At 63.9% G+C, this 41,015-nt stretch carries 35 protein-coding genes, 1 tRNA gene and 1 pseudogene (1 of these 37 running past the window's edge); 17 read left to right on the top strand and 20 right to left on the bottom strand.

From position 1 onward, the window contains the following. Nucleotides 1–55 precede the first annotated feature (55 nt). Complete coding sequence (locus tag IEV62_RS05230; protein ID WP_188445798.1) at nucleotides 56–1,141, bottom strand: DNA cytosine methyltransferase; 1,086 nt, start codon at nucleotides 1,139–1,141, stop codon at nucleotides 56–58. 180 nt (nucleotides 1,142–1,321) lie between these two features. Here IEV62_RS05230 and IEV62_RS05225 point away from each other — a divergent pair, with 180 nt between their 5' ends. Continuing rightward, the gene (locus tag IEV62_RS05225; protein ID WP_188445797.1) at nucleotides 1,322–1,600 is read left to right on the top strand and encodes a hypothetical protein; all 279 of its coding nucleotides are present in this window, start codon (nucleotides 1,322–1,324) and stop codon (nucleotides 1,598–1,600) included. Here the strand turns inward: IEV62_RS05225 and lepA are convergent. Next, nucleotides 1,578–3,440 carry a translation elongation factor 4 gene (gene lepA / locus IEV62_RS05220; protein WP_188445796.1) on the bottom strand — a complete coding sequence of 621 codons (1,863 nt, stop codon included), beginning with the start codon at nucleotides 3,438–3,440 and terminating at the stop codon, nucleotides 1,578–1,580. The two genes, IEV62_RS05225 and lepA, sit on opposite strands and share 23 nt — an antisense overlap. Before the next feature lie 114 nt (nucleotides 3,441–3,554). Between lepA and IEV62_RS05215 the strand changes: the two genes are divergently transcribed. Then, the gene (locus tag IEV62_RS05215) at nucleotides 3,555–4,523 is read left to right on the top strand and encodes a CsgG/HfaB family protein (RefSeq protein WP_229732827.1); all 969 of its coding nucleotides are present in this window, start codon (nucleotides 3,555–3,557) and stop codon (nucleotides 4,521–4,523) included. A gap of 74 nt (nucleotides 4,524–4,597) precedes the next feature. Then, entirely contained in the window at nucleotides 4,598–5,131 is a 534-nt protein-coding gene (locus IEV62_RS05210; RefSeq protein ID WP_188445795.1) for a peroxiredoxin, read from the top strand. Nucleotide 5,132: 1 nt separating this feature from the next. On the opposite strand, the gene IEV62_RS05205 is transcribed toward IEV62_RS05210, so the two are convergent. Together IEV62_RS05205 and pnuC are read right to left on the bottom strand one after the other, a co-directional pair. After that, nucleotides 5,133–5,651 carry an AAA family ATPase gene (locus IEV62_RS05205; RefSeq protein WP_188445794.1) on the bottom strand — a complete coding sequence of 173 codons (519 nt, stop codon included), beginning with the start codon at nucleotides 5,649–5,651 and terminating at the stop codon, nucleotides 5,133–5,135. After that, nucleotides 5,648–6,223 carry a nicotinamide riboside transporter PnuC gene (gene pnuC, locus IEV62_RS05200; protein ID WP_188445793.1) on the bottom strand — a complete coding sequence of 192 codons (576 nt, stop codon included), beginning with the start codon at nucleotides 6,221–6,223 and terminating at the stop codon, nucleotides 5,648–5,650. The genes IEV62_RS05205 and pnuC overlap by 4 nt, the downstream gene beginning before the upstream one ends. A gap of 428 nt (nucleotides 6,224–6,651) precedes the next feature. Between pnuC and IEV62_RS05195 the strand changes: the two genes are divergently transcribed. Further along, nucleotides 6,652–6,728, top strand: a tRNA-Pro gene (locus IEV62_RS05195). A 140-nt stretch (nucleotides 6,729–6,868) separates the two neighbouring features. Further along, nucleotides 6,869–10,249 (top strand): polysaccharide deacetylase family protein, encoded by a 3,381-nt coding sequence (locus tag IEV62_RS05190; protein WP_188445792.1) that lies wholly within the window; start codon nucleotides 6,869–6,871, stop codon nucleotides 10,247–10,249. A gap of 455 nt (nucleotides 10,250–10,704) precedes the next feature. On the opposite strand, the pseudogene IEV62_RS05185 reads toward IEV62_RS05190, so the two are convergent. The 6 genes and pseudogenes from IEV62_RS05185 to IEV62_RS05160 all read right to left on the bottom strand — a co-directional run bounded on the left by IEV62_RS05185 (nucleotide 10,705) and on the right by IEV62_RS05160 (nucleotide 14,447). Continuing rightward, nucleotides 10,705–11,018, bottom strand: a pseudogene (locus IEV62_RS05185) (GIY-YIG nuclease family protein). 78 nt (nucleotides 11,019–11,096) lie between these two features. After that, complete coding sequence (gene modC / locus IEV62_RS05180) at nucleotides 11,097–11,864, bottom strand: molybdenum ABC transporter ATP-binding protein (RefSeq protein WP_188445791.1); 768 nt, start codon at nucleotides 11,862–11,864, stop codon at nucleotides 11,097–11,099. Next, nucleotides 11,861–12,544 (bottom strand): molybdate ABC transporter permease subunit, encoded by a 684-nt coding sequence (gene modB / locus IEV62_RS05175; protein ID WP_188445790.1) that lies wholly within the window; start codon nucleotides 12,542–12,544, stop codon nucleotides 11,861–11,863. Before modB ends, modC begins: the two co-directional genes overlap by 4 nt. Nucleotides 12,545–12,551: 7 nt before the next feature. Continuing rightward, nucleotides 12,552–13,325 (bottom strand): molybdate ABC transporter substrate-binding protein, encoded by a 774-nt coding sequence (gene modA / locus IEV62_RS05170; protein ID WP_229732826.1) that lies wholly within the window; start codon nucleotides 13,323–13,325, stop codon nucleotides 12,552–12,554. A gap of 91 nt (nucleotides 13,326–13,416) precedes the next feature. Then, complete coding sequence (locus tag IEV62_RS05165) at nucleotides 13,417–13,896, bottom strand: hypothetical protein (protein WP_188445789.1); 480 nt, start codon at nucleotides 13,894–13,896, stop codon at nucleotides 13,417–13,419. Further along, nucleotides 13,893–14,447, bottom strand: coding sequence for a hypothetical protein (locus IEV62_RS05160; RefSeq protein ID WP_188445788.1), 555 nt, complete (start codon nucleotides 14,445–14,447; stop codon nucleotides 13,893–13,895). The genes IEV62_RS05165 and IEV62_RS05160 overlap by 4 nt, the downstream gene beginning before the upstream one ends. A 142-nt stretch (nucleotides 14,448–14,589) precedes the next feature. On the opposite strand from IEV62_RS05160, the gene IEV62_RS05155 reads away from it, so the two are divergent. Further along, entirely contained in the window at nucleotides 14,590–14,973 is a 384-nt protein-coding gene (locus tag IEV62_RS05155) for a hypothetical protein (protein ID WP_188445787.1), read from the top strand. A gap of 93 nt (nucleotides 14,974–15,066) precedes the next feature. Here IEV62_RS05155 and rpoC read toward each other — a convergent pair whose 3' ends face one another. Both rpoC and rpoB read right to left on the bottom strand, forming a co-directional pair. Further along, a complete protein-coding gene (rpoC, locus tag IEV62_RS05150; RefSeq protein ID WP_188445786.1) occupies nucleotides 15,067–19,359 on the bottom strand; it encodes a DNA-directed RNA polymerase subunit beta' in 4,293 nt (1,430 codons plus the stop codon). 141 nt (nucleotides 19,360–19,500) lie between these two features. Beyond that, nucleotides 19,501–23,682 (bottom strand): DNA-directed RNA polymerase subunit beta, encoded by a 4,182-nt coding sequence (rpoB, locus tag IEV62_RS05145; RefSeq protein WP_188445785.1) that lies wholly within the window; start codon nucleotides 23,680–23,682, stop codon nucleotides 19,501–19,503. Nucleotides 23,683–23,738: 56 nt separating this feature from the next. Between rpoB and IEV62_RS05140 the strand changes: the two genes are divergently transcribed. From IEV62_RS05140 to IEV62_RS05115, 6 genes are all read left to right on the top strand, one after another. Continuing rightward, nucleotides 23,739–23,975, top strand: coding sequence for a hypothetical protein (locus IEV62_RS05140; RefSeq protein ID WP_188445784.1), 237 nt, complete (start codon nucleotides 23,739–23,741; stop codon nucleotides 23,973–23,975). A 46-nt stretch (nucleotides 23,976–24,021) separates the two neighbouring features. After that, complete coding sequence (locus IEV62_RS05135) at nucleotides 24,022–25,308, top strand: hypothetical protein (RefSeq protein WP_188445783.1); 1,287 nt, start codon at nucleotides 24,022–24,024, stop codon at nucleotides 25,306–25,308. 149 nt (nucleotides 25,309–25,457) lie between these two features. Beyond that, a complete protein-coding gene (locus IEV62_RS18200) occupies nucleotides 25,458–26,687 on the top strand; it encodes a hypothetical protein (RefSeq protein WP_229732825.1) in 1,230 nt (409 codons plus the stop codon). 57 nt (nucleotides 26,688–26,744) lie between these two features. Then, complete coding sequence (locus IEV62_RS05125) at nucleotides 26,745–27,266, top strand: DUF2975 domain-containing protein (RefSeq protein WP_188445782.1); 522 nt, start codon at nucleotides 26,745–26,747, stop codon at nucleotides 27,264–27,266. Further along, nucleotides 27,266–27,481: a helix-turn-helix domain-containing protein gene (locus IEV62_RS05120; RefSeq protein ID WP_188445781.1), complete on the top strand. Its 216-nt coding sequence runs from the start codon at nucleotides 27,266–27,268 to the stop codon at nucleotides 27,479–27,481. The genes IEV62_RS05125 and IEV62_RS05120 overlap by 1 nt, the downstream gene beginning before the upstream one ends. Continuing rightward, nucleotides 27,478–28,197, top strand: a complete 720-nt coding sequence (locus IEV62_RS05115; protein ID WP_188445780.1) for a hypothetical protein — start codon at nucleotides 27,478–27,480, stop codon at nucleotides 28,195–28,197. Before IEV62_RS05120 ends, IEV62_RS05115 begins: the two co-directional genes overlap by 4 nt. Nucleotides 28,198–28,353: 156 nt before the next feature. Here IEV62_RS05115 and rplL read toward each other — a convergent pair whose 3' ends face one another. Both rplL and rplJ read right to left on the bottom strand, forming a co-directional pair. After that, the gene (rplL, locus tag IEV62_RS05110) at nucleotides 28,354–28,731 is read right to left on the bottom strand and encodes a 50S ribosomal protein L7/L12 (protein ID WP_188445779.1); all 378 of its coding nucleotides are present in this window, start codon (nucleotides 28,729–28,731) and stop codon (nucleotides 28,354–28,356) included. Between the two features lie 63 nt (nucleotides 28,732–28,794). Continuing rightward, complete coding sequence (gene rplJ, locus IEV62_RS05105; RefSeq protein ID WP_188445778.1) at nucleotides 28,795–29,328, bottom strand: 50S ribosomal protein L10; 534 nt, start codon at nucleotides 29,326–29,328, stop codon at nucleotides 28,795–28,797. Between the two features lie 515 nt (nucleotides 29,329–29,843). Between rplJ and IEV62_RS05100 the strand changes: the two genes are divergently transcribed. The 3 genes from IEV62_RS05100 (at nucleotide 29,844) to IEV62_RS05090 (ending at nucleotide 35,751) form a co-directional block, all read left to right on the top strand. Beyond that, nucleotides 29,844–31,022 carry an aminotransferase class I/II-fold pyridoxal phosphate-dependent enzyme gene (locus IEV62_RS05100; RefSeq protein ID WP_188445777.1) on the top strand — a complete coding sequence of 393 codons (1,179 nt, stop codon included), beginning with the start codon at nucleotides 29,844–29,846 and terminating at the stop codon, nucleotides 31,020–31,022. A gap of 180 nt (nucleotides 31,023–31,202) precedes the next feature. After that, on the top strand, nucleotides 31,203–33,677 hold the full coding sequence (locus tag IEV62_RS05095) for a PhoX family protein (protein ID WP_188445776.1): 2,475 nt from the start codon (nucleotides 31,203–31,205) through the stop codon (nucleotides 33,675–33,677). 136 nt (nucleotides 33,678–33,813) lie between these two features. Further along, complete coding sequence (locus IEV62_RS05090; RefSeq protein WP_229732824.1) at nucleotides 33,814–35,751, top strand: AsmA family protein; 1,938 nt, start codon at nucleotides 33,814–33,816, stop codon at nucleotides 35,749–35,751. A gap of 56 nt (nucleotides 35,752–35,807) precedes the next feature. Here the strand turns inward: IEV62_RS05090 and IEV62_RS05085 are convergent, their stop codons facing one another. From IEV62_RS05085 to rplK, 3 genes are all read right to left on the bottom strand, one after another. Continuing rightward, a complete protein-coding gene (locus tag IEV62_RS05085; RefSeq protein WP_133190054.1) occupies nucleotides 35,808–36,014 on the bottom strand; it encodes a cold-shock protein in 207 nt (68 codons plus the stop codon). Nucleotides 36,015–36,281: 267 nt separating this feature from the next. After that, complete coding sequence (gene rplA / locus IEV62_RS05080; protein ID WP_188445774.1) at nucleotides 36,282–36,974, bottom strand: 50S ribosomal protein L1; 693 nt, start codon at nucleotides 36,972–36,974, stop codon at nucleotides 36,282–36,284. Between the two features lie 4 nt (nucleotides 36,975–36,978). Next, nucleotides 36,979–37,410, bottom strand: a complete 432-nt coding sequence (rplK, locus tag IEV62_RS05075; RefSeq protein ID WP_188445773.1) for a 50S ribosomal protein L11 — start codon at nucleotides 37,408–37,410, stop codon at nucleotides 36,979–36,981. Nucleotides 37,411–37,740: 330 nt separating this feature from the next. On the opposite strand from rplK, the gene IEV62_RS05070 reads away from it, so the two are divergent. Together IEV62_RS05070 and IEV62_RS05065 are read left to right on the top strand one after the other, a co-directional pair. Then, a complete protein-coding gene (locus IEV62_RS05070; protein ID WP_188445772.1) occupies nucleotides 37,741–38,979 on the top strand; it encodes a hypothetical protein in 1,239 nt (412 codons plus the stop codon). Nucleotides 38,980–39,101: 122 nt separating this feature from the next. Beyond that, on the top strand, nucleotides 39,102–39,950 hold the full coding sequence (locus tag IEV62_RS05065; RefSeq protein WP_188445771.1) for a hypothetical protein: 849 nt from the start codon (nucleotides 39,102–39,104) through the stop codon (nucleotides 39,948–39,950). 262 nt (nucleotides 39,951–40,212) lie between these two features. Here the strand turns inward: IEV62_RS05065 and IEV62_RS05060 are convergent, their stop codons facing one another. The 3 genes from IEV62_RS05060 to nusG form a co-directional block, all read right to left on the bottom strand. Next, entirely contained in the window at nucleotides 40,213–40,584 is a 372-nt protein-coding gene (locus tag IEV62_RS05060) for a type II toxin-antitoxin system VapC family toxin (protein ID WP_188445770.1), read from the bottom strand. After that, nucleotides 40,581–40,775 carry a type II toxin-antitoxin system VapB family antitoxin gene (locus IEV62_RS05055; RefSeq protein WP_188445769.1) on the bottom strand — a complete coding sequence of 65 codons (195 nt, stop codon included), beginning with the start codon at nucleotides 40,773–40,775 and terminating at the stop codon, nucleotides 40,581–40,583. The genes IEV62_RS05060 and IEV62_RS05055 overlap by 4 nt, the downstream gene beginning before the upstream one ends. A 197-nt stretch (nucleotides 40,776–40,972) precedes the next feature. After that, nucleotides 40,973–41,015, bottom strand: the 3' end of a protein-coding gene (gene nusG / locus IEV62_RS05050) for a transcription termination/antitermination protein NusG (RefSeq protein ID WP_188445768.1). Its footprint extends 497 nt past the window's final position; 43 of the gene's 540 nt are visible here — the last part of the coding sequence; its start codon lies beyond the right edge, outside the window; the stop codon is at nucleotides 40,973–40,975.

Raw genomic sequence — 41,015 nt, 5'->3', positions numbered from 1 at the left:
TGAATCGCTTCTCCGAAATAGGAACACCGGTGACCGTCCGCCTCTCATAACATCTTCAAGTAAAAGCGCGGTTATGCTCTCGCGACGTTATGCAACAAAGCCATTTGTAATTGTCATCTATCCCCATGAGACGCGCCGCCTCTCGTGGCGATAAAAGGCGCGATCGCGTTGAGTCACCTTCGACCACTACGATCGTTTGGCGACTTGAGCCGCCCGCCGGAGTCCGGAGGCAGCCAGCGGTGTCATCGAACCGTATCTCAGCGCGCTGACGCTTCACGCCAAATTCGTCGAGCCGAGTACGCTTGTAAACGCCACCGACTTGCCGTGTGCCGGTCGTTCGAGCTCGTTCGACTTTTGCTCTGTGGAGCGGGGCCATCATTTCCAGAAGACGGTCGGTTTCCGCTTTGGAGTGCCATCGGCAACCGACAGGCCTTTCTTCGATAATGTCTGCGAACCCAATATTGCGAACGGGCGGGGTTGGTAGGTGCCACCATACCCATTGCCTTTTCGCCTTGCCCTCCAATCGAGCTTGCGCCTCAACCAGCGCAGCAGGATGCCATGTTTCGTCTAGACGGGGCAGGGTTAAATTCACTGGAACCGAAACATCTTTAGCTACGGCAATAAAAAATACGCTAGCCCGACTTTGTGGCACAAAATGGCGGGCATCAACAACCATCGCGCCGTAGGTATAGCCTGCTTCAGTCAAAGAGCTGCATAACGCAGCGAAATCTTGACCCTCTCGCGACGTGATGGCACCTACCACGTTTTCCAGCACGATCAGGCGAGGACCTCGGCCTTCAGAACATAGCTTGGTGATCAGTGACCAGAAGGGCCAGAACGTACCCGAGCGGGTCATTACCGCCGCCGACGATTCTCCAAGACCCTTGTAGTTGCCAGCCAGCGACAAATCTTGGCACGGAAACGAAGCCCACGCCAAATCGGCACGGTTGGGCAATTGGCTCGTGGAGACTTTTCCGATGTCCCCACCCACAAAATCGTCTTTACCCCAATTCTCGATGTACGCGCGCGATTTCATATCACTGAAATCATTGGAAAATAAACAAGACCAATTTGGGCCTAGGCCAGCGCGCGCCATGCCACCCCCGGCGAAAAACTCATAAAAAGTGTGCTTGAGGGCCATTGAGTTGTTTATTGGCCGCGTTGAAGCGGCCTTCCAAGCGAAATTAGAATCGGACATTAACCAACTCCAGAAAATCCCAAATCTGTATGGTTTAGTTCGTGATATGTTCCAGGCTAATTTATCCGCTCCGGCGAATTTTCCGGGCAGGCGCGAAAACAGCTAAATCTTGCCGGTGCATCGGTGAGCAATCTTGCCGCCATTCGAAGTGTAGCTCATATTCCCAACATAGCCACAGCGTTGCCCACCCCCTCGCCGAGTGGCTTCATCTTTGACCGACACGGCAAGGGCTTTCCGACGACGATCCGCGATTCCGCGAGCGGCAAAGTGCTCGACTTGAAGGGCTATGGTGCCCTGTCCGGGGAATTTGCGGTCCGCAAGGGGGTCGATCTGTCCAAGCCGATCTACGAACAGGCCGCAAAGATTCAGAAGAAGAGGCTCAGCCCTCGTCCCCCATCCTAAGCGCCGCAATAAACGCCTCCTGCGGAATACTCACCGACCCATATTCGCGCATCTTCAACTTGCCCTTCTTTTGCTTGTCGAGCAGCTTGCGCTTGCGGCTGGCGTCGCCGCCATAGCATTTCGCGGTCACGTCCTTGCGCATCGCGCTGATCGTCTCGCGTGCGATCACCTTGCCGCCGATCGCCGCCTGGATCGGGATCTTGAACAAATGCCGCGGGATCAGCTCCTTCAGCCGCTCGACCATGCCGCGCCCGCGCGTCTCGGCGGTGCCGCGATGGACGATCATGCTGAGCGCGTCGACCGGCTCCTCATTGACGAGGATGCTCATCTTGACGAGGTCGCCCTCGCGGTTGCCGATCTGGGTATAATCGAAACTGGCATAGCCCTTGGACAGCGATTTCAGCCGGTCGTAAAAATCGAACACCACTTCGTTGAGCGGCAATTCATACGTCGCCTGCGCGCGGCCGCCGACATAGGTCAGGTTCTTCTGGATGCCGCGCCGGTCCTGGCACAGCTTCAGGATACTGCCGAGATATTCGTCGGGGACGTAAATGATCGCCTCGATCCACGGCTCGCTGATCGTCGCGATCTTGTTGGGTTCGGGCATGTCGGCGGGGTTATGCAGCTCGAAATGCGTCGTGCCCGCCGGGTCGGGATGGGTCAGCTCGATTTCGTACACCACCGAGGGCGCGGTGGTGATCAGGTCGAGATCATATTCGCGCGTCAGCCGCTCCTGGATGATTTCGAGATGGAGCAGCCCGAGAAACCCGCAGCGGAAGCCGAAGCCCAACGCCGCCGACGTTTCCATCTCGAAGCTGAAGGACGCGTCATTGAGCCGCAACTTGCTGATGCTCTCGCGCAATTTCTCGAAATCGGCGGCATCGACCGGAAAGAGGCCGCAAAACACCACCGGCTGGACTTCCTTGAAGCCGGGCAGCGCCTCGGCGGCGGGGCGCTTGGCATCGGTGATCGTGTCGCCGACGCGGGTTTGCGCGACTTCCTTGATCTGCGCGGTAATGAAGCCGATCTCGCCGGGGCCAAGGTCGGTCAATTGCTCGATCTTGGGGCGGAAGCAGCCGACGCGGTCGACCAGATGGACGGTGCCGGCTGACATGAACTTGATCTGCTGGCCCTTTTTCAGCACGCCCGCCATCACGCGGACGAGGATGACGACGCCGAGATATGGGTCGTACCAGCTGTCGACCAGCATCGCCTTGAGCGGTGCCTCGGCATCGCCCTGCGGCGGCGGTATGCGCGTGACGATCGCTTCGAGCACTTCGGCAATACCGATCCCGGCCTTGGCGCTGGTCAACACGGCTTGCGACGCGTCGAGCCCGATCACTTCCTCGATCTCGGCCTTGACCTTTTCGGGATCGGCCGAGGGCAGGTCGATTTTGTTGATGACCGGCACGATCTCGTGATTGTGCTCGATCGACTGATAAACATTGGCGAGCGTCTGCGCCTCGACGCCTTGTGCTGCATCGACGACGAGCAACGCGCCCTCGCACGCCGCGAGGCTGCGGCTGACTTCATAGGCGAAATCGACGTGGCCCGGGGTGTCCATTAGGTTCAGGGCATATTCGATCCCGTCCTTCGCGGTATAGCGCAGCCGCACCGTCTGCGCCTTGATCGTGATCCCGCGCTCTTTCTCAATGTCCATGTTATCAAGAACTTGCTCGGACATCTCCCGGTCGGTGAGCCCTCCCGTCGCCTGGATCAGGCGATCGGCAAGCGTCGATTTGCCATGGTCGATATGAGCGATAATGCTGAAATTGCGGATGTTCTGAAGAGGGGTCACGTATTCGCCCGGGTTCGTGCTGAAGAGAATAAGCGTTGCCATAGCATCGCCGGCCCGCCCGCACAAAGCCCGCCGGCATCGACGCAATGGTCCTATTCGCGCATCTGAGAACCGCGTAATCTGTGAGGATATCGATTCACGGGCGGGGCAGCGACGGTGACACAGCGACGTTTTGGGGCAACGACGGCAATCGTTTTCGCACTCGTATCGGCGCAAGCCCAGGCGCAGCGGCTCGCCAAGCCATCTCGCACGCGGAAGCTGCAGGAAGCGACGATTAACGACGTGCCGCGATACGCAACCAAGCATGGCACGATCTCGATCGCCGATGGCCACGACCCGAGCGGGTGGACGCAGTATAGCCTCGCGCCGCCACAGAAGCTGCTCAAGGTGCTGTTCCAGCGGTCGGGCTGCTTCAACATCGTCGATCGCGGCAGCGGTTTGCAAGCCGCACAGCGTGAGCGCGACTTCGGTAACGATCTCGGCCTCCAGCGTCGTTCCAACGTCGGCCAGGGCCAGATCAAGGCGGCCGACTACGTCCTGCAAGCCGAAGTGCAGGGTGCCAACAGCAATGCCAGCGGCAGCGGCATCGCGGCTGGCCTCGGCGGCTTGCTCGGCGGGCCTGTCGGCGGAATCGTCGGCGGCATCCGCAGCCGGAAGATGGAAGCCAATGTCGTGCTGTCGATCACCAACGTCCGCACGACCGAGACGCTGGCGACGCAGGATGGCTATGCCGCCAAGAACAGCCTCAGCTTTGGCGGCGGTGGTGGCGTGTTTGCCGGTGTCGCCGGTGGCGGCGTGATCGGCGGCGGGTATGACAACACTGATATCGGGCGGATCGTGACGCTGGCGTTTATCCAGGCCTATGGTAAGCTGGTCAACGATCTCGGCTATGTGAATGCCGGCGATGCCGGGACGGCCGAGGCCGCCCCCGCCAAGACCTTCACCGCGCAGGGGCCGCTCGCGCTCCGCTCCACCGCCAGCGCCGCTGGGCGGGTGTTACGGACCTTGCCGGCAGGCTCGATCGTTTATCCCACCGGCAATAAGAATGGCCTGTGGTGGGAAGTCGCCGATGAAAACGACAATGTCGGCTGGGTGATCAACACCAAACTTGCACCGTCGCGCTGATCGCGGCGGCAATCGCACTGGCGGTGGAGCGGTCGGCAGGGTAGCGTGGGGCAACGCTATCAGGAGACGTTGCCATGAAGTTCACCGCCCCGCTTGCCGCCGCTGCCCTTGCACTCGTGGCGGCCGTGCCCGCCAATGCCGCGCTGAAAGTCGGCGATAAGGCTCCCGCCTTCACCACCGACGCCGCGCTGGGCGGCACGTCCTTCACCTTCACGCTTGCCACCGCGCTCAAGAAGGGGCCGGTGGTGCTGTATTTCTTCCCCGCCGCCTTTACCTCGGGCTGCACGGTCGAGGCGCATGAGTTTGCCGAGGCGAGCGCCGAATTCACCAAGAACGGCGCGTCGTTGATCGGCCTGACCGCAGGCAATGCCGAGCGGATCAAGGAATTCTCGGTCAAGGAATGCGCAAGCAAATTCCCGGTCGGGCTGGCAACGCCTGCGACGATCAGCGGCTATGACGTGACGCTGCCGCAAAAGACCGGCTGGACCAACCGTACCTCCTACGTGATCGCGAAAACCGGCAAGATCGCCTATGTCCTGTCGGACCTTAACCCGGCCGGCCATGTCAGCGGCACGATGGCGGCGGTGAAGGCCCTGAAGGGCAAGTAAGCTATTCGTCCAGCCGCATCGCCTCGATCGCTGCCAGCGCGGCGGCGAGGCGGTCGGGGCCCTGGCCACTGACGAGGGCGTAGCGGACGCCGCGCCGGTCAAGCTCCGCACGCGACAGATCGAAGAAGCGTCGGCGTGCGGCCGCACTGCCGAACAGCCGCGTGCCATCGTCGATCCACGGCAAATCGATATCGAGCAGCAGATACAAGTCGGCGGTGCCGCGCCACGCAGCGAACCACGGGTCGCGATCGCCGAACAGCATGGCGGCCCATACCGCCGTCATCAGCGGATCGGTATCGAGGAAGAGCGGATCGGCACCGGTCGCCAGCGCCGCGCGCGTCATCGCGTCGTGCGTCTGCGCGATCTCGACCAGATCAGCCATGCTGAAGTTGGTGCCGTGGGTCTCGGCAAAGGTGCGGCCATATTCGGGGACGAAGATCGTCCCGAACCGTGCGGCAAGCTGTTCGATCAGCGTCGATTTGCCGGTGCTTTCGGGGCCGTGGAGACAGATCGTGATCATGCCGCCGCACGCTCCTGCCGCCGCTCGGCCGCGCGCCAATCGATCAACCCCCAGATCGCGAGGCCGAGGAAAATCGTGTAGAGCAGCATCGTCAACCACAGTCCCTTGGCGGCATAGAGCCCGACCGATCCGATATCGACCGCGATCCACAACCACCAATTCTCGATCGCACGCCGCGACATTAAAATCTGCGCGGCGACGCTGGTGATGGCGAGCGCCGCATCGGCCCAAGGGAAAGACGCATCGGTGAAGCGGTGCATGCCATAGCCCCATAAAGCGGCGGCGACGGCGCACCCGATTGCCCAGCGCACCTGGTCGCGGTTGCGGAGGCGGACGACCGTTACCGCCCCAGCTTGCGCGCGGTTTCGCGCCCAGCTCCACCAGCCGTAAAGCTGCACGACGAAGAAGAACATCTGCAGGATCGCGTCGCTGTACAACCGCGCCTCAAGGAAAATCCTGCCGTATAGCGCGACCATCACCAGCCCGAACGGGTAGTTCCAGACGCTGCGCCGTACGACCAGCGTGACATTGGCGATGCCGAGCAGGAAGGCGACGATTTCGAGACCGGTCATTGCGCAGCGTTATCGAGTGCGTCGGGAGGATTGAACCGCTAATTTTACGGTACCCGTGTCCGTGTCGATCGCCTGCCGCCAAAAAGGTCGATCGGTCGCCCGGACGGCCCTTTCGTGCAGCTCGGAAATGATCAGAAACCGATCTTGATCGACGCGCGATAGCTTTGGATCGACACGTCGCTTTTAACGGGACCACGCTATCAGTCGATTGTCCGGGGGTTTCGGGCCGACTCGAGGCAATCCCGCAACGTGACCCACTTCCGTCGCGTGCTGTTTTCGTCGAACGGCGGTTGCCGCACAATTCGCCGCGAATATGTGTTGGGGCCAGCGGGGCGCTCGGCCCAGATCGGCGTGCCGCGTTCCGCCATCGGCATTTTTGACTTGATAGCACGGGAGCCGACCGCTACGCGCAGCACCCTGCAATGTGTCGGGGCGTGGCGCAGTCTGGTAGCGCACTGGTCTCGGGGTCCAGGGGTCGTAGGTTCGAATCCTATCGCCCCGACCATTGCATTTTCCCCGATCCGATTTCCTATAAAAGGCGTAAGGGTGGCGTCGGTGACGCAAATGTCATCTGGGCGTTGCCCTCCCGCCATGCCAAAGCGCCGATGCGAGCGCACCGTTGATGCGTTCTAGGAACTGCCACAAATGAGCCTTGCCCCCGTCTTCTACGATGCTTCGGGGCGGCGGCGACGGCGCTTCGCGGTGGCGGTCGCCGCATTTGTCTTGCTGGTTGTGGTGGCGGTGGTGGCGCTGGGCGTCTCGATCGGGGCGGTGCCCCGCGCGCCCTTGCTGCCGGTCGAAGCCGAGCATCCTGCGCTCACCCGACTGCCGCCCCCGACCGGCCCCTTGCTGAAACGTGCGCGGCATGACCTCAATGGCTATGCCCGGCTGCTCGGCGCGGCGCCGCGCGGGGTCGGGACCAACCAGCCCCTCGCAATCGGCTTCCACGTACCGTGGGATGAATCTTCGGCGGCCTCGCTCCGGCGCCATATCGGCGAGCTCGACTGGTTGATCCCGGGCTGGGTCTCGGTCACCGGCGCCAACCATCATATCACCGTGTTCCGTGATCCTGCCGGACGCGCGATCATCAACAGCGCGGCGACGCGGCCGTTGATTCTCCCGATGATCCAGAATGCGATCGGCGGGGATTGGGACGCGCCGGGCATGGCGGCGTTGTTGCATGACCCGGCGCAGCGCAAGGCGTTGCTCGACCGGCTCGAACCGTGGCTGGCGGCGAACGGGGCGGGCGGCGCGTTCTTCGATTTCGAGGAACTGAGCCCGCGCGGCCAGGCCGATTACCGCACCTTCCTCGCCGAGACCAAAGTGCGCTTTGCCAAACGCAAATGGGTGATCGGCATTTCCGTGCCGGTCGGCGAAGCTGATGGCGAGAATGGCTGGAACATTGCGGCCTTTGCCAAGGTCGTCGATCGCGTCTTCCTGATGGCGTATGACGAGCATGAAATTAGCGGCGATCCTGGGCCGATCGCCTCGCAAAACTGGTTCGAGCAATCGGTCGCGCGCGCCGCACGCGGCGTCCCGCGCGAAAAGCTCGTCGTGGCGATCGGCAGCTACGCTTATGATTGGCATGACGGCAATGGCGAGCCGCTCGCGATCGACGAAGCGTGGCAAGCCGCCCGCGAATCCGATGCCAAGCCGGTGTGGGACAAGGCCAGCGGCAATAGCAGCTTCGCCTATGAGGAGGGTACGAGCCGCCACACCGTCTGGCTGCTCGACGCGGCGTCGGCCTATAACCAGATGCGCTTCCTGCAAAGCGTCGGTCTCGGTGGCGTCGCGGTATGGCGGCTGGGGGCGGAGGACCCCGGCCTGTGGTCGATCTTCGGGCGATCGCACCGCACACTCCCGGCGGCATCGGCGATCGAGCAAACCCCGGCGGGCACCGGGGTCGATATCGAGGGCAATGGTGAAATTCTCAAGATTTCCAGCGTGCCCGTGCAAGGCGTGCGGCAAGTGCTGACCACCAAGGCCGGGGCAATTGGCGACGTGCGCTTCCCGATCCTGCCCTCGCCCTATGTCGTCGAGCGAACAGGATACAAGCCAGGCTTGGTCGCGCTGACTTTCGACGATGGCCCGGACCCGAATTGGACGCCGCGCGTGCTCGACATCCTGAAAGCCAAAAAGGCCCCCGGCACGTTTTTCATCGTCGGCGAAAACGCGCTGACGCAGCGCCCGCTGCTCGAACGCATGGTCCGCGAAGGGCATGAGGTCGGCAGCCACACCTACACCCATCCCAATCTCGCCGGCGCGTCGCAAACCGAGACGACGTTCCAGCTCAACACCACCCAACGGCTGTTCCAGGCGTTTACCGGGCGCAGCCTGCGATTGTTCCGCGCGCCCTATTTCGGCGATGCCGAGCCGACCACGGCGGACGAAATCGACCCCGCGCTGCAAGCGCAGGACCGCGGCTATATCTCGGTCGGGCTGCACGTCGATCCGGGCGATTGGAAACGGCCGGGCGTGCAGCAAATCATCGACGCGACAATTTCGCAAGTCACCGATCCGGTCGCATCGAAATGCACCGTCGACACCGAGACGCAGTGCAGCCGCAACATCGTGCTGCTCCATGATGCCGGTGGCGACCGTGCGCAGACGGTGGCGGCGCTGCCGGTGATCATCGATACGCTGCGGGCCAAAGGCTACACCTTTGTGCCGGTTTCGACGCTGGCCGGCATCCCGCGCGACGTCGCGATGCCGACGCTCTCGCCGAGTGACCGTGCGGCGGCGGAGACCGACTTGTTCCTGTTCAGCGCGCTCGGCTTCATCGTCGTCTCGCTCGGGTGGATCTTCTTCATCGCGATCACCGTCGGCATTGCCCGCGCGGTGATCCTGTCGGCGCTCGCCTTGATTCAGGCGCGGCGCGAGGGGCGGACGATCTTCCCGGCGATCGACCCGACGCGCTTCGTCACGGTGATGATCCCGGCGTTCAACGAGGAATTGGTGATCGAACGCGCGGTGCGCGGCGTGCTCGCCTCGACTGAAGTGCAGATCGAAGTGATCGTGATCGACGACGGGTCATCCGACCGCACCAGCGCGGTGGTCGCCGAAGCCTTTGCCGATGACCCGCGCGTGCGGCTGCTCACGCTGGAGAATGGCGGCAAGGCGCGTGCGCTCAACCAGGCGCTCGATCTGGCGACGGGCGAGATCGTCATCGCGCTCGACGCCGATACGCAGTTCGAACCGACCACGATCGCGCGCCTCGCGCGCTGGTTCATCGACCCCAAGATTGGCGCAGTCGCGGGCAATGCCAAGGTCGGCAACCGCGTCAACCTGCTGACCAAGTTTCAGGCGGTCGAATATATCACTGCGCAGAACCTCGAACGGCGCGCGCTGGCGCGGCTCGACGCGATGACGGTGGTGCCCGGTGCGGTCGGCGCGTGGCGGCTGTCGACGATCCGGCAGGTCGGCGGCTATCCCGACGATACGCTCGCCGAGGATCAGGATCTGACGATCGCGATCCAGCGTGCCGGGTGGAAGGTCACGTACGATCAATATGCCATCGCCTGGACCGAGTCGCCCGAGACGATTACGGGCCTCGCCAAGCAGCGCTTCCGCTGGGCGTTCGGGACGCTGCAATGCCTGTGGAAGCATGGGAGCATCATCGGCACCGGGCGGCCCGCCGGCCTTGCGCGTGTCGGTCTGCCGCAGGCGATCCTGTTCCAGATCGTCTTCGCGGCGATTTCGCCGATCATCGATCTCGCGCTGATCGTCAGCTTCGTGACGACCTATCTCGCGGTGCTGGCGCATGGCTGGGCGCAGACGCAGGGCGATCTGGAGAAGATGCTGCTCTACTGGCTGGTCTTCACCGCGATCGATTTGCTGGCGGCAACGATCGCCTTCGCGCTGGAGCGGCGCGAGAATTGGCGGCTGCTGTGGCTGCTGATCCCGCAACGGATCGGGTATCGCCAGATTATGTATTATGTCGTGCTGAAGGCGATTGCGCAGGCGCTGCGGGGGCCGCGCGTCGGGTGGGGGAAATTGGTGCGGACCGGACGGGTACAGGCGGGGTAGGCGCTCGCGGGGTTGGGGCTGCGCGTGGCGGAAGGTTAGGGGAAGTTTAGGCGTGTGCGCATGTTTGCGTCGGACGTGGGGCTCGGCTCGCGGCTAAAGTCACAAGAGTCACGCCATTGGCTCTCCCCTCCCCTTCAGGGGAGGGGCTGGGGGTGGGGCGTCTCAGTCTCACCGAGACCGACGTGCCCGTGGAGAGGCCCCACCCCAACCCCTCCCCCGAAGGGGAGAGGCTTGCTGGCTCAACCCAACGCCACCCCGCGCTAAAGTCACACGAGTCACACCATCGGCGCTGCTTTCGAGCGCGCGGTCGGCGGAGGATCGACGGTTTGAAAGAGCGGACCGACCGAGGCTGACAGATTGGGGGTATGTAGGAAAGCGGGATGATGGGGGTTGCGGGCAGGGGACTGCTTCACCACCGTTACCCCGGCCTCGTGCCCGGGCCCACCGCGCCGCGATCACTCCGTCAGGGGCGGAAGGCCGAGTCCGACAGCGAGATCATTCCACGCCGGATTTTCATACTCGATGAGGGTGCGCTTCCAATCGCCCGATAGCGCTTCAACTGCTTTTCGCGCGCAAAGACGGCTTCCATCGTGTCGGCAGTCTCGAAATGGACGAGCCGTTTTATCCCGTATTTCTTGGTGTGGCCGTCGAACGTCCCGGCGCGATGTTGCAAAATCCTGCCGATCAAGTTCGATGTGACGCCGACGTAAAGCCGACCGTTAAATCCACTGGCCAGAATGTAGACGCAGGGGACGCGCTCGATCGTCATGCGTAGCATCTTGCTGCGCGGTGGACCCCGGCACAAGGCCAGGGTGACGGAAGGGCGATCGACTCGACCTGTAGCCACTCACTCCACCCTCAAATCAACCCGCTCCCCCGCCGCCACGTCGCCCGCAACGCGCAGCAGAACCCCATCCCCATCGCGTCCCACGATCGTCGCAGCGCGCCGCCCGCCCGGCGCGATCTCCACCCCACCCGCCGCCACGACGCGCCCCGCCTCGAGCAGCACGACGTGGTCCGCAACGCTACGCACTTCGTCGGCGTCGTGCGTTACGTAGAGCATCGGCAAGCGGAAATCGGCCTTGAGCCGCTGGATATAGGCCAGAATCTCGGCCTTGCGCTCGCCGTCGAGCGCGGCGAGGGGTTCGTCGAGCAGCAGCAGATCGGGCTGGCTGAGCAGCGCGCGGCCGAGCGCGACACGTTGCCGCTCGCCGCCCGAAAGATCGGCGACGCCGCGCGCGAGGAGATGGCCGATGTCGAGCACGTCGACGACATGGTCGAAGGCGATGCGGTGGGGCAGCGGGGCGCGCTTGAGGCCGTAGCGGAGATTGCCCTCGACCTTCAGGTGCGGGAACAGCCGCGCATCCTGAAACACCCAGCCGATCCGCCGCGCGGGTGGGCGCACGAACACACCCGTCGCCGTGTCGGTCAGCACGCGCTCGCCCAGCACGATCCGTCCCCGCGTGACCGCGCCCGATCCGGCGATCGCGGCGAGCGTGGCGCTCTTGCCCGCGCCGGAGGGGCCGAACAGCGCGGTCACGCCGTCGCCCGGTCCCTCGAACGCGACGTCGAGCGTGAAGGCGCCCAGCCGCCGCTCGACCGCGACCGAGATCATGCGCCCGCCCGCTTGCGGCCATAAGCGAGCAGCGCCTCCGACAGCAGCAGCGCGGCAATTGCGACGGTGAAGGAGATGCCCGCCAAGCGCAGCGCGACCGCCTCGCCGCCGGGTTGCTGGAGCGCGGCATAGATGGCGAGCGCGAGCGTCTGCGTTTCGCCCGGAATGTTGGCGGCGAAGGTGATCACCGCGCCGAATTCGCCCAGCGCGGCGGCAAAGCCGATCACCGCGGCGGCGATCAGTCCGGGGGCGGCGAGCGGTAGTGTCACGCTGAACATCCGGTCCCAGAAGCCCGCACCGAGGCTGGCCGCGACATCATCGAGCCGCGCATCGACGCTCTCGATTGCCTGACGACAAGCGCGCAGCATCAGCGGGAACGCCATCACCCCCGCCGCCAGCGCCGCGCCATTGGCGGTGAAGATCAGCCGGATGCCCACGCTCGCCAGCGCCTTGCCGAGCGGCGCGTCCGCGCCGAACAGCAAGATCAGCACCAGCCCGACCACCACGGGGGGGAGGAACAGCGACGAATGCAGCACCGCATCGACCAGCGTCCGCCCCGGAAAGCGCGTCCGCGCCATCGTCCAGCCGACCGCCAGCGCGATCGGCAGCCCGACCAGCACGGCGCGCCCCGCGACCGACACGCTGAGCGCGAGGACGCTCCATTCCTCCGGGGTCAGCATCCGCGGGTCAGAAGGTCCGGAAGCCGAAGCGGCGGAAGATCGCCTTGGCCTCGGCACCGTTCAGATACGCCGCAAAGCCGCGCGCCGCTGGCCCCGCCCCGCGCACGATCGCGGCGGGATAGTCGATCGGCGGGTGGGTGTTTTCGGGGAAGATGCCGATGATCTTTACGCCGGACTCGGCGCGCGCGTCGGTTTCGTAGACGATGCCGAGCGGGGCCGCGTGGCGCGCGACATAGGAGAGCGCGATACGGACATTGTCGGCGGGGGCGAGCTTGCCCTGCACCGCGGGCCACACGCCGAGCTGGGTCAGCGCAGCCTTGGCGTAGAGGCCCGCCGGGACATAGGCAGGATCGCCCACCGCTAGCCGCCCATTCGGGCCGAGTGCCTGGGCGAGCGGGAAGTTTGGTGCGATGCGCAGGGTGGTATGGCTGTCGGCGGGTGCGATCAGCACGAGCCGTCCGCGCAGCACGTCGCGGCGGCTTCCGGCGACGAGCAGGCCTGCGCGCGCGACATGATCCATCCACTGCCCGTCGGCCGAGACAAACACATCCGCCCGCGCCCCCGCTTCGATCTGCCTGGCGAGCAGATTGGAGGCGGCGAAGGAGAAGCGCACCGGCACGCCGGTTCGGGTGGTATAGGCCTTGCCGACGGCTTGCAGCGCATCGGACAGCGATGCGGCGGCGAAGACGGTGATTGGCGGGGCGGGGCGCGCATGAGCCGGTGCTCCCAGCAGTGTGCCGAGCATGGCCCACAGGCCCAAGAACTGGGATCGGCGCAACATGGAATTGGGTACCTCGCTATATTGCGAAGTATATAGTCTGCCGCTCCCGCGCAACCGTGCGCCGCGTATCAGCTCCGCGCCGGATTCTGCGTCAGTTCGGCTTTGGGCACTGCGCAATCATAACGGTTTTCAGAACCGCGGCGGGTATCACGGTCTGCGCGCCGACCGTCGCCGTGGCACCGGACAAGACGGGGGTAAGCGTCACCATTCCGATCGCCGTCCCCGCCGGAACCTCGCGCTTCGCGATCGTCGATCCGGTCAGCCGTACGGTGGTATCGCCAAGCGTCAGGTACAGCGGGCGAAGCGTCAGCTTGCCATTGACGCCGAGGCCGCCGGTGGAGCGCGCCTCTGCGACTTGGCCGTGCGCTGCACTACCCTTCGGGATCGCAATCGTACCATCGACGACGACATCATCGCTGGTCACCAGATCGATCGGATCGCCGGTGTGCGCGGTCTTGCTCGACAGGGGTGCCAGGGTGACAAGTGGGATAGCCAAACCCGCAGGCAAGGTGAGGGGTGGCGGACAGTTTCCGTCCATCGCCAGCATGACCGCCACGAATGCTGCGATCATTGCGCTGGCACCGCAGTCGAGGTGTGTCGATGCGGTGTCGGTAACAGATCGATCGCGACATCTTCGGAAACGAAACCGGTCAGAATTTCGCCGGCTTTGATCTTCGCATTATTGCCCCGGTGGAACACGCCCATGAGGCCGGTCGCGAGAACCGCGACCCCGGCCGAGCCAGCGCCCGAGCCCTTGGTGTCGACCGTCCCCTCGATCGGGATCGCGGCGTCGCCAAGCTGAATGCGGAGCAGCCGCGCCGTCATCTTGCCCGATTTACCAAGGCCCCCGGCATCCTTCGCCGCGGTCACTTCGCCGAACGCCAGGGTGCCGACGGGAATGATTGTCTTGCCACCGATCAGGACCGCGCGGTTGACCCGCAGCTTGAACACGGTGCCCGGCTTTGCGGTTGCCGTGGTGACCTCGGCTGTCGCCATCAGTTCGACCGGCGTGTCCTGCTTGATGACGATGCTCTCGGACCCGGAGTTTGCAATCTCGTCGCTACCCGATCCGGCCAGTGCCAGCGCGCTAAGACCGGCAATCAACCCATGACCGAAACCCATGCTGCATCCCCCCGCTTTTTTCGATTTGTGCCGCATATCGCGATATGGAGCAAGTCTCGACGCCCATTGCGGGCCGCTTCGACTTCGGTCAAATAGGTGTCACCGTGCTGAACATGGCATGGATAGCTCCGGGGGAAGTGTCATGAAGTCAGGTCGTTATACTGCCGCGTTGCTGGTGTTGGCGGCTATCGCGCCATCGACCGCAGCGGTTGCCAAGGAACAGAAGACCTATGTCGTCGTCAATGAAGATGTCGGCGTGCCGGTCTTCCCGAACGACATCACCGACCGGCCCTATAGGGTCATCGGCGAGGTAAAGGCCGGGATCCGCAAGGCAACGATCTTCAGCAAAGAAGCGTCGCAGAAGAAAATCTACAACGAGCTGTGGGAACGCGCCGAAAAGCTTGGTGCCGATGCCGTCATCAAGGCGCAATATGGCGATTCGCACGTATCGGCGATGAGCTGGGGCAAGACCAATGCAACCGGCGTGGCCATCAAATTCACCACCGGCGAGACGCCCGCCAAATAATCGTCTTCAGTCGGCAATATACAAAAAGCCGCCGCCCGGTCACCCGGACGGCGGCTTTTTCGTGTGTCGGTCAGGCGGTAACCCGAACCAGGATCACTCCTTGTTCAGATACTCGCCTGCATCGGCATCGGTGCCGGTGCCACTGGTGACGACCGCGCCGAGCGCATCGTCGCCGGTGCCGCCGGCATCGCGTGCCGACCGCTTGAGTTCGGCGTCATGCTCTTCCTTGGCCGAATTCGGCGCGATGATCGACGCTTCGGCCATCCGGCGTTGCGACACGCGCATCGCCGCATCGCGCGACGAGGCGGTGACGCGCAGGCGGTTCATGCCTGCCCCTGTACCCGCCGGGATCAGGCGACCCACGATCACATTCTCCTTGAGGCCGGTGAGCGTGTCCTTCTTGCCCTGCACCGAGGCTTCGGTGAGGACGCGGGTGGTCTCCTGGAACGACGCCGCCGAGATGAAGCTGCGGGTTTGCAGCGACGCCTTGGTGATGCCGAGCAGGACGGGCTTGCCCTGCGCCGGACGCTCCTTCTTGCCGATCTTGGCGTTGGTCTCGTCCATCTCGTCGCGATCGACTTGCTCGCCCTTGAGCAGCGTGGTGTCGCCGCCGTCGGTGATCTCGACCTTCTGCAGCATCTGACGAACGATCGTTTCGATGTGCTTGTCGTTGATCTTCACGCCCTGGAGACGATACACCTCCTGGATTTCCGAGACGAGATATTCGGCCAGCGGCTCCACACCCATCGTTTCGAGAATGTCGTGCGGATCAGGCGAGCCACCAATCAGATTGTCGCCGCGCTTGACGTAATCGCCTTCCTGCACGTCGATGACCTTCGACTTGGGCACCAGATACTCGACGACGTCGCCGCCATCCTCGGGCTGGATGCCGATCTTGCGCTTGGCCTTGTAATCCTTGCCGAACACGACGCGACCCGAAACCTTGGCGATAATCGCCGCTTCCTTCGGGATCCGTGCCTCGAACAGCTCGGCCACGCGCGGCAGACCACCGGTGATGTCGCGGGTCTTGGCGCTCTCGCGCGAGACACGGGCCAGCACGTCGCCGCCATGGACGGTTGCGCCATCCTCGACCGAGAGGGTCGCACCCGCGACCAGCATGTAGCGGCCGGCTTCCTCTGCGCTTTCACCCGTCAGGGTCAGGCGCGGACGAAGATCCTCCTTCTTGGAGGCGATGCCGCGATTCTCGGTGACGACCCGCTGCGAGATGCCGGTCGCTTCATCGGCCTGCTCGGTGAGCGTCTTGCCCTCGATCAGATCGACATATTTCACGACGCCGCCATTCTCGGTGATCACCGGCATGGTGAACGGGTCCCACTCGGCCAGACGATCGCCCTTCGACACGATGTGCCCGTCATCGTACAGCACATACGCGCCATACGGGAGACGGTGCACCGCGCGCTCGCGGCCGTCCATGTCGATGATCGCGACTTCGCCCGACCGCGACAGCACGACGCGACGGCCGCGCTGGTCGGTGATGATGCGAAGATCGCGATATTCCATCGTGCCGTCCGAGAGCGCCTCGAGGTTCGACTGCTCGTTGAGCTGCGCCGCACCACCGATGTGGAAGGTACGCATCGTCAGCTGCGTGCCCGGCTCACCGATCGACTGGGCGGCGATAACGCCGACCGCTTCACCGATGTTGACCGGGGTACCGCGGGCGAGATCGCGCCCGTAGCACTTGCCGCACACGCCGATCTTGGTCTCGCAGACGAGCGGCGAGCGGATCTTGCACGACTGCGTGCCGACCGCTTCAATCTGCAGGATCATCGGCTCGTCGAGCAACGTGCCCGAGGGGATGACGATCTCGCCGGTCTTGCTGTCGATGATGTCCTCCGCGGTCGTACGACCGAGGATGCGTTCACCGAGCGACGCGATCGTCGAGCCGCCCTGCACGATCGCGCGCATTTCCAGCGCGCGGGTCGTACCGCAATCGAGCTCCATGATCACGCAATCCTGCGACACGTCGACCAGACGACGCGTGAGGTAGCCCGAGTTCGCGGTCTTCAACGCCGTATCCGCGAGGCCCTTACGGGCACCGTGGGTCGAGTTGAAATATTCAAGGACGGTCAGACCTTCCTTGAAGTTCGAGATGATCGGCGTCTCGATGATCTCGCCCGACGGCTTGGCCATCAGGCCGCGCATGCCGGCGAGCTGCTTGATCTGCGCCTGCGAACCACGTGCCCCGGAGTGGGCCATCATGTAGATCGAGTTGATCGGCTTCTCGCGACCCTTATTGGGGCCGTCCTCGTAATGCTTAACCGCCTTGATCTCGTCCATCATGGCGTTCGCCACCTGGTCGCCGCAACGGCTCCACGCGTCGATCACCTTGTTGTACTTCTCTTGCTGCGTGATCAGACCGTCCTGATATTGCTGCTCGAAATCCTTCACCAGACCCTTGGTCTCATCGACCAAAGCGATCTTCGCGTCCGGAATGATCATGTCGTCCATGCCGAACGAGATGCCGGCCTTGAAGGCGTGCTTGAAGCCGAGCGACATGATCGCATCGGCGAACAGCACGGTCTCCTTCTGGCCGGTGTGACGATAGACCTCGTCGATCACGTCGCCCACATCCTTCTTGGTGAGGAGGCGGTTGACGGTGTCGAACGGCACCTTGGACGATTGCGGCAGGCACTCGCCGAGCAGCATGCGACCAGGGGTGGTCTCATAGCGCTTGAGATACTGCTTGCCGGCTTCATTGGTCTGCGGAACGCGGCTGATGATCTTGGTGTGCAAGGTCACTGCACCGGCTTCCAATGCCTGATGCACTTCCGACATGTCGGAAATCATCATGCCTTGGCCCGGCTCATTCTCCTTGAGCATCGACAGATAATACAGACCCAGCACCATGTCCTGCGACGGCACGATGATCGGCTTGCCGTTGGCGGGCGAGAGGATGTTGTTGGTCGACATCATCAGCACGCGGGCTTCGAGCTGGGCTTCGAGCGACAGCGGCACGTGGACCGCCATCTGATCGCCGTCGAAATCGGCGTTGAAGGCCGAGCAAACCAGCGGGTGCAGCTGGATCGCCTTGCCCTCGATCAGCACGGGCTCGAACGCCTGAATGCCGAGACGGTGGAGCGTCGGCGCGCGGTTGAGCATCACGGGATGCTCGCGGATCACCTCGTCGAGGATGTCCCAGACTTCCTTGCGCTCCTTCTCGACCCACTTCTTTGCCTGCTTGAGGGTCATCGACAGACCCTTGGCATCGAGGCGGGCGTAGATGAACGGCTTGAACAGTTCGAGCGCCATCTTCTTCGGCAAGCCGCACTGGTGCAGCTTGAGTTCGGGACCGGTCACGATGACCGAACGACCCGAATAATCGACGCGCTTGCCGAGAAGGTTCTGGCGGAAGCGGCCCTGCTTGCCCTTGAGCATGTCGGACAGCGACTTGAGCGGACGCTTGTTGGCACCGGTGATCGTGCGGCCACGGCGACCGTTATCGAACAGTGCGTCGACGGCTTCCTGCAACATGCGCTTTTCGTTGCGGACGATGATGTCCGGCGCGCGCAGCTCCATCAGGCGCTTGAGGCGGTTGTTGCGGTTGATCACGCGGCGATACAGATCGTTCAGATCCGACGTCGCGAAGCGGCCACCGTCGAGCGGCACCAGCGGGCGCAGCTCGGGCGGGATGACCGGCACGACTTCGAGGATCATCCACTCGGGCTTGTTGCCCGAATCGATGAAGCTCTCGACGACCTTCAGCCGCTTGATGATCTTCTTGGGCTTCAGTTCCGACTTGGTGACGGCGAGCTCTTCGAGCAGCTCCTTGCGCTCACCCTCGAGATCGAGGTCCTGCAGCATGATGCGCACGGCCTCGGCGCCGATGCCGGCCGAGAAGGCGTCCTCGCCATATTCGTCCTGCGCGTCGAGGAGCTCGTCCTCGGTCATCAGCTGATACTTTTCGAGCGGGGTGATGCCCGGCTCGATCACGATGTACGCCTCAAAATACAGCACGCGCTCAAGCTGCTTGAGCTGCATGTCGAGCAGCAGGCCGATGCGGCTCGGCAGCGACTTGAGGAACCAGATGTGCGCGACCGGGGCGGCGAGCTCGATATGGCCCATGCGCTCACGCCGGACCTTCGAGACGGTGACCTCGACGCCACACTTCTCGCAGACGATGCCCTTATACTTCATGCGCTTGTACTTGCCGCACAGGCACTCGTAATCTTTGATCGGACCGAAGATGCGCGCGCAGAACAGGCCGTCACGCTCGGGCTTGAACGTGCGATAGTTGATGGTTTCCGGCTTCTTGATCTCGCCGAACGACCAGCTGCGGATCTTGTCCGGGCTGGCGATGCCGATCTGGATCTGGTCGAAGGTCTCGGCCTTGACGACCGGGTTCGCGAAGTTTGTGAGTTCGTTCATAGTTTCTTCCTTCTCTCCCTCTCCCCGCTGGCGGGGAGAGGGTCGGGGAGAGGGGCAGTCTCTCACCCGGCCTGGAAACGATTGGGAAGAGGCACTGCCCTCTCCCCGACCCTCTCCCGCAAGCGGGAGAGGGAGAAGATGTTACTCCGCCGCGATCGCGACGCCGTCGCTGTCGAACAGCTCGGTGGTGGTCAGCTCGATGTTGAGGCCCAGCGAGCGCATTTCCTTGACGAGCACGTTGAAGCTCTCCGGAATGCCGGCCTCGAACGTGTCGTCACCCTTGACGATCGCCTCATAGACCTTGGTGCGCCCGACCACGTCGTCGGACTTCACCGTCAGCATTTCCTGCAAGGTGTACGCAGCACCATAAGCCTGCAGCGCCCAGACCTCCATCTCGCCGAAGCGCTGGCCACCGAACTGCGCCTTACCACCCAGCGGCTGCTGCGTGACGAGGCTGTACGGCCCGATCGACCGGGCGTGGATCTTGTCGTCGACCAGATGGTGGAGCTTGAGCATGTAAATGATGCCGACCGTCACCTTGCGATCGAATTTGTCGCCGGTGCGTCCGTCGAACAGGTCCGACTGGCCCGACGTATCGAGACCCGCCATTTCCAGCATCGCCGCAACGTCGGCCTCGCGTGCGCCGTCGAACACGGGCGTTCCCATCGGGATGCCGGTCCGCAGGTTCTGTGCGAGTTCGACGATCTGCTCGCCATCACGCGCCTCAATGTCGGCGGCATAATGATCGCCATACACTTCGAGCAGCCGTGCCTTGACCGCGTCGGGCATGTCGCTCGGCGTCGGGTTGGGGTTGGCTTCGCGCCATTCCTCGAGCGCTGCATAGACTTGCTGCCCAAGATTGCGGGCAGCCCAGCCGAGATGCGTTTCGAAGATCTGTCCGACGTTCATGCGCGACGGCACACCCAGCGGGTTGAGCACGATATCGACCGGCGTTCCGTCGGCGAGGAACGGCATGTCCTCCGCCGGCAGAATGCGCGAGATGACGCCCTTGTTGCCGTGACGGCCGGCCATCTTGTCACCGGGCTGCAGCTTGCGCTTCACCGCGACGAAGACCTTGACCATCTTGAGCACGCCTGGCGGCAGCTCGTCACCACGCTCGAGCTTGTCGCGACGATCGTGGAACTTGTCGAGGATCAGCTTGGCGGCGTCGTCATATTGCGCCTTCACCGCTTCGAGGTTCGACTGAACCTGGTCATCGGCGACCGCGAACTTCCACCATTCGTGGCGGTCGATGCTGTCGAGCAGATCGGCGTCGATCACCACACCCTTTTTCGGCCCGTTCTTGGGCACCGCGGTGGCAGTCTGGCCGATCAGCATGTCCTTCAAGCGCGACCAGGTCGCACGGTTGAGGATGCCGCGCTCGTCGTCCGAATCCTTTTTCAGGCGCTCGATTTCCTCGCGCTCGATCGCCATCGCGCGCTCGTCCTTGTCGATGCCGTGGCGGTTGAACACCCGAACTTCGACCACGGTACCGGCAACGCCCGGCGGCAAACGGAGCGAGGTATCGCGCACGTCCGATGCCTTTTCCCCGAAGATCGCGCGGAGGAGCTTTTCCTCGGGCGTCATCGGCGATTCGCCCTTGGGCGTGATCTTGCCCGCGAGAATATCGCCCGGCTCAACTTCGGCACCAATGTACACGATCCCGGCTTCGTCGAGGTTGCGGAGCGCTTCCTCGCCGACGTTCGGGATATCGCGCGTGATGTCTTCCGGCCCGAGCTTGGTGTCGCGCGCCATCACTTCGAACTCTTCGATATGGATCGACGTGAACACGTCGTCCTTCACGATACGCTCGGAGATGAGGATCGAATCCTCATAATTATACCCATTCCACGGCATGAACGCGACGAGCGTGTTCCGGCCCAGCGCGAGCTCACCGAATTCGGTCGACGGGCCGTCGGCGATGACGTCGCCGGCGGTGATCACGTCGCCCACCTTCACCAGCGGACGCTGGTTGATGCAGGTGTTCTGGTTCGAGCGCTGGAACTTCATCAGCGTGTAGATGTCGACGCCCGATTGACCGGCCTCGACATCACCCGTTGCGCGGATGACGATACGAGCGGCGTCGACCTGATCGACGATACCCGCGCGCTTGGCCGAAATGGCCGCACCCGAATCGCGCGCGACGGTCTCTTCCATACCGGTGCCGACGAACGGCGCCTCGGCCTGGACGAGCGGCACGGCCTGACGCTGCATGTTCGAGCCCATCAGCGCGCGGTTGGCGTCATCGTTTTCCAGGAACGGAATGAGCGATGCTGCGACCGAGACAAGCTGCTTGGGGGACACGTCCATCAACGTGATGTTGTTGGGGATCGCCATCAGGAATTCGCCCGCCTGACGCGACGAGACGAGTTCCTCAACAAAGCCCTTGTCGGCATTGAGCTCGGCGTTCGCCTGCGCGATCGTGTGCTTGGCTTCTTCCATTGCCGACAAATACACGACGTCGTCGGTCACCTTGTGATCGATGACCTTGCGATACGGCGTTTCGATAAAGCCATACTTGTTGACGCGGCTGAAGCTGGCGAGCGAGTTGATCAGGCCGATGTTCGGGCCTTCCGGCGTCTCGATCGGGCAGATGCGGCCATAGTGCGTCGGGTGAACGTCGCGGACTTCGAAGCCCGCACGCTCACGCGTCAAGCCGCCTGGTCCAAGTGCCGACACGCGACGCTTGTGGGTGACTTCCGACAGCGGGTTGGTCTGATCCATGAACTGCGACAGCTGCGACGATCCGAAGAATTCGCGGACCGCAGCAACCGCCGGCTTGGCGTTGATCAGGTCGTTCGGCATCACCGTCGACACGTCGACCGACGACATACGCTCCTTCACGGCGCGCTCCATGCGGAGCAGACCGACGCGATACTGGTTCTCGAGCAACTCGCCGACCGAACGGACACGACGGTTACCGAGGTTATCGATATCGTCGATGTCGCCCTTGCCGTCCTTCAGATCGACCAGCGTCTTGATAACCGCGAGGATGTCCTCAGTGCGCAGCGTCGTCACGGTGTCCTCGACGTCGAGGTCGAGACGCATGTTGAGCTTGACGCGACCGACTGCCGACAGATCGTAGCGGTCGGGATCGAAGAACAAGCCGCTGAACAGCGACTCGGCGGTTTCGAGCGTCGGCGGCTCGCCGGGGCGCATCACGCGGTAAATGTCGGACAGCGCCTGCTCGCGCTCTTCGGCCTTGTCGACCTTCAATGTGTTGCGGATCCACGCGCCGGTGGCGATGTGATCAATGTCGAGCAATTCGATCCGGTCGATCCCGGCGGAATCGAGCAGTTCGAGATTCTCGGCCGACACTTCGTCGCCCGCTTCGATGTAGATCTGGCCGGTATTGTCGTTGATCAGATCATAGGCGCTGTAGCGGCCGAAGATTTCCTCGGTCGGGATCAGCAGGTCGGTGAGGCCGTCCTTGGCCGATTTGTTGGCAGCGCGCGGCGAAATCTTCTGGCCGGACGGGAACACCACTTCGCCGGTCTTGGCGTCGATGATGTCGTACATCGGCTTCTGGCCACGCCAGTTCTCGGCCTGGAACGGGATGATCCAGCCACCCTGACCGCGCACGAAGGTCACGCGGTTGTAGAACTGGTTGAGGATTTCCTCACCGGTCATGCCGAGCGCGTACAGCAGTGCCGTCACCGGCAGCTTGCGCTTGCGATCGATGCGGACGTTGACGATGTCCTTGGCGTCGAATTCGAAATCGAGCCACGAACCGCGATACGGGATCACGCGGGCGGCGAACAGATACTTGCCCGACGAATGCGTCTTGCCGCGATCATGATCGAACAGCACGCCCGGCGAACGGTGCATCTGCGACACGATGACACGCTCGGTGCCGTTGATAATGAAGGTGCCGTTGCCCGTCATCAGGGGCATGTCGCCCATGTAAACGTCCTGCTCCTTGATATCGAGGACCGAGCGCGAATCGGTATCGGCGTCCACCTCGAACACGATCAGGCGGAGCGTAACGCGCATTGGTGCTGCATAGGTGATGCCGCGCTGGCGGCACTCGTCGGTGTCGAACTTCGGTGGCTCAAGCTCGTAATGCACGAAGTCGAGCTCGGCGGTGCCGGCGAAATCGCGGATCGGGAAAACCGAGCGCAGCGTCTTTTCGAGACCCGAAACATAGCCGGTCGTCGGATCGGAGCGCAGGAACTGTTCGTAGGATTCACGCTGGACCTCGATCAGGTTCGGCATCTGCACGACTTCGTGGATGTTGCCGAACACCTTGCGGATGCGGCGCTTGGCCGTTCCGCTTTCGGCGCGCCGCGTTGGGGTGCTGCCGTCGATCGCTTTGGTTGCCATGGAGATGTTGCCCTCAAGCCAATAGTCGTGCCCGGAGACGCCCGGGCGGGCACGCAATGCAAAGACACAAAAAGCCGCTCATCCTCCGCACGGGCGAAGCGACAGCAGCTTTCGGCGTCTTTGAAACCACAAACCCCAATACGATCGATGCGCTGCGCGACGGCACATCATTTCCCGAAGAGTGTGGTGAAGAAAGCCATATAGGAAGCGGGTTGGGGCCTGTCAATCAGCGTGCTGCATCCGCGAAATGGCTCAATTGGTCGGCCCGATGCGCCGCTTTATCGCAATTCTGAGCATCTGGCGGGTCGAATCGCCGGTTCGCTTCATTGATACTCCGTTATGAACATTAAACCCAACCGCTCGCCCCGCGCGTTGATCGCGCTCCTTCCCACCCTGATGCTGGTGTCGCCAGCGTTTGCACAGGAGGCCCCGCCGCAAGCCCCGCCGCCGCCCGCACCGCTCGTACAAAGCGCGCCTGCGCTAAGCGCGGCACCGGTGTTCGCGCCGCCGGCCCCCGTCGTACAGGTCGTGCCGGACTATACCACGGCAACCCCGCCACCCGTTGTCGCGACCATTGCCGACGCACCGGCTGCCAATCCGACGGCGTCACCGCGCTTGACCGCCGGCCGCACCGCACGGACGGTTCCGGCAGCGCGCGCTGGATCGGTGTCCCCGCGCGATCCCGCCGCCGTTGTCGCTGCTCCAGCGGCCGTGATTGCCCCGGCGACCACGGCCACGACCCCGATCGCGGAGACATTGCCGCCGGTCGGTCTGGTCACGCCAGCAGCGCCAGTCGCCACCACGTCGCAGCAGACCACCACGCAAGCGAGCTTTGCGATCTGGCCGTGGATCGTCGGGGCGGGAGTAGTCCTAATCGGTCTGATCGGTCTGTTTGCCATCCGCCGCCGTCCGCGAGTGGAAGAGATCGTTTATGAAGAGGCCGCGTATCAGGAGCCAGTCGTCGCTCGGCGCGACCCGATCCTCGCGCCGGTTGTCGCCGCGCCGATCGCTCGCGAACCGCACTTGCTGCGTCCTGACCAGCTCCCCGATCCGGTCGTTGCGCCAGCGCCGGTTCCGGCCGATGAAACGCACATCGTCGCGGCGGACGGGGCAGATGTCGCCGCGCTGACCGACGGCGATGCGCCCATCGCCAACCGTCCATGGCTCGAATTCTCGATGCGCCCGGTGCGCGCCGGGACGACATCGGACGAGGCTTTGGTCGAAATCGAACTGACGGTAGGCAATGCCGGATCGGTCGCGGCGGATGATGTCCGAATCTCGACTTTCCTGTTTGCAGCGGCGCCGGCAAACGCCGCCGATGTTGAGAAGCTGCTGCTCGAACATGGCGATGCCAGCGCCAACCCGGTCAGCATCGCGGCGGGCGATGGGACGCGAGTCGATGCGACACTCGCGCTGCCCAAGCGCGATCTGGCGGCGCTGTTCAACCCGGTGATCGTCGCCGATGCGCGCTATCGCCTGGCCGATGGCAGCGAAGGCCGAACCTACGCCTCGTTCGCGATCGGCATGATGCAGGAGGATGGCGTGCTCGGCGCGCTCAAGAACAATCGCCCGTCGATGCATGAAGACATTGAAGCGCGGCTGTACGGCACACCGCAACACGCCTAAAACGTCGCCGCGCCAGGCCCGTCTTCCGTCTGGAAGGCGGGCCGTTTTGCAGGGCAGAGCGACGCACCGACCGGCGGCTGCGGCGTCTGGCCGTGGCGCCAGCAAGGACATGCTTTGGCACGACGCAATTGTTCGCTATGGCCGCGCGGGTGAAAACTGTTTTGTCCCTGCTCGCCGCAGCCATCCTCCTGCCCGCCGCCGCGCTTGCGCAAAACGCCCCGGTGCCGCGGACCTTGCCTGGGCTCGACGATTTCAGCTTGCCCGCATCGCGCCCGACGCCGCGCGCCGCGCCGACGCCCGAGCCGACGACCAATCCGCGCGCCGCGCGACCGTCGCCCGCGGTGGTGCCACCACGGATCGTGCCGACCGTCCGCGCGACCCCGACCCCGCGCCCGAGTGCCGCCGCAGTGCGAGCGCCCGCCGTTGCGCCGCGACCGATCGCAACGCCGCTGCCGCGCGCGCTGCCGAGCGCCACGGCGACGCCCGCGCCGGTCGCTACGGCGGAACCGACCCTCGCTGCGCCGCTGCCCTTGCCGCCCGTCCCCGAGGCGTCGCCGTTACCCGAGGTTGCCCCGTCGCCGTTGCCGACCGCCGCGCCGCCGGTTTCACCCCAGCCATCCTTCGCGGTGGAGCCGTGGATGTGGCAGACCTTGCTGATCGTATTGGCGACGCTCGCAGTGGCGGGAATCGGTTGGTGGCGTAAGCGCGGATTGCACGACGAAGCCGAGCAGCGCGACGACCGCCGCCACGAAATCTTCGTGTTCGACACGCCGGCGATCGCTGCCGACCTACCGGCAGCGCCGCCTCCACCGCCGCCTCCACCGCCGCCGCCGCCGTCTGCACCAGCACCCGTGGCCGTTCCCGCTGCCCGCGCGACCCTCGATCTGGGGATCGTCCTCAAGCGGGCCGGGACCAACTTGCTGAGCGCGGCGGTCGAATATTCCATCCTGATCCAGAATATCGGCGCGGTCGCCGCCACCGGCATTCGCCTCGACGTCCGCCTGCTGAGCTCGGGGCCGCGGCAGGATGCGCTGCTCGCGGCGCTGTTCGCGATGCCGATCGAGCGGCCCAATACCGCGCCGTTCGATCTGCCGCCGGGCGCGACGGTCGATCTCGGCGGGATGGCGATGCACCCCAAGGAGACGCTCGAGGTGATGGAGGTAAGCGGTCGGACCCTGTTCGTGCCCGTGCTGGCGGTCAATGTGACCTATGACTGGGACGCGGATGGCGAGCGGTTCAGCGGCCAGACCGCGCGCTCCTATGTCGTGGGCATCGATCGCGGCGGCGACGCCAAGCTTCAGCCCTTCCGCCTCGATGCCGCGGCGCGGATGTACGATACCGTCGGCGCACTGGCCTATACGGCGACCGCGCTGCGCTGAAGGACTTTACGTTTATCGATATGTACCATATCGATAAACGATAAGGAGATTCGGGGCATGGCGGATGACGGTGTCTTGCGGGTGGCGCGCGGTGCGCTGCGCTTTTTTCTGATCGCAAACCTTGTTGCGATGGCGGCGTTCGTGCTGGCCATCCTGCTGTCGTTCGGCTTCACGGCGGTGCTGGAGGCGCGATTGCTCGCCAAATACGGTCCTAGCCTCGATGCCGCGAGCGTAGTGCAGGCAATGCGCCTGCTGATGCTGGCGGCGTTTCCCGCCGGGGCTGCGCTGAATTTGATCTTCTCGCGGTTGCTGGCAATGGTCGCGACCGTGCGCGACGGTGATCCCTTCACCGCCGCCAATGCGCAGCGGTTGCAGACGATCGGGTGGGCGTTGCTCGTCCTCCAAGCGCTCGATTTGCTGCTGGGGGCGTTCGCGCTCTGGTTCACCACACTGCACGTTGAATTCGGCACGTGGTCGCCGTCGTTCGGCGGGTGGATCGCAACGTTGATGGTGTTCGTGCTCGCCCGTGTGTTTCGCGTCGGTGCGGCAATGCGCGACGATCTGGCGATGACGATCTGATGCCGGTGATCGTCAAGCTCGACGCGGTGCTGCACGCGCGCCGCATGTCGCTGACCGAACTCGCGACGGCGGTCGAGATCAGCCCGGTCAATCTGTCGATCCTGAAAACGGGCAAGGCCCGTGCGATCCGCTTTTCGACGCTCGAGGCGATTTGCCGCGTGCTGGACTGCCAACCGGGCGATTTGCTCGCTTTCGACGATGGGGAAAATGCGTGACCTTCTTTCAAGCGCTCCGCCGGACGTACGGCGGCAGTATCGCTTTTCTGATCGCCTGTCCTTTGCTCGCTTTGGTCCCGGTCTTTTTCGAGGTCGTGCAGCATATCGTCGAGGTCAAGATCGGCATGTATCAAAGCATCGCGATGGCGAAGGCGGTCGAACACGATCCGTGGCGGATGGGCTTCGGCATGATCAAGGTCATCGCGTTGATCCTGCCGGGCTATTGGATCGTGCGCTTTCTTGCGTGGCGCGATCCGCGTGCGGCGGCGCGGCCCGACGCACGCGCGGTGCGGTTGTTCGCAGGCTTCGCGGCGTTTCAGATTGCGCTGGCGGTGCTGCAGCTGTTCGTGCTGCCGCAGATCGGCTGGGTGTTGCTTGCGACGTTCGTGGGCGGGCAGGTGATCGGGATTCTGATCGCCGCATGGGGTGTCGCGGCGGCACTCGGCAATGCCGCGATCGGCCCGCGCGCGTCGGTCGCGATCATGGCGCGGCAGATCCCGTGGACCTTCGTTTTCTCGCTGGTTGCGATGCTGCCGCTGATGGTGCCGCATTATGCGTTTGCGGCATTGGCGATTCTCGGACCCAAGGCGCTGCTGTGGACGGTGCTGTTGATCGATTCGCTGCTCGTCGGGTGGCTGTCGGCGGTTCTGGTGGCGGCAAGCTATGTCGCAGCGGAACGCGCGGCGGGCAGGGCAGGGGTGTCGTTGCGGGGTTGAACGAACGGAAACAGGCGGCTCCATTGCTGGAGCCGCCTGTTTCTTTGGATCAAGCGGACATGGGCAAAGCCCATGTCGTCGGACGGCCCGAGGGCCGCCGCCCGGCTTTGCGGGAGTGCGCTTTAGCTTGCGCTAAAGCGTCTCTCCCGCTGCAGCTTACTTGATCTCGACGGTTGCGCCGGCTGCTTCCAGCTGCGCCTTGATCTTGGCGGCTTCTTCCTTGTTGACGCCTTCCTTGACGGCCTTGGGAGCCGATTCGACCAGCGTCTTGGCTTCGGTCAGGCCGAGTGCGGTGATCACGCGCACTTCCTTGATGACGTTGATCTTCTTGCCACCGTCATTGACGAGGATGACGTCAAATTCGGTCTGCTCTTCGACCGCAGGAGCGGCAGGGCCGCCTGCTGCCGGGCCAGCGACTGCAACCGCTGCTGCGGCCGAGACGCCCCACTTCTCTTCGAGAAGCTTCGAAAGATCGGCTGCCTCGAGGACGGTGAGGGCCGAAAGCTGGTCAACCAGCGCGTTAAGGTCTGCCATGATTAATCTCCAATTTTAGGTTCGGTTTGAAATCTCGAAGCGTCCAAAGCACCAAATGGCGCATCAGGCGTCCACTTCTGCCTGTTCGGCGTCCTTGTCGGCATACGCCATGAGGACCCGGGCGAGCTGTGCTGCAGGAGCCTGCGTGATCGTCGCGAGCTTGGTTGCGGGTGCAACCAGGAGGCCCAGGATCTTCGCGCGCAGTTCATCCAGCGACGGCATCGTCGCGAGTGCCTTCACACCGTCTACGTCGAGGACGGTCGCGCCCATCGCCCCACCCACGATTTCGAACTTGTCGTTCGTCTTCGCGAAATCGACGGCCACCTTGGCGGCCGCGACGGGGTCAATGGAACTGGCGAGACCCACTGGCCCGGTGAGCAAGTCGCCCAGCGAGAGATAGTCGGTGCCGTCCAGCGCGATCTTGGCAAGCTTGTTCTTCGAGACCTTGTAGGTCGCCCCTGCGTCGCGCATTGCGATACGCAGCTTGGTCGACTGCGCCACCGTCATACCGAGGTTGCGGGTGACGATCACCACGCCGACTTCGGCAAACGTCTGTTGCAGCTCGGCGACGAGCTCGGTCTTTTGAGCGCGATCCATGCCATTCTCCACGTTTGGCCACAATCCGGGGATCGTGACCGGTTACAAACCGGACAAGCAGATGCTTGCCCAGCATAGTCCAGCGATGGGGAATGGGAGCGACGCCCCGATCATGAGGCGGCAAACCGTCACGGGGAAGCCCCGAGCGGAAAAATCCTGTCCCCGTCTCGGCGAGAAATCAAGACCGGCAAATCCCGGTCACTCGCTGTCTCGGACGGTCCCGCCAAGCCGGAGCCTGTCGGGAGAGTGCGCGCCTTTAGCGGATACGGCGCAGGAGTCAACCTTGGGCGGGCGCGACCAGACCGCCAAACGTCCGTCGTCACCCCGGCCTTGTGCCGGGGCCCACCGCGCCCGACACGCCGCGTGTGCGTTGATCGGTGGACCCCGGCACAAGGCCGGGGTGACGATGATGGGGGTAGCTTTTCTCGCCAAACTAGGAAACACTCAGTCCCCAGAAGGACCGCACGAGTCCACGCAGGAAGGATCGCAATCCGCTTGAAGCAGGGGACCGATCGATGACTACGCACTTGCCCGCCGCGCCGCTTTCCGATGAAGCGCAGGATGATCTGCTAACCCGCGGCTTTGCTCGCCGCGACCTTGCGCGCGTTGCTGCGGTGTTCGGTACCGGCATGCTCGCCGCCAGTGTCGGGCGGCCGGCCTGGGCATCGGGCGGCGTGCCCGATCCGGCACCGAATGCCAAGGTGCGGATCGGCGCGAACGAATGCTGGACCGGCCCGCTCACGCCCGGGGCAGTGGCGGCATCGAAGATGATCGGGCAGGGCAACCGCTATTCCCCGCAGGATCAGCGCGGCGATTTCATCAAGGCGGTGATAGCGGTCGAGACCGTCCCCTACGATCATGTCGCGCCGTGGCCGGGGTCGAGCGATCCGCTGTGCCGCGCGGTCGTCAGCTATTGTTCGCCGACCAGGGGACTCGTCACTGCCGACCCGACCTTCGAGCTTGCCGGCCGCACCGCCGCGTGGCTCGGCGCGCCAGTCAATGCGGTGCCGCTGACGCCCGATTACCGCCATGACGTGAGAGCGATGGTCGCGGCCAATCCGAATGCCGGGCTGTTCTATATCTGCACGCCCAACAACCCGACCGGCACGATCACCCCGCTCGCCGATATCGAATGGCTGATCGCCAACAAACCAACCGATGCGATGGTGCTGATCGACGAAGCGTACACGCATTTCGCCGGCGTCCCCGTCGCCTCCTATCTCGCGCTGCAGCACAAGCATGTCATTGTGATGCGCACCTTCTCCAAGCTGTTCGGCATGGCAGGGCTGCGGATGGGCTATATCATCACCCAGCCCGCCAACATCCAGAAGATGATGCGCTACGATGGTGGGATGCAATCGGGCGCCTTGCCCGTCACCAGCATCGCCTGCGCCACCGCCAGCCTCACCGCCGCGCCGCTGATCGCCGCGCGCCGCAAGGAAATGCAAGTCGCGCGCGGCCTGACGCTCGATCATTTGAAGGCGAAAGGCGTGACGGTGTTCCCGACCGATGCGAACATGTTCATGATCGATTGGAAAACCAAACAGGCCAAGGACATGCAAGCCGCCTTCCGCAAGGAAAGCGTCGAAATCGGGCGATCCTGGCCGATCTGGCCGACGGTCAGCCGCGTGACGGTCGGCTCGGCGGCGGAGATGAAGGCGTTCTGTATGGCGCTCGACAAAATTATCGCCTGATCGGGCAAGCAAAATCGGGCAGACGATCGCGCGAAAGCCGGCATTTTCGGCGGTGCCGAGGCCATGTCACACAAAAGTCGCGATACTGTCGCGCGATCGTCGCCAAGACGTCATGCCAACGTTAACTTTCCCCAACATGAAGACTTCCGACGACCATTCAGGTCGCTTCGGGGGGACCCTATGGAAACGTTCAACACCGTGATCACCGCTTATGATGACGGCGATATCGACACCAACCGCACCAGCAATCCGCATCTGAACGACATGATCGCGTCGCGCTATTCGCGGCGGCAAGCGTTGATGGGCGGTATGTCGGCCGCTACCGCAGCGGTATTCGGGGGAGCGTTGCTATCGGCGTGCAGCGGCGTCGACGCGATCCCGCTGACGATTGTGGCCGGTTCGTCGGGTCAGACGACGTCGGGAAAGCTCGTGACGCTGACGGGTACCGTCGCTGGCGGATCAGCCAGAAATTCCAGCTGGAGCCAGACCGGAGGACCGCCCGTCACGCTGACCGGGGCAAACAGCAACGTCGCGACCTTCATCGCTCCTTCGGTCAGTGCAAATGCAACACTGACGTTCCAATTTACCGCGATCCCCGAATCGGGCAACGCCGTAAATTCCGTGGCGACCGTCGTGATCGCGCCGGCCGTCCTCGGCTTCACCGCTGTCCCCAAAAGCCTTGCCGATATCGTCACCGTGCCGACCGGCTACACCGCAACGGTCCTCTACCGCCTCGGCGATCCGATCGCGAGCGGCGTTTCCGCCTTCGCTAACGACGGCACCGATACCAATTTCGCGCAACGTGCGGGCGATCATCACGACGGCCTGACCTTCTTCGGGCTGGCCGCGACTGGCACCACGCCCGATCCGACGAGCAACACGCGCGGTGTGCTCGCGCTGAACCACGAGAATATCACCGCAGCCTATCTCCACACCGCCGGGCAGACTTCGGTCGGCGGCGCACGGCCTGAGGCCGAGGCGATCAAGGAAATCGAGTGCCACGGCGTCTCGGTGATCGAAGTAGCGCAGACCGGCGGCACCTGGTCCTATGTCCAGTCCTCGTCGCTCAACCGCCGCATCACCCCGCTGACGCCGATGGCCTTCAACGGCCCGGTGCGTGGTAACGCCATCCTGCGCACGGTTTTCTCGCCGACCGGCGTTGCGGGGCGCGGCACGATCAACAACTGCGCCAATGGCACGATGCCGTGGAACACCTATCTGACCAATGAAGAGAATTGGGCGGGTTATTTCCGCCGCTCGACCGGCGATGTCGTCGCGCGCGGCGGTGCAACGTCGAAGGTCAATGTCAGCCTCGCGCGCTACGGCATTCCCGAAGGTCGCGCGGGCAACAACAATTGGGCGACCGTGGTCCCCGCCGATGCGACCAGCACGAACTTTTCGAAGTGGAACATCACGGTCAATCCGACCGCCGCAGCCGACGGCACCGGCGATTTCCGCAACGAAGCGTTCCAATATGGCTGGGTCGTCGAAATCGATCCGTTCGATCCGGCATCGACCCCGCGCAAGCGCACCGCGCTTGGCCGCATGAACCATGAAGGCTGCCAGATCGGCCGTACGATCGCAGGCGTCCGCCCCGCCTTTTACATGGGCGACGACGCGCAAAACGAATATATCTACAAATTCGTATCGACCGCGGTTTGGTCGGCGGCGGATGCGGCGATCACCAACCGTCTCGCGATCGGCGACAAATATCTCGACGCGGGCACGCTCTATGTCGCGCGCTTCAACGCCGATGGCAGCGGCACATGGCTGCCGTTGGTGTTCGGCACCGGCCCGCTGACCGCCGGCAACGCCGCTTATGCCTTTGCCGATCAGGCCGACGTCCTCGTCAACGCACGGCTCGCGGCGGATGCGCTCGGTGCGACGCGGATGGATCGGCCCGAATGGACCGCAGTCAATCCGGCAACCGGCGAGATGTATGCGACGCTCACCAACAATTCGTCGCGTACCGCCGCCGCGGTCGATCCGGCCAATCCGCGCGCTTATAACGATCCGCGGACGACCGGCGGATCGACTAATGGCAATGCCAATGGCCATATCATCCGCTTGCGGGAAACCGGCGATACGTCCGAGGCGACCAGCTTCACCTGGGATATTTATGGCTTCGGTGCGGGTAGCGACCTTGATGCGACCAACATCAATCTTTCTGGCCTTGATGCGACCAACGATTTCTCGTCGCCCGACGGACTGTGGTTTGGCCTGCCGACGAACATTACCGGTACTTCCACGCCGCTAATGTGGATCGAAACCGATGACGGCGCCTTTGTCGACCAGACCAACTGCATGTTGCTAGCATCGATCCCCGGCATCGTCGGTGACGGCGGCACGCGCAGCGTGACCAGCACGCTGGGCGGCGCGACCAACACCGTGACGACGCGGATCGGCAAGACGCCGGGGACGACGCTGCGTCGTTTCCTCGTCGGCCCGAAGGAATGCGAGATCACCGGCATCCACTCGACGCCGGACGGCAAATCGCTGTTCGTGAACATTCAGCATCCTGGCGAGAACGGCACCGCTGCGTCGATTACGAGCAATTGGCCCGCCAATCAGTCGGGCACCGCCGCCGCCGGATCGCGCCCGCGTTCGGCGACAATCGTCATCACTAAGGCGGATGGTGGCGTGATCGGCATCTGACCGCCCACGATACTGCAATTGGGAAAGGCGCCGGGGATTGCGGAAGGGCCGGGGGGTGAGAAACCTCCGGCCCGTCTCGCGTCATCACGGCGCTACGTTGGTGCAACAAATGTCGCGTCGCCGGGTTCTTCCCCGCGTGACGATCCCAGAAAACCTGCCGCGCATCGCGCGCCCGCCGCGCTGGCACTGGCTGCTGCCGCGTATCGCTCTCGCCCTTCTGGCGTCGCTCGCAATTTTCGTCCTTGTACTGGGTGCCTTTCCGGTCGGGTTGATGCGGGGGCTGGTCGAGAACCGCCTGTCGGCCGCGCTCAAGACGCACGTACAGGTCGGATCAATCACGCGCGACGGCGTGTTTTCCTACACGCCGATCGTTTCGGTACGCGATGTGCGGATCGCACAGCCCGCTTGGGCAGGCCCCGGTGATTTCGTCCGCATCGGCATGGCGCGGGTGCGCGTGCCGGTGTTCGCTTTGCTGTTCGGCACGTTCCGCCCGGACCGGGTGACGGTCGATGGCGCGCGGATCGTGCTGATCCGCGACGCCGACGGTCGCGCCAACTGGAAACCCGATGGACCCAAAGCGCGCACGTCCGAATCGACTGGCCCCAGCCTGTCCGATCTGACCATCACCAACACGCAGATCGTGCTGCGGGACGCCAAGCGCGGCCTGATGATTGCGGGGCCGCTTACCGTCGATGCGACGCGCGGCCTCCGCCTGTCCGCCACCGGCACCTTTCTGGATTCGCCCGCCACGCTCGATCTGACCGGCGGGCGGATCACCGGGATCGACCCCGCCGCGCCCTATCCCTTCGCCGCCACGCTGGCATCGCCCGCCCTGCACATGACCGCAAAGGGCCAGATGAACGGGGTGCTCGACACGCGCCACTTCACCGCCGCCATCGCGGCGCAGGCCCCGACGCTCAAGAATATCGACCGCATCATCGAAGCGGGATTGTTCGGCACGCAAGCCGTCGCGGTGACGGGGACGATCCGGCATGACGGGCGCGACTGGTATGTCGACCGGATCGGCGGCAGCATCGGGCGCTCGCGCTTCACCGGGATGGCGACGGTCCACAAGATCGACCAGCGTACCGCGATCGACGCGCGGCTGCACGCCACGCAGCTCGATTTCGACGATCTCGCCGACGCCAAGGGGCAAGCCGTCTCGGCCCAGCGCCGTGCGACGATCGGCCCGCGCGTCCTCCCGCCAACGCGCATCAACTTGTCGAAACTGTGGAAGACCGACGGCACGATCCGCTTTTCCGCAGACCATCTGCTCTCCAAGGGCGGCACGGTATTCCACAGCCTGTCCGGCACGCTAAGCCTCGATCATAAGTTGCTGAGCGTCAGCAACATCGTCGCCACGCTCGCCAATGGGCGGATGACCGGCACCGCCCGCGTCGATCATCGCAGCGGGCCACCCAAATTGTCGGTCGACCTCCGTCTGGCCGGCCTCACGCTCGAGGGCTTGATCGGCCAGCCCGACATCGTCGGCGGGCAAGTGCGCGGGCACATTGTCCTGAGCGGTCAGGGCGATACCGTGCGCGAAGCGCTGTCGCACGCCTCGGGCAAGGCGGCGATTGTCGCGACGCAGGGCCATGTAAAGCGGATCGTCGCAGATGTGCTCGGCCAGAATCTGAGCGGCGCGGTCGTCCACGCGATTGGCGGCCCGAGCCAGCAAGTGCCGCTGCGCTGCCTCGTCGCCAATTTCAGTGCGACCAATGGTGTGCTTGTTCCGCATCCGCTCGGCATCGACACTGGCAGCTCGGTCGGGCGCGGGGCAGGGCGGATTGTGCTCGATGGCGAGCGCATCGACGTAACGCTGGCGGGCACGAGCAAGAGCCGCGCGTTGCTGCGCATTGCCGACCCGATCCGCATTGGCGGCACGCTGAGCGCGCCGACCGTATCGGTCGCGGGCGCGGGCACCACCGACAAGCCGACACCTGGCGCGCTGCTCAAGGTATTCGGTCGCTCGCTCGGTCAGGCACTCGGCCTCACCAAGACCCCGCCCGACATCCCGATCCCGCCGCCCGCGACGTTCGGTTACGAGCGCGCCGTCGCGACGGCGCTACGGTGAACACAAAAAAAGGGCGGCCCGGAGAACCGGACCGCCCTTTCTTTTAGCAGACGCTATTAAGCGTGCTGCAGGTTCACAGCCGACATCTTGCCGCGCTTGTCCTGCTCGAGCTCGTACTGAACGCGCTGGTCCTTATCGAGGGTCGCCATGCCGGCGCGCTCGACTGCGGTGATGTGCACAAAGGCATCCTCGCCGCCGCCTTCCGGCGCGATGAAGCCATAGCCCTTGTCGGCATTGAAGAACTTTACGGTTCCGATGGTCATGAAGGTATCCTTCTTTGGTTGCGGCGACGCGAGAGTCGCGTCGACGTGTGCCGTAATCAGCAGTGAAAGAAGGAAGATGGAGCCGCAAAGCGCCAGAGACCGTCGATTTGCGAAAGTAGCCTGAGCGCCTTAGGCGCATTTCGCCCCAATAGCAAATGGCGCGTCCTGCTTCTCCCTCTCCCCGCAAGCGGGGCGAGAGAGAAGAAAGAAAAAGGGCCGGGGATTGCGCCCCGGCCCTTGATCATGTCGCGAACGGAATGGGACGCCTTAGGCGGCCGAAACCTCAGCCACATCGACCTTGATCCCGACACCCATGGTGCTCGAAACCGCGACCTTGCGGACATACTTGCCCTTGGCGCCCGACGGCTTGGCCTTGACGATCGCATCGATCAGCGCGTTGAAATTGGCGCGCAGATCTTCTGCCGGGAACGACGCCTTGCCGATGCCCGAATGGATGATCCCGGCCTTTTCGACGCGATATTCGATTTGGCCGCCCTTGGCTGCCTTGACCGCTTCCGCGACGTTCATCGTGACCGTGCCGAGCTTGGGGTTCGGCATCATGCCCTTCGGCCCCAGGATCTTGCCGAGTCGCCCGACGATGCCCATCATGTCCGGCGTCGCGATGCAGCGGTCGAAATCGATCGTGCCACCCTGGACGATCTCCATCAGATCCTCCGCGCCAACGACATCGGCCCCGGCGGCGAGCGCCTCCTCGGCCTTCACGCCCTTGGCGAACACGCCGACGCGGACGGTTTTACCCGTGCCTTTGGGCAAGGTCACGACGCCGCGGACCATTTGGTCGGCGTGGCGCGGGTCGACGCCCAAGTTCATCGCGACTTCGATCGTCTCGTCGAACTTCGAGGTGGCACCCGATTTCGCCAAAGCGATCGCTTCGTCGATGCCGTGGAGCTTTTCACGATCGATCGTGACCGACTTCTGCTTCTTGCTGATGAATGTCATGATCTTAGCCCTCCACCACTTCGAGGCCCATTGCGCGGGCGGAGCCTTCGATGATGCGCGTTGCGGCACCCAGATCGTTGGCGTTCAAATCCTTCATCTTCGCAGTCGCGATGTCGGCCAGCTGCGAACGCTTGATCGTCCCGCCCGAAATCTTGCCCGGTTCCTTCGAACCCGACTTGAGGCCAGCGGCCTTCTTGATCAGGTACGATGCCGGCGGCGTCTTGGTCTCGAACGAGAACGAACGGTCGGCATAGACGGTGATCACGGTCGGCAGCGGCGTGCCGACTTCCTGGTCACCGGTCTGCGCGTTGAACGCCTTGCAGAATTCCATGATGTTGACGCCGCGCTGACCCAAAGCTGGGCCGATCGGGGGCGAGGGGTTGGCCTTGCCTGCAGGAACCTGCAGCTTGATATAGCCGGTAATCTTTTTTGCCATGTGGCAGCCTCACTCTGTTTCAAGTTTAGCGGTCCAGACGACGGGCCGATGGCCCATCTCCCGCGGATGGTTCCGACGATGTGACGTTGGAAGCTGGCGCGCATACCCGAATGCGCGCCGCGATGCAAATGCTTGTGCCCGCGCTTTGCGTCATTCTCGCAACGGCCAAGGGTCACAGCGCCGACGTATGCTGTAAGTAGCGCCGTAATGGATGTAGCTTTGTTACAGAAGTGACGTTGACTCAATGCGTAATTGCGGTCTCTAATACGGTATCGGAGAGACTACCGACGGGTAACAGCGCGTTCATCATTTGTATGGAGAGCAAAGACCATGTCTGTATCAACCGTTAAATCACGTCGTGCCTATGTGTCGCTGGGACTATCGGCGATTGCTGTTTCCGCACTCGCGCTCGGCGGTGTGCAAAGCAGCGCCAAACCAGCCCAAATCGTTCCACCGCCGCCAATCTCGAACGACTTGGTCTTGTGGCAGCAATTCATCCTTGCCGTCACCCCGTCGGGTGTGCCGGGCAAAGTCGCGTATGAGACCTTTGCCTCGGATCAGGACATCTATGTTTCCAATCCGTGCGCACCCACTAAACCCGTACCGGGCTGCAATGTACCGGCATGGCCGAGCGCGACGTCCAAACGCGCGCCCAAGTCGCTCCAGCGCAGCTTGCTCGGCATGGCGCACATGCGCGCGACCGCGGCGCTGCGCGGCGCACGGCGCGGCTTTGGCGTGCAAGTGATCGGACCCGCGCAGGGCTGCGGATCGCCGTCGGGGCTGGGCGGCGCGGCGGCGGGGTCAGGCTTCCCCAAGACCGGCTGCGTCGGCGAGGAAGTGCGCCGTGACCGCGCGACCTATGATTATCTGGTCGGCAACGGCCTGTGGTCATCGGCCGGGATCAGCCAATATTACGCAACGGGCCAGCCGGTCACCGCGCCGTGGAACGCGCTCGAGGTAAAGGCCGACTGGATTCCGGTCACCACGCTGGCGACCTGGCTGGGCAAGCCGGCGAGCTTCGTCACCGCCAATTTCTACACGTCGAGCGCCAATGTCGGCAAAGGCCCGGCCACGGCCTATGCGATGACCAGCATGCATATTTCGGTCAAGACCCCCGGCTTCCCCGACTGGATCTGGGCCGATTTCGAAAATGCCTATACGCCGGGTCGCTGCGATTTGACTGGGTGTAGCGACAGCTTCGGCGCGACGACGCCAACCACCCCGGCGAACGCCAAGCCGTGGGGGCAATATGGCGCCTGCCCCAAATCGGCCAACGTCACCGCGATGATGCAGCAAGCCAATGTCGGCGCGGTCTTCGCCAATTATTGCCTGAGCGGATCGCAAAGCACCTTCGGCACCGCCGCCAATCCCACGTTGCTCGGCAGTTCGGTGGTCGAAACGCTCAACGCCAACGTCCCGCTCGCGCAATCGTCGTGCATTTCGTGTCATGCGGGCGCGGCGTTCAATGCGTCGGGCCCCGCCAATGTCGGGTCCCCGATCGGGCCGAATGCGCCGGCCAAGGGCTATACCGCCTATGACTTCATGTGGGGATTGCTGTTCGCGCAATAAGCGCGGGGATGGGTACGAACGGAGCGGCCGGATCGGATGCGCGTAGCATCGCACGATCCGGCCGCAGTGATAGCGGATGCGGGTTGCAATGTAGGAAAACGCGGTAGAAATGGTTGGGCGCAATGGTCCGACCACTCACCCGCGCGCAATGCCTCGAGAACGCCGCCTTCCTCAAGGCGCTGCGGCAGATCGGCAACGTACGCGAGGCGGCGCGGCAAGTCGGTGCGCACCGTGCGAAATTCACCAAACGCCGCGTCAAGCACCCGGCCTTCGCGGCCGAATGGGACATGGCGCTCGCGATCGCGCATGCCGCGTTGCACGAGGTGAAGCGCACCGGAGCTAAGCCGAGGCTGTGTACCAGGACAGCAGCTATTGCCACCGAGCCGAAAATCCTCCGCACCGCTTCGGGCCGCCTGCAAGTCCGACGAACCCCGGCCGGACGCCTGACGCGTGCGGCCGAACAGGCGTTTCTCGCCGCTTTGTCCGCCACCGCCAACGTCCGGCTCGCGGCGGCGGCGGCGGGCTTCTCGCATTCCGCTTTCTACGCGCGCCGCCGCCAGAACCCCGCCTTTGCGCGCGAGATGCGGATGGCGCTCGAAATGGGCTATGAAAGGATCGAGGCGGCGCTGATGGAAGCCGGCCTGGCCGACAGTTACCGCGACGATGCGTGGCGCCACAACGATCCCCCGCCGGTGCCGCCGATGACCTTCGACCAGGCGATGCAGCTGCTCCACCTCCACCAGAAGGAAGTGCGGTTGCAGGCCGAACCGCCGCACATCAAGCGCCGCCGCGGCGAATCACAGGAAGCGCGCAGCTATCGGCTGGGCGCGATGTGGGAAGCGGAACGCGCGCGCGACCGCGAGGATTATGCGGTTCGTCGAGCGGCGCAGCGCGAGGGGCGCGGGCAGTCGCCGCACGAGCCGGAGGCGCCGGTGTTGCCGGATTTGTCGCAGGTAAGGTGGCGGCGGTAGCCCTATGGCGCAGTCCGCGACATTCCTGTCGCGTGCGCGGTTGCCAAGTCTGCCCCGCCGGCTGGCGTGGCGCGAACGGCAAGGGCGACATGCTTATCTTGGACTCCGCGCGGAAATGGCTGCGGTGCCGGCGGATGCGGGTCCTCAGCTACGACGCTGTAGGCCATTACCAGAAGATCGTGAAAATCTTGACCGAGACCGACCTGATCATGGAGAGATCGATCTGCCGTTGGGGCGGTTGAAAGCAGACGCTTAAGCGCGCCTAACCACTGACCGCTGCCGCCACCCCCAGCCGCACCGCCGCCGCGTGCAGCGGTTTATCGTGGGTCCACAGCCTCATGCCCGGCGCGAGAAGCGTGGATGCCAGGAGGTGAGCGTCGATATAGCCGATACCGCTGCCGAACAGCTTATGGGTTTCGACAAGCGCGAGGACTTCGTGGTGGTCGGCGATTGGCGCTTGGGTAAAATCGTGCAGGTCCGACAGGATCCGCGCACGCTGGTGGAGTGCTCCCATGGCAATCTCGCCCAGCACATAAGCGTGCATCGCAATGTGCCCTGCCTCAAGGTGTGCCGCCAGAATTGCCTGACCGGGCCGAAAATGATCGACCCAGACAGACGTGTCCGCGAGGATCACGGCTCGCTGCGGCGGCGTGGTGGCAGGGTGAAATCGGGCTCGGTCCCACCGAGCAGTGCGAGCCGATGCGCCGCCTCGCGCGCGACGAGCGCCTGCAACGCCGCGCGGACCAGCGCCGATTTCTCGGTGATGCCGGTATAGGCTTGTGCCTTTGCGACGAGATCGTCGTCGAGGGCTATGGTCGTGCGCATGGGGTGTGCCTTTTGGTGAGGCACGGGTTTTAGCATCGGGTGATGCTGGATTCAATGAGCGGGTGGTGGTGTTGCGCTCGGGCGCGCCGCGGCAAAGCCGCGTCGTCGGACGGCCTTTGGCCGCCGGCCGGTCGAGCATCGTTCTCGTGAAATAGCTGCGCTATTTCACGTGCGGGTCTCGAAATAGCGCATTCGCGCTATTTCGAGCGCTCGACTTGCTCAAACTCCAGCTCGACCGGC

The sequence above is a fragment of the Sphingomonas psychrolutea genome (assembly GCF_014636175.1).
GTDB classification, from domain to species: Bacteria; Pseudomonadota; Alphaproteobacteria; order Sphingomonadales; family Sphingomonadaceae; genus Sphingomonas; species Sphingomonas psychrolutea.
This window is presented reverse-complemented; position numbering and strand designations above follow the sequence as displayed.

Bases quoted from the DNA above. Each gene is read 5' to 3' on its own strand.
- IEV62_RS05230 (WP_188445798.1), bottom strand. From the start codon at position 1,141: ATGGCCCTCAAGCACACTTTTTATGAGTTTTTCGCCGGGGGTGGCATG.
- lepA (WP_188445796.1), bottom strand. From the start codon at position 3,440: ATGGCAACGCTTATTCTCTTCAGCACGAACCCGGGCGAATACGTGACC.
- IEV62_RS05210 (WP_188445795.1), top strand. From the start codon at position 4,598: ATGAAGTTCACCGCCCCGCTTGCCGCCGCTGCCCTTGCACTCGTGGCG.
- IEV62_RS05205 (WP_188445794.1), bottom strand. From the start codon at position 5,651: ATGATCACGATCTGTCTCCACGGCCCCGAAAGCACCGGCAAATCGACG.
- pnuC (WP_188445793.1), bottom strand. From the start codon at position 6,223: ATGACCGGTCTCGAAATCGTCGCCTTCCTGCTCGGCATCGCCAATGTC.
- IEV62_RS05190 (WP_188445792.1), top strand. From the start codon at position 6,869: ATGAGCCTTGCCCCCGTCTTCTACGATGCTTCGGGGCGGCGGCGACGG.
- modC (WP_188445791.1), bottom strand. From the start codon at position 11,864: ATGATCTCGGTCGCGGTCGAGCGGCGGCTGGGCGCCTTCACGCTCGAC.
- modB (WP_188445790.1), bottom strand. From the start codon at position 12,544: ATGCTGACCCCGGAGGAATGGAGCGTCCTCGCGCTCAGCGTGTCGGTC.
- modA (WP_229732826.1), bottom strand. From the start codon at position 13,325: ATGTTGCGCCGATCCCAGTTCTTGGGCCTGTGGGCCATGCTCGGCACA.
- IEV62_RS05165 (WP_188445789.1), bottom strand. From the start codon at position 13,896: ATGATCGCAGCATTCGTGGCGGTCATGCTGGCGATGGACGGAAACTGT.
- IEV62_RS05160 (WP_188445788.1), bottom strand. From the start codon at position 14,447: ATGGGTTTCGGTCATGGGTTGATTGCCGGTCTTAGCGCGCTGGCACTG.
- IEV62_RS05155 (WP_188445787.1), top strand. From the start codon at position 14,590: ATGAAGTCAGGTCGTTATACTGCCGCGTTGCTGGTGTTGGCGGCTATC.
- rpoC (WP_188445786.1), bottom strand. From the start codon at position 19,359: ATGAACGAACTCACAAACTTCGCGAACCCGGTCGTCAAGGCCGAGACC.
- rpoB (WP_188445785.1), bottom strand. From the start codon at position 23,682: ATGGCAACCAAAGCGATCGACGGCAGCACCCCAACGCGGCGCGCCGAA.
- IEV62_RS05140 (WP_188445784.1), top strand. From the start codon at position 23,739: ATGCAAAGACACAAAAAGCCGCTCATCCTCCGCACGGGCGAAGCGACA.
- IEV62_RS05135 (WP_188445783.1), top strand. From the start codon at position 24,022: ATGAACATTAAACCCAACCGCTCGCCCCGCGCGTTGATCGCGCTCCTT.
- IEV62_RS05125 (WP_188445782.1), top strand. From the start codon at position 26,745: ATGGCGGATGACGGTGTCTTGCGGGTGGCGCGCGGTGCGCTGCGCTTT.
- IEV62_RS05120 (WP_188445781.1), top strand. From the start codon at position 27,266: ATGCCGGTGATCGTCAAGCTCGACGCGGTGCTGCACGCGCGCCGCATG.
- rplL (WP_188445779.1), bottom strand. From the start codon at position 28,731: ATGGCAGACCTTAACGCGCTGGTTGACCAGCTTTCGGCCCTCACCGTC.
- rplJ (WP_188445778.1), bottom strand. From the start codon at position 29,328: ATGGATCGCGCTCAAAAGACCGAGCTCGTCGCCGAGCTGCAACAGACG.
- IEV62_RS05100 (WP_188445777.1), top strand. From the start codon at position 29,844: ATGACTACGCACTTGCCCGCCGCGCCGCTTTCCGATGAAGCGCAGGAT.
- IEV62_RS05095 (WP_188445776.1), top strand. From the start codon at position 31,203: ATGGAAACGTTCAACACCGTGATCACCGCTTATGATGACGGCGATATC.
- IEV62_RS05085 (WP_133190054.1), bottom strand. From the start codon at position 36,014: ATGACCATCGGAACCGTAAAGTTCTTCAATGCCGACAAGGGCTATGGC.
- rplA (WP_188445774.1), bottom strand. From the start codon at position 36,974: ATGACATTCATCAGCAAGAAGCAGAAGTCGGTCACGATCGATCGTGAA.
- rplK (WP_188445773.1), bottom strand. From the start codon at position 37,410: ATGGCAAAAAAGATTACCGGCTATATCAAGCTGCAGGTTCCTGCAGGC.
- IEV62_RS05070 (WP_188445772.1), top strand. From the start codon at position 37,741: ATGTCTGTATCAACCGTTAAATCACGTCGTGCCTATGTGTCGCTGGGA.
- IEV62_RS05065 (WP_188445771.1), top strand. From the start codon at position 39,102: ATGGTCCGACCACTCACCCGCGCGCAATGCCTCGAGAACGCCGCCTTC.
- IEV62_RS05055 (WP_188445769.1), bottom strand. From the start codon at position 40,775: ATGCGCACGACCATAGCCCTCGACGACGATCTCGTCGCAAAGGCACAA.